Raw genomic sequence first — 44670 nt, 5'->3', positions numbered from 1 at the left:
GATGTGTATAAGAGACAGGTTCTCGGTCTCGTCGCCTGCAGGATCGATCTGGGTCACGCCTGCGGCTGCGTCCGTCGTNGAGTCGGTCGAACTCGAGGCGGTGGTGCCGACCGCAGCGGCCTCGTCGGCGTCGGCGTCGGCGTCGGCATCGGCATCGTCGTCGTCCGATTCGGCGTCGGTCGGCTCGGAGTCCGACTCGGGTTCCGATTCCAGCTCCGGTTCGGCCTCGTCGATGGCGTCGTTCTCGGTCTCGTCGCCTGCAGGATCGATCTGGGTCACGCCTGCGGCTGCGTCCGTCGTCTCCTCCGTCGGCGCAGCGTCTTCTTCCGTCGGGCCGGCAGCCTCGGCCGGTTCGGCGGCTTCGTCGGGGTCGGCTGTCGGTTCGGTCATCGAGTCGGTCGAACTCGAGGCAGTGGTGCCAGCCGCAGCAGCGTCGTCGGCGTCGGCGTCGGTGTCTGTATCGGGGCTCGTGCTCGCGGTCGCGCTCGCCGGCGGCTCGGCGGGTGCGGGTCCGTTCTCGTTCTCGTCGGATGTCGAGCGCTCGCGCTCGACCGTGACACCGACGTCGCGCGAGTCTCGAGGCTCCGAACTCGACCCGGAGAGTCCCAACAGCGATTTCAGCTTTTCGATGATTGCCATTGTCACGACGTAGTTGGTTTTACCACTTAAATTCCTTTGATGCGGCGACGGAAACGACCAGTTTTGCCGGGTTCGCGGGTCGACGACCGGGAGGATTACAGTCGGGAACGAAGCGCCTCGTTCATCGCCTCGACCGGCGCGTCACGCCCGGTCCAGCGCTCGAACGCTTCGACGCCCTGGTAGAGCAGCATCCACGCGCCGTCGACCGTCGTCGCGCCAGTCTCGGCGGCGTCCGCGAGCAAGCGCGTCTCGAGCGGCCGGTAGACTGCATCCAGGACGGCAAGATCGCCGTGAAGCGCGTCTGCAGGTACCGGCGTCGCGTCCTCTTCCATCCCGACGCTGGTCGCGTTGACCAGAATCTCGGCGTCGGCGAGCAACGACTCGAGCTCCCCGAGTCCGTGCCCGGTCGCGTTCGGGACCGCAGCGGCGAGGTCGTGGGCCGTCGACGCCGTGCGGTTGGCGATCGAGACGGTCGCGCCGGCGTCCGCGAGACCGAAGGAAACGGCTCGCCCTGCCCCGCCAGCGCCGACGACGACGGCGCTTGCGTCCGTGGCCGTGACGCCGTGGTTCCGGAGCGCTCGGAGCGCGCCAGCGGCGTCGGTGTTGTGGCCCGTCGGCCGATCGCCCGAGAAGTCGACGGTGTTGACCGCGCCGATACGACGCGCCATGTCGTCGGCCACGATCAGGTCGGAGGCGAGGGCGTCCTGCTTGAACGGGATCGTTACGTTCAGCCCCGATACGCCGAGCGCCGCCGCCCCCTCGAGTGCAGTCTCGAGGTCGCCGGGCTCGGGTTCGAAGGTGACGTAGCGGGCGTCGATCCCGAGTTCGTCGTAAGCCGCTTCGTGCATCGGCGGCGACAGTGAGTGGCCGACTGGGTTGCCGACCAATCCGAACACGTCCATGGGTACGTCTCACTCGTGGGTGCGTATAAATCGGTCAGGATCGGGATCGAAGTCGGTCGAAGTCAGAATCGGCCGTTCGGATCGTCGCGGCCGGAAGCGGTGTGATCGGACCCGGTGTCGGTGGTCGTGTCGCTACCGCCGCCGTCGTCGTCCGCATCGCCGTCGTGGTCACTGTCCTCGGGAGACAGACGATCGTCGTCGTTCTCGGTCTCGTCTCCAGCCGTGGCCCCTGGTTCGTCGGTGCGATCCGGTCGCTCGGCGTCTGCCGGCTGGTCGGGGAGGGGATCGTGGTGGGGGTCGGGGACGGCGTTGCCATCGTCGTCGGAATCGTCGGGTCGATTTTCGCTCTCGGAACCGATTCCAGCCCCGTTTTCGTTTCCGTCTTCGTCCCCGTTCTCGTTGCCGTCCTCGCGCTCGTCGTCTTCGTCTCCCTCGAGTTCGTCCTCCTCACCGGCCGTCGACTCCTCGTCCCCGGTCCCGGCGTCGACGAACTCGTAGGTGGCGATTTCGGTCGCGCCGCAGACGTGGCACCGATCGACCGGATCGTCGAACTTCGAGCCGCAGTGTCGACACTCCCTGAGCACGCCGTCGTCGGCGACATCGTCCGACTGTCGGAGGAACCCGGGAAGCAGATCGCCAAGCGCCATCTCGATCACCTGCTCACTCTCCGGGCGGTTACGAGCCCGGTGGGCGGACCTTTAGAGCCGCGTTCGCTTTCGGTTCGATCGTCCGTTTCGGCTGTCCAGCTTCCGTCGGCGTCCCGGTTCGGGCTCGGGCTCGGGCTCGGGCTCGGGCCCGGTCTCGGGCTCGGATTCGGTTTCGCTTGCATTGACACGGTCGATCACTCGCGTTGAGTACCGCCGGTGATCCCGTTCGTCGACCCGGGCTCTCGGAAGCCACGGAGGGTCGGTTCGTCGCTTCCGTTGGGCGAAAACACCGTCACGACGTCGTTCGGCCGAATTTCGGTGTCGCCGTGGGGCGTGATGACGGCGTCGTCGCGTTCGATCGCTACCACGAGCGTGTGGTCGTCGAGCACGCCGGCTTCGGCCGCCCGCTCGAGGTTCTGTCCCGCGATCGGCGCGTCCTCGTGGACGGTCACCTCGACGACTTCCGCGCCGCCAGTGAGACTGATGTAGTCGGCAAGCGGCTCTCGACGACGACCGTCCGACGGCCCGTACGGCGTATACGGGAAGTCGTGTTCGTTCTGTAGGAGAAACTCGTCCTCGATTTCGACATCCAGCCGTTCGAGCTCCCGACCCACTCGCCGCAGGTCCGACGTGTCCGTTCCGACGGCGAGAACGTGGAGGTTCATTCGGCCACCCATCAGCTCGCGGACGTTGATCACGCCCGGGATCGTTCCGATCTTCCGGGCGACACCCTCGACCTCCCCGAACGGGGCGTGACACATGAACAGGTTCATCAGCGAGCCGTCGGCGTGTTCGAAGTCGACGGTCGCGTGGTAGCCTTCGATGATGCCGTGTTCCTCGAGCTGGGCGATTCGATTGCGGATCGTCGCGCCGGAGACGCTGACGTCTTCCGCGATCGCCGGAGCCGAGGTGTTGCGGGCATCGGCCATCAGGGCGTGAATGATCCGCCGGTCGATCTCGTCGAGCCGGTAGCTACTCCCGTCGCCGTCTCCCATAGCGGCTCTTGTGTGATCCCGGAATATATACTCTCGGTATTTTCCACCTCGCAATATCTCGGAGAAATATTTCCGTATCGAAACTCGTGCTACAGTACCGACTGCAACGATTTGCACACTGATCGCCGATTCGTCTGGCTATCAGGTGCGCACTGACTTGCAGTGGGTGTTATACTACGGCTACACGACGACTCTCGAGGGCGACGAAAGCGAGAACTGGGACGGGACCCCGCTTGCGGTAGGCCTGCGACGATTTTATCCGACGAACCGCGATACTGCACCTATGAGACACCACGGGAATCTGCATACGGGTCTTCCGAACCGTCAGTTCCGGACCCGGTCGCCGCCGTCGACGGCGTCGAGCCGTCTCCGACCGTACCACGACGATCGGAACTCCCCATGCACGTCGTGATCGTCGGCGCTGGCGAGGTCGGCCGCGCCATCGCCAGCAATCTCGAGGCGTCCCACGACGTGGTCGTGATCGACCGCGAAGCGAGCATCGTCGAGGAGTTGACCTACGCTCACGACGTCCTCGCGCTCCGGGGTGACGGCACCGAACTCGGCACGCTCCGGGACGCCGATATCGAACGCGCCGATCTCGTCATCGCCTGTACGGACGACGACGAGACGAACGTCGTCGTCTGTGGCGCAGTGAAGACGGTCAGCGACGCGTTCACGATCTGTCGTGTCCGCCGGCGAACCCTGCTCGAGACCTGGGAGGGATCACAGGGGGCCTTCGGCGTCGATTTCATGGTGTGTACGGACCTGCTGGCAGCCCAGACGATCTACCGGGTGTCGGGGTTGCCGGCCGCCCAGGACGTCGATATGTTTGCGGGCGGACTGGTCCGGATGGCCGAGTTCGAGATCGGACCGGACAGCCCTGTTGCGGGCCGAACCGTCGAGGAAGCCGACCGGTACGACTCGCTGACGTTCGCCGGCGTCTTCCGTGGCGAGGAGATGAACGTCGCCACCGGCGAGACGGTGATCGAGGTCGGCGATCGCGTCGTCGTCCTCGGGAGCCCCGGTTCGGTCCGATCCTTCGCCGACGACGTCGTCACACCCGATAGGGAAGAGACCGAGGAGGTCGTCGTCGTGGGTGGAAGCGAGATCGGGTTCCAGGTCGCCCGGGAGTTCGAAGAGAACGGCTACCGGCCGCGGCTGATCGAACAGGATCACGACCGCGCTCGAGAGGTCGCCGAAAAACTCCCGAAGACGATGGTGATGGAAAGCGACGCGACCGACAGCGAGTTCCTCGTCCGTGAACACGTCGACGAGGCCGACCTCGTCGTCGCCGCGCTCGACGGCGACGAAAAGAACCTGCTCGTCNTGGAAAGCGACGCGACCGACAGCGAGTTCCTCGTCCGTGAACACGTCGACGAGGCCGACCTCGTCGTCGCCGCGCTCGACGGCGACGAAAAGAACCTGCTCGTCTCACTGCTCTCCAAGCGGATCGGCGTCGACCGTACCGTCGCAGTCATCGAGAACCTCGAGTACGCGGAGCTGTTCGANGAAAAGAACCTGCTCGTCTCACTGCTCTCCAAGCGGATCGGCGTCGACCGTACCGTCGCAGTCATCGAGAACCTCGAGTACGCGGAGCTGTTCGAGACCGTCGGCGTCGACGTGGCGATCAACCCCCGGGAGGAAACCGCCGAAGAGATCGTCCGTTTCACCCGGGCCGACCACACCGAGAAGGTCGCCATGCTCGAGCACGACCGTGCCGAGGTCATCGAGTTCGAAGTCAACGGTGACAGCGTGCTTTCGGGGAGACCGATCGCCGACGCGATCGAAGAACTACCGGACGGCGTCGTCGTCGGCGCGATCTCTCGTCAGGGCGAACTCGTCACGCCGCGGGGCGAAACGGTCGTCCGCCCGGGCGATCACGTCGTCGTGTTCGTCGACGCGACCGTCCTCGAGGAAGTCGTCGAGGCGATCTGAATGGGGCTGTCGCGACGCCTCCACGTCGACTGGCGAGCCGGACTGAGCCTCGTCGGTACTATTCTGGCGTTTCTCTCGCTGGCGTTCGTCGTTCCGATCCTCGTCTCGCTCGCCTACGGCGGGGAGGACCTGTGGGTGTTCATCGCTGCGATGGCCATCACGGCCGGTTTCGGGTTGGCGCTCCGGCGGCTCGATCCGGACCCCGACCCGGGCGCTCGAGAGGCGTTTATGGTGGTCGCACTGACGTGGTTGTTCGCGGCAGCCTTCGGCTCGCTTCCGTACATCCTCGCCGGGAACGGCACCGTTGCCCACCCGATCAACGCTCTTTTCGAGGGGATGAGCGGGTTCACGACGACCGGCGCGACGGTGATGGGTGACATCTCGTTCGAGACGCACTCCCGGGCGATGTTGATGTGGCGGCAGCTCACCCAGTGGCTCGGTGGGATGGGGATCATCGTCCTCGCGGTCGCGATTCTGTCACAGATGGCCGTCGGTGGTGCACAACTGATGCAGGCCGAGACGCCAGGACCGGGTGTCTCGAAGCTCACGCCTCACATCGCCGAGACCGCGCGAGTCCTGTGGATCGCCTACGTCGTGCTTACGCTGGTCTTTATCGCCCTACTGTACGGGCTCAATGTTGTTGGCTACGCGCCGAATATGGACCTCTACAACGCGATCGCCCACGGGTTCACGACGCTTCCGACGGGTGGGTTCTCGCCCGAAGCACGCAGCATCGAGGCGTTCTCGCCGGCCGTCCAGTGGCTCGTGATTCCGTTCATGTTCGCAGCCGGGGTCAACTTCGTCCTCTGGTGGCACGTCATCTCCGGCGACGCCCGGACGCTCCTGCGGGACAACGAGTTCCGTCTGTATCTCGGTGCGACGTCCGTCCTCGCGGTCCTGACGACCGTCGTCCTGTTCGTCTCCGCCCTCGAGACGCCCGAAACTGGCCAAATCAGCGGCAACCTCGAGCGGTCGGCCCGCTATGCGACGTTCCAGATCGCATCGCTGATCAACTCGACGGGGTACGCGAACATGGACTTCGACGCCTGGAACGGCTCCGCGAAGGCGCTGTTGCTGTTCGCGATGTTCGTCGGCGGCTCGACGGGATCGACCGGCGGAGGGATCAAAATCCTCCGGTGGCTGGTGATCCTCAAGACGCTGCGCCGCGAGGTCTTTACGACGATCCATCCGGAGGCCGTCCGACCGGTTCGGATGAACGGCCGCGCCCTCGACGAGGAGGCTATCCGTGGCATCTACGCGTTCACGCTGCTGTACATCGTGATCTTCTTCGCCGGCGTCGCGCTCTTTGCTGCCGACGCGGCCCGCGTCGGACTGTTCGCCGATCCCGAATTCGGGTTGCTCGATGTTATCAGCGCGTCGATAGCGACACTCGGGAACATCGGTCCGGGACTGGGAACGATGACCGGGCCCATGGGCGGCTACCTTGACTTTCCCGACTCCTCGAAGCTCCTGATGATCCTCTACATGTGGATCGGCCGCCTCGAAATCTTCCCCGTGCTCGTTCTACTGACGAAGGCGTACTGGACGGACTGACCTGACCAGAGCCGACCTAATCGGTCCGGCGTCTGCGAGCGTCCCCGTGGCGCTCGGTCGTCTCCCGGTAGCCAACGACGACGATCCGACCGCTCGTGGCCCATTCGGCGGTACCGATAGCGACGCCTCGCAACAGTGAGAAATGGTGCGACTCGCTTCTCACACGATACGAACCGCGCCACGAACGGAATCCACAGAAGGGACGGCCACGACAAAAAGCCGAGTGGATCAGCCGAACAGGCGTTCCCACACGATGAGCGTCGGCGGCAACACGATCACCGCCATCAGATACGAGTAGAAGACGCTGATGACCATCAACAGCCCGAACTGTCCGATCGCGGGAGTGACCGCGATTATCAGCGAGCCAGCGCCCCCGAGCGTCGTTAGCATCGATCCCGTCAGCGCACCACCCGTTCCGCGAAGGGTCGTTAGCAACGATTCGTAGGCGTCCGCACACTCGTTGTACTCGTCGATAAACCGGTGAGTGACGTGAACCGAGTACGCGACGCCCACGCCGATCGTGATCGACAGCACCGTCCCGGTGAGTGCGTTCAGTGCGATCCCGACGAGTGGCATCGTCCCGCCGAGAACGGCGACGGTAACGACGATCGGAACGAGATTCGCCACGCCAAGTGACGCCCGGCCCTCGAGGACGTGATAGATCACCATCAGGAACCCTGCCGTGAGTGCAAGCGCGATCACGAGACTGAGCAGTGACGACTCGAAGACGAGGTTGGAAATCTCGTGGAAGACGACGATCTCACCGGTCGGCGTCGTATCGAGGCGGTAGTCAGCAGCCAACTCCTCGGCATCGTCGCTGATCTCCTCCTGTGTGGCGTCGGCCTCGACGGTGTAGATGACGCGCATGCTCCGCTGATCTTCCGTGATGTACTCGAGGGCGTCATCCCGGGAGTCGGATTCGAGCAGTCGATCGAGGACGTACCCCACGTTTCGATCCGGAACGCCGTTCCCACTGACGTCGTTTGCCTCGAGCAGGGAGGCGAACTCGTCGTCGTCGTCGGCGTGTTCGTGCATGACGTCGACGATGCTCCGGCTTTCGGCGTGGCCGTCTTCGGTGATGATCGTCGACGGTGGATCGGAGCCGGCACGGTGGACGGACTCGAGGGCGTGATCCTCGTGTATCGGCCCCTCGACGTAGATCGTCACCTCGTCGTCTTCGCCGCTCTCGAAGTTGGCCTCGAGGTAGTTGATGGTTCCCGTCGCGGTGTACTCTGCAGGAGCCAGCGCCCCCGGCGCGGCTTCCGCGTAGGCTGGCAGCTCTTCAGCGGGGAGGAAGTCTTCGTCCTCGAAGGTCGTATCGACCGTCGTTGCGTACGCGCCAGCACTCGCGGTCAACAGGAGTGCGATCAGCAGCATCGCTTTTGGCGCTCTGTTCCCCGCGTGAGCTCCGTACGGCAGTAGACGACCCAGCGTGGAATCTTCCGAGCCGAGCGGCGACGAGCTAAACGGCGGGAGGTCGTAGGCCCGGCGGAACCGTTCGAATTCGACTTTCGCTGCCGGGAGAAAGATACCGAACAGGAGAAACGTAAACACGATTCCGACGCTGGCGACGAACCCGAACTCCTGAATGGGGCCGAGTTCGCTCATCATGTTGGCTCCGAACCCGATAACGGTCGTGCCGGTGACGATGAAAAACGCGATCAGCAGCTGTTCGGCTGCGTTTCGCATCCCGTCTTCGATCCCGGCCCCTGCCGCACGCTCCTCTCTGAACCGGTTTACCGCGTGGATACCGAAGTCGATCCCGATAGCGAGCAACAGCGGCGGGATCGCGATCATCATGTCGGTGAACGGAATCCCGGCGTAGCCCATGAACCCGAACGTCCAGACGACGGCCATTACCAGCGAGATCAACCCGAGTACGAGGTCGAACGGGTCGCGGTACGCCGACGTCAGGAAGCCGAGAATCAACAGGATAACGACGGGCACGATGATCGTCAGCGAGTCTTCGATGGCGTTTTCGAACTCGGAGTCGAGGATGCCACCGCCGAACACGACGATGTCTTCCGTCATCGAGTCCGCTACCTCTTGGGTTCGCTGTTGGACGGCCTGTTCGTCCGCGTCGTCCGCGTGGGTCGCGGTCGCGACGACGGCCGACGCCTGGGGTTCCTGTCGATTGAAATCGTTGCTCAACGGGGCCACGAAGTCGGGGTTGTGACCCAGGTCACGGACCACGTCACGTACCTGGCTGTCCGAACTGCGTTCCAATGCCCGGATCTGCTCCTCTCGGGTTTCCGCCGTCGGATCGATCGTGAGCGCGACGAACTCCGCTATACTCGAGGTGTCCTCGACCCGGAGCTCGTCGTTTTCCTCGAGATAGTGTTGGAACTCGAGGAGCTCTAACAGCGACCCCCGGGAGACGACGTTGTCACCCCGTTTGATGACCTGTGTGGTCGCTCCGTCTCCTTCGAACGGAGGCTCGAACTCTTCGTCGATCGATTGCTGTGCTTCGTATGCCGGTACCCCTTCGGCGAACGTCTCGACGCCTTCTTCGACCTCGATGTTCCCCAGTCCGCCTGCAAACAGGGCTGTAACGAGCAGAAACGCGATGATAACGGCGCGTGGACGTTCCGTAATCCAGTAGTTGAGCCCGTCGAGTAGCCGGTCAATGGTGTCCGATGCTGATGCTGATGCCATCGGTCCTCACGGATCCGTATCTGAGTCGGCTCGATCGTCGTGGTCGGGTTCGTGATGCTCCTGATCGCCGGAGTGACGGTCCGATCTGTCCCACTGGCGCTCGTCGAAGTCGTCCGCTTTGCCAGTTTCGTCCACTTCGCTCCCTTCACCGAACTCGAACTGCTCGTCTTCAGCCGACTGCCCCATCTCGGTCTCGTCCATCACGTCATCGATACGGCCGTCCGACAGGCTCGAGTCGGGATCGATCGAACTGTCGACGGGTGCGTGGCCACCGTAGCCCGTGTCCGTTCCGGTGGTCGATCGCGTGTCACTTCGGCGTTCGTCGATCCGTCTCGCGATCGGTGCGAACGGGTGAACCTCACTGGTCCGTTCGAGGACCGGGACACCATCGGCGGCGTCTTCGATCTCGTCGCGGAACCGCCAGCTGGCTGCGGCGAGTATTCCGAACGTTCCGACGATAATCGCGATGCCAAGCGGGGAGAGTCGCCGATCCGGCTCGACGACCTCGAGGGGAATCCGGTACGTATCGGTCAGCTGGGAGTTGGACCGTTCGTCGTCGTACCGGAAGTCCATCCGGAGCGGGTACGTCTGGGGGGTCGCGTCGCCCTCTACCTCGACCTCGAAGGTGACTGTGGCCGATTCGCCGGGGTCGAGCGCGGGGATGAACCCGCCGCCGCCGTCGCTGTCGAGCGGATCGTTCGTGTAGAGTTCCGCCTCGATATCGGTCACCGTCTCCGCCTTCGCGTTGGTCACCTCCAGCGAGATTTTCTGGGTGTCGCCGACCTCCTGGGTAGCGTTGAGTATCTCGACGTCGAACTCGTCGCGCTCGGGCGCGACCTCGAGTGGAACGTCGATCGGATCGTGGGTCATCCGCACGTCGTCGTGGATGTTCCGGTACCTGACGTCGGCTTCCATGATGCGTGGTCCCGGCTCGGCTTCCCCGCCGATGCCGACTCGGAACTCGAACGGCTCTGAGTCGCCCGGCTTCAGATCGCCGACGGCGTACTGGGTCTCGCGTGGATAGACGTTCGAACCGCTGCCGAGCCCCCCTTCGAGCTCCGGGACAATGCCGTCTTCGCCATCGTCGACGACGATCACGGCGTTTTCGACCGGCATCGGTCCGTCGTTGACGATCTTCCCCTCGACCGTCCCGTCCTCGCCGACGTAGAGATCGGTTGTGAGATCCTCGGCGACGAACTGCTGTTCGGGTGCGGTGTCGGCACCGACGCGGACCTCACGTGAGGTACGGTCGACCCCGTCTTCGTCGCGGAAATCGACAGTCACGGAGACGGGATAGGTCCGGGCGACTGCGTCGGAATCGACGTCCATCGCCGCTTTGACCGTCGTGGTCTCGTTGATCTCCCAGTCGCCGACGTACTCCTCGCTACCTGCAGTCTGAAGCTCCGACTCGTCGGTCGTCGGATCGATCGTCTGAACGTTCGGGTCCGGGGAATCGAACTGGACCACGGCGTTGCTTGCGTTCTCGACGCCAGTGTTCTCCAACTCGAGCGTGACGGTGCCGCGGTCCCCGACAACCAGGTTGGACGTGACGTTGCCGGCGTCGAACCGTGCTCGTTCTTCGACGACGATCTCGACGGTCTCCGTGTCGGTGCTGCTGTCGTCCTCGTCGTACGCGTACTCGATTTCGGCCTCGAGTTGGTACGTGCCGGCCTCGGCGTCTTCGTCGACGGCGATGGTGAACGACTCCGAGAACAGCGTCTGAGCCGACATCGTCGGCATCGGCGTCTCGTTGGTCTTCACGTCGACTGGCGCGTCGGTCTCGTTGAGCGCGACGGTCACGTCGCGTGCTTCGGTCGGCGGCGCATCTCCGACATCGCTGTCGTCCTCGTACGGCGAGGCAGCGTTGCGAATCTCGAGTTCGAGGTTCGTTTCCTCACCTGGTTCGACGATGTTCTCGGGAACGTAGACCTCGAAGTCGGGTTCGTCGGCGGCGGCGACAGACGTTATCAGTGGAAAACTTGCCACCAGAAAGACGACGAATACGAGGGCGGCGATTCGAGTTCGTCTCATTGTATGACTGTATCGGGAGCCTACGTATCAACCTTTCTATTGCAAACCACAAGCTTGTTGTTTCCTCTCTCTGAAGGACCCGATATGGAAGAACACGCGGAGCTACTGGCCGAACTGGGGCTCTCGAGCTACGAGGCCAGGGCGTACGTGGCACTCGCTCGGGGAGGGACGATGACGGCCGACGAAGTCGCCGACGCAGCCGACGTTCCCACCGGACGTGTCTACGACGTCCTCAACTCGCTCGTCGATCGATCGCTCGCCCGTGCCGACGACGGTCGCCCGCGGACGTACGTCCACGTGGAACCGGACGAGGCCGTGAATCGACTCAAACAACGCCGGGTCGAGGAACTCGAGGAGCAGCGTTCGGAGTACGAACGAACGGCGACGACGGCAGCGGACGCGCTCTCGGGGATCACGAACGGCAACACGAAAGAAGGGTTCACCACGAGCGCGCTCCACGAGGACGCGGCACAGGACCTCCTGTTGGAGCGGTTCGCAGCCGTCGACGACTCGATCAGGATCGCCGCGGACACGGTCGACGTCAGTCCGGAGTTCGAGACGGCGTTTGCAGACCGGCTGTGTGAACTCCTCGATCTCGGCGTCTCGATTCGACTGCTCGCGACGGACCTCGAACACGCGGCCGACCGCATCGCCGACCTCACCGCAGCCGGGATGGAAGTGCGACACACGGACCGGATTCCCGAACAGCGGTTCATCGTCCTCGACGGCACCGAGGTCTGTCTCGAGGTCGTCAATCCTGCCGCGCCCGACGAGTTGCTCGCGGTCATCAACTTCCGGGAGGACGACACCGCCCGCCAGCTCGCCGCGAGCTTCGACGAACTCTGGGAGCAGGGAGAACCCTGAGAATAGGGACGACGGAACCGACCGGATTTAATCAGACGCCGAACGTCGCCCGCAGCATGTCACGAGTACCTGGTCCGAGCCCGACGGCGACGACGGTGATCATCAGCAAGATGGCATAGCGTGGGCTCTCGTCGAACACCTCGTCGTTGAAGATCCAGATGACGACGACGGCTGCCGCGAGCTTGACCAGCAGAAACGGCCACGCTGCCCCGGTTATCTCCGCTATTTCAGCGGGAAGAACGGACCCGGTGACGTTGACGATCGTCTCGTTGACCGGGTGTTTCGGGAGGAGATTCTGACTGTGACCGAACACGACCGCCCAGTCGAGTCCGATGACGTTCGCGACTCCGTCGACTGCATGGGCCCAGATGACGATTGCACCCATGAACCGAGTGCCGCGGTTGATGTCCGGGGCGAACCGCTTGACTGCCTCCCAGGTCACCCACGTCGCCGCAGTCGCGCCGACGAGCGTCGTTACCAACAGGAGCGGGTAGAACGTCGCGTACTCCTGGGTCGCAGCCGTGGACCCGAGATAGCCCAGCGTGAGCACGAGGAGAGCGGTCCCGATACCGAACAGCGGGTACTCGTACCCCGAGACGTAGTCGTTTCGGTCGAGCCACACGGAGACGACGACGGCGACGAGCGTCACGAGGAAGACGACGAAGTAGATCAGCGGGCTGATCAGGAACCCGGACCACGGCAGCTCGATCGCGAGTTCGCCCGTATGACGGAACGCGGCGACGTTGGCGTCCTCGACGACGCGGAGGGCACCGCCGAAGAGCATGAACGGGAACAGCCCGTAGAAGCCCGCACGGTAGCGTTCGATCTCGAGCCGTTCGATGATGAAGACGATACCGATGATCCCGAGGATCAGCGTCGGGATGTAGCCGGCATAGGAGACGAACGTGTATCCGGGTTCGGCGAACGGCCCGTCGCCGGTACCAGCCTCGTAGCCCGGGACCTGTTCGCCGCCGGCCCAGGCAACCTGACTCCAGCCGTGGGCGTCGGCGACGACAGGGCCCCAGTAGTACTGCCAGATGAGATCGCGGTACACTCGCTCCGGAAAGGCGGTAGCCAACAGGACTACCGTCGCGGCGAGCGCAATCACGGTGGCGGCCCAGACGCGGACGGGGCCGTACCGCTCGATGTACTCGTACATACCCGTTATCCATGGAGGGGGGCGCTTACCGTTTCCGGTTTCCTGTTTTCCGTGTCGCGAGTGGTGTGGGGCACCTCGAGGTCCGTGCCAGCCCCGATTCAGTCCCGTTCGATCTCCCGGGCTGCCTCGAGCAGTTCCTCGTGAACGCCGCCGTTCGAGGCGACGAGACCGTGGCTGTCGTGTCGCCAGCGGTCCCCCTCGAGGTCGGTGACGACTCCGCCGGCCTCCCGAATCATCGCGACCCCGGCGACCGTATCCCACGGATTGGCCCGCTTGTTCGTGACGACGCCCTCGAGGCCGCCCGCGGCCAGCAGGCCAAGCGAGAGCTGGGCACAGCCGTACCGGCGCATGTCGCCGAACCGCTCGACCAGCGCCGCAGTCGCCCGGCCGTACTCGTCGCGGTGGTCGAAGTCCCACCAGAACGTCGGACAGACGGTTGCTACCTCGGGGTCCGTGCGGTCACTGACCGACAGCTCGCGGCCGTTCCGATACGCGCCATCGGGGCCGATACGGTAGGTGTCCCCGAGTGCAGGACAGACGGTCGCGGCAGCGACGGGCTCGCCGTCGACGACGGCCGCGACGGCAGTCCCGAACCCGCGCATACCGGCGACGTAGTTGTTCGTTCCGTCGATCGGGTCGACGATCCAGGCCGGCCCCTCTTCGGGGACCGCTTTCAGTTCCTCGTCTTCCTCCCCGACGATCGGGTCGTCGGCGAACTCCTCGCGGATCGTCTCGACGACTCGCTTTTGGGCCTCGCGGTCGGCCTGCGTGACGACGTCCGTCTTTCCGTCCTTGTGATCGATCTCGAGGGTCCCGCGGAAGGACTCGTCGGCGACTTCCGCGCCGGCTTCGGCCGCCTCGAGGGCGACTGCCGCTCGATCCGAACGTTGGCTCATTGCCGAACGTGAGCGTTGGCGGCGAAAAGATGTAGCGGTTCGCGGCGACGACGACCGTCGTCGGTCGGTGGCGGCGTTCGAACCCACGGCGTGTCCCGACACCCGCCTCAGCACTCGTACTCGAGTCGTTGCTCCGCGTTTGGCTCACCGACCGGGCCGTCGGGCGTCACGGGCTGTTCGACGTGGTACAGGCGCAGGACCTCGGGTGTGCTGTCGTATTCAGCGGCGGCTACTGCCTCGCAACGGTACGCAGCGAGCGGCTCGTAGGGGGTCTCGCCGGCGTGTCGCAGCTCGCTTCCGTACCGTTTCCAGAGCACCGACGGGGACGTGTCCGCCGCGTCGGGTGGCCGATCGATCGCGCCCGACTCGCCGGTGAGGGTGCCGACGGTCTCGCCGCCCTCAAGGTCCGCTTCCCAGGCGTACCACCAGTACGCATCGGGCGGGTTCGGGGCGAAGAACGACCAGCTCGCGTCCTCGACCGCGTCCGGCGTCGCCGCCGGCGAGTCGACGAACCCCGCACCGGCCAGCTGCCAGCCGACGACGGCCAAGAGGAAACAGACGAGAACGACCGAAGCGACGACACGGCCCGCCCGTCGCAGTCCAGGTCCGGACCGAATAGACAGGGACCACGCCGTAGACGAGGGGAGAACGGCCCGCTCGAACTCGAGGGTCCGCCGTCCCGCACTCCCCGCCACCGACGCGAAGTCGCGACCGGACGCGGTCAGCGTCGCCTCGAGGCGGTTCCAGACGCGGGGCGGTAGGAACAACAACAGCGCCGCGACCATCACGAACGGGAACGCCCCGAGCCGCATCGTGGCCGCGAGTCCCAGCTGCGCGCCGACGAACGCCAGCACGAGCGCGATTCGGAGTCGGTCGGTGACGACGAGCAGGAGAACGGAACCACAGAGCAGTGCCGTCCAGGCCCAGTTCGCAGCGACCAGCAACACAGCGAATTCGGTGCCCAGCTCGGCGACCCAGGGCCCGAACCAGACGACGAACTGCTCGAGCTGGAAGATCCGTGCCGTGGCCGTTCCCGACAGCCACGCCTCGCTCTGGAACTTGATCGCGCCGTTGACGGCGTAGATGGTGACGAAGTGGACGAGAATCGTCGCGGTGGCAACCGAGAACAGGCGGTCGGTCCGGCCGGTCGTACCACTGTCGGCGTCGGGGTCCGTGCTACGCAACGCGTCGACCGACCAGCGTGACTCAAGCGACAGGAAGAGCCCGAGAAAGAGCAACGACAGTAAAATCGTGTCGCCGCCGTTCAACACCAGCGGGTTCCTCGCGTGCAAGGAGGCGAGAAAGACGACAGTCACCGCCGTCGCGAGTCGCGTTCGGTATCCGATCGCCAGCGCGAGCGCGGCGAGACACCCGATCGCGAGCAGGACGGCCTGGAGTCCGAGCCCACCGGAGAGCGCGTGCAGCGACGCGGACTCGAACCCGGGAAACAACTCCGCGAGCGTCGCCCGCGGAAACACGCCGTCGTCAGTGTAAAAGGTCGCCAGACCGGGCAGCCGGACAAACAGGAGGTCCGCGAGCACGACCAACCCGAGAGCGATTCGAAACGCGGCGAGCGCACGCGGATCGATCCCCAGCCGTGGCTCGAGGACGGCTCCGACGTGGCGTCTGATCGAGCGACCGGTGGCCGATCCAGGTCGGTCGTCGGTAGTCGTGGCGGGACTCATGCCTTGGACGCGTATCGTCTCGGGCGACGACTGTCGAGTGGGCCCGGACGCGTACGTGCGACTCGCAGCCGACTCCGTCGATCTGTTGCGTGGTTGTCAGGGATCGTATAAGTGTTTTGTCCTCTCTCGGACGAGGGAGAGAGTACGGACAGCGATAGTAGCCACTGACAGTCATTGCATATCCGATCGCACGACAGGTGTGCGGTCGGTGTGTGAATCGTTTGATTGGACTGTCACGCGGGAAACACGCAGTTGTCTGGGCCCGTTCAGGTCTTCTCGAGTTTGCTACCAGCTGAGAGTGTCGTGGGACTCTTCACGAGGGATTGGCTCGCGTTGGGTATTATTTTAGTCAGGTATCGGGTGTTCCTGAATCGTATCCAGACGACATCGTAACCGCCATTTCGATATACTGTTGGCCAAACTGTTTATGGCTCCTACAATTCCCTTTCGTGATATGGAATCCCACGTTCGACTCGAGTGTGTGACGTATGAACGACATGGTAACGTCGGTGTCTGGACGATCGAAGATCTCGAGAATCTATTCGAAACAGAAGAAAAGGTAGAGAAAGCGGAACAACATTACAAAGACGTTGCTGGTCAGGATGATATGACTGGAACAGTAGTCGTGATCCAGGAGTACGATTCTCTCAGCTCCGAAAAACAAGACCGCATAGCTGGAGTGTGGTCGCGTCTCGTCGAGGAAGCTGGTACCGCCAAGACTGCGTTCGTCGCAGACGGGGTCGGCGCTATGGCCATCAAGTCGAATATTGGGACACAAACAGTGCAAACGGACTCGTTCCAATCAGTTGACGAAGCCATCTCCTGGGCGGGTTGATCGATCGCAGGTCCTGTTGTCAAGGCTAGGGAGACGGTTTGTCTGTCGGCTCTGCCGTCGCTTCTTTTGTGGGTGGTTGTCTCCAGCACTAGATCGGCAAACACTCGAGGAACTGTAGTCCGAGACTGCTGTCTGTGGAGTAGTAAGTAGGATAGCTCCGTTTGGTTCACCGCGGGGCGATCTTTCTTCGAGGAGAGAATCCCACTCTTTAACGCGGGTGTGAATTGTGACTGTTCTACGACAGCCGTACTGTCCTGCTAGGCCGGGTCGGGAGCACGCCGTCGACGGATCACAGAGCGATAGCTTACGAGTGGCCGCTTCGGAGAATGTTGCGAGGGAAGATCGCATCGTGCTGATCTTCCGCATCTTTACCGGCGCTTTCACGCCGCATGCGATGCGAGGGGAGGGAATCGAACAACCGCCGGGAACCTGCGCGCCGCGCAGAACCCCGGCGTCGTTCGATCCCTCCGGCACCGCACTGGGTGTCTGTTTTTCACCCGTTGCGATGCGAGGGGAGGGAATCGAACCCACGAACGTCTACACGAGCGGATCTTGAGTCCGCCGCCGTTGACCGCTTGGCTACCCTCGCACGCTACTGCACGAGCCCGGGTCGGACCCGTACAATCTCTTTATCACGGGCGTTAACCCGTACGTCTACCTATGAACGTCGAACGTATAAACTCCCTACGGTATCGGACTCGGACCGCTTGCAGTGTGGCGATCGTCCCATCCACCTACCACCTCTCCACCTCGAGAAGTAGCCATCGGTACCAGTCAAAATTCTAACGTTCTTCGGGGAAGATTCTGTGACGGGAGAATGCACACGAAAGTGCACAGTGAGCGGGATTTCACACGTCCAAGCAAACTCCGGCTCGTATGCAGGCTCCTCACGGTGGAGGCAATCCGTCATTGACGTTGGCAAGATAAAGATTGCCGACGTTCCGCCAGCACAGTCACAACTGCGTCTGGCACATTCGACGGATTGTTCTTCGCTGTGTTGGGGCCTGACTACGAGAGGCACACGGTAACATGGTCTCGACCACACCGATCCACCACGACCGTAGAACAGACAGCCGTATCGCGACGACCGACCCCGCGAGTTGCCCCGACTACGAAACGGCGTCCACGAACTCGCTCGCCGACAACACCGACGACGCCGACAGCCATGCACCCAGCACTCGGGACAGCACTCGATCGAATCGCAGCCACTGAGAACTTCGACCCGACGGCGCTCCCACCGCTGTACGCGGCCGTCGATCCCGAGGCACTGACGATCCTGCTCGAGTCACCGGCACCCGTCACCGTCCGGTTCGAGTACGCGAACGACGCGGTCGTGGTCGGTCCCGACCCGCAAGAGGTGACCGCGACCGTGACTGGCCTCGAGGGCGCTCGGTAACCGGCCGCATCTCCCTCTTCCAGAAGAACTCTGCTCGAGCGAGTTCTCGAAACGCCAGCCGTCGCGAAAAGCGGGATTTTCGTACTACTGAATACCCTGTTGCACGCTTTCGAAATTAGGGCCAAAAACCAGATGATGTTGCAGGTTTCTCTGAACAGGGTTGGCTACTAATGCCCACATCCGGGTACCAAGCATCAACTAATTTTGCACATGCAACGGGCTATACTGAACACAGTCAGGAGACACCTGATCGTGTCTCGAGTGCGATCGGTGTGTGTGTGGTGTGTTGTCCGGCAGTGGCAGGAGAGTCTGCCCGGTTCCCGGTTCCCGGTTCCCGGTTCTCGGTTCTCGGTTCTCGGTTCTCGGTTCTCGGTTCTCGGCTCCCGGTGATCGACGGCCGGCCAACGCCACCCTAAACGGACGCGACCCTCTCGAGTGCGTCACGCGAGTACAGCGTGTCGCAGTTGGGACAGCGGTAGCCGCCGTCGACGTGTTCGTAGAGACGGTTCCCGCAGTTCTGACACCGCCCGTACGGATAGTTCATCTACCTCGAGAGAGGGACTCAGCGCGGATAAGGACTCCCCTGACGCTGTGTCGGCATTATAAGGGCGAACGGCCCGTCGCTCACCGACCTAGTCCCGAGGGCGAACGCATCCAGCGCCGAACGGTATACCAGTCGGCGGCCCCAAAGTCGACCGTGACCGAACATACGACGGATCCGAGCGTCGAGCCACCGCCGGACCGAACCGAGCCGCCGACGGGCTGGCTCGCGTCCGAGGACCGGTGGAAACACGCGACGCTCCGGCGGGCGACGGTCCACGGCGTCCGGCTGTTCAACGACGGGGCGTACCACGAGAGCCACGACTGTTTCGAGGACGAGTGGTACAACTACGGCCGCGGTCGGACCGAGAGTGCCTTCCTCCACGGAATGGTCCAGGTCGCCGCCGGCGCGTACAAACACCACGATTTCGAGAACGACGACGGGATGCGCTCGCTGTTTCGCACCGCGCTCCAGTACCTCCGGGGGACGCCGAACGACTACTACGGTGTCGACGTACTGGACATCCGAACGACCGTCACCAACGCCCTCGAGGACCCTGCCCACCTCGAGGGGTGGCAGATTCGGCTCGACGGCGAACACCCACTGGCGCGACCGATCGACTGGGAGTACGCGGAGGGACTGGAGGAGTGACCGCCCGTCGAGACACCGTCGTCCCGCATCGCGAGGCCACGGTCGAGACCGGCCACTACGGACTGCGAAACCGTATCACATTTGGGGCCACGGACCCTTTACATACTCGATGAAAGTCGCGCAGATCGGGTCGGGGGACCCGGAAATCGCTGTTCTCGCGGGCGTCCACGGCGACGAACCCTGTGGGGTTCGTGCGATCGAACGGCTACTCGAGGAGCAACCGAGCGTCGAACGACCCATCAAACTCGTCGTCGCCAACGAGAAGGCACTGGAACGTCGCGTCCGGTTCGTCGACGAGGACCTGAACCGAGTCTTCCCAGGCGATTCAGATACCGAAACCCACGAGCGACAGCTCGCACACCGCCTGCTCGAGGAACTCGAGGGCTGTCTCACCTTCTCGATGCACTCGACACAGAGCTACGCGGACCCGTTCGCGATCGTCGACGGCGTCGACGAGACCGCACGGGAGGTGTGTCCCCAGCTTCCCGTCTCCGCGATGGTCGATACGAGTAACTTCGCCGAGGGACGGCTGATCACGGAACTGCCGACGATCGAGGTCGAGTGTGGTCAGCAGGGAACGGAAACGGCTGCCCAGAACGCTAACCGTCTGATTCGGGCGTTTCTGACCTCCGTCGGTGCACTCCCCGGCGACACCGTCACTCGGGACCTCCCCGTGTACCAGCTCACTGATGTCGTCCCGAAAGAGCCGGCGGACACCTACGAGGTCTTCGTTGAGAACTTCACCCAGGTCGAGGCCGGTGTGACGTTCGCTGCAGCCGACGGCAACGAGCAGGTCGCCGACGAGTCCTTTTACCCGGTTCTGATGTCGCCGAACGGCTACCGCGATGTCTTCGGCTACGCCGCGGAGAAACTCGAGGTTCTCGAGTCGCCGCCGGCAGCCGACTGACCAGGCCTCCGTACTCGCCACGCGAAGCCTCCGAGGTACGCACAATTTTCCCCGCGTCTGCAGCATTGATACCGACGCGACCCCTGTACGGAGATAATGACCGCTCTCGGAATCGGTATCGGCACGCTATCGCTCGTTCCCGCCCTCACAGCGGAACTGTTCCCGAACGGGATCGAACACTACGCGATCGGCGGGCTGCTCGTCGGCCTCGGGGTCGCCGTCATCTACCTCGGGACTGCGATCCCTGCCGGCGCGAGCACGTTCCTCGAGTCGACGCTGTCTTATGCCTCGACCCTCTCGCGGTTCCAGCAGTACCGTCCTTCGCGTGACTGGCGGGTCGTCTTTACGCTGGGGATCGTGATCGGTGCGGCGATCTACGCCCTGACGTTCCAGTCCGGCCTGGTCTCGAGCGGGCTCCACCAGTCCGCGACGACCGGCGAGTTACGAGATGTCGGCGGGCTGACGATCTGGCTGACCGAGGTCCAGCCCTGGCGGCTGTTCCTCGGCGGTGTCCTGATCGGAATCGGGACGCGGCTCGGCAAAGGCTGTACGTCGGGCCATGGGGTCTGTGGCGTCGGCTCGGCCTCTCGCGCCTCCTTCGTCGGCGTCGCTACGTTCCTGCTGGTGGCGATCGGTGTCGCGCAGCTGGTGGCAGCACTGGGGGTGAGCCCGTAATGGCGGGCGAGCACGAACAGCATCCGCTGTTCCTGCCGCTCGTCTTCGTCGGCGGGCTGATCTTCGGGTTCGGGCTCGGTTTCAGCCACATGGCCCAGCCCGAGGTCGTGCTGAACTTCCTCCAACTCGAGGACCTCGGGCTCCTGTTTGTCATGTTCGGGGCCGCGGTCGTCACCGGGATCACCTTCTTCGGCATCAAGCAGTTCCGCACAAAAGCGCCTCTCACGAACGCGGCCTACGGTCGGCGGCTCAAAACCCTCGACAGAAACGTCGTGCTCGGCGGCGGCGTCTTCGGCGTCGGCTGGGGTCTCTCCGGTATCTGTCCCGGCGCGGCTTACGCCAGCCTCGGCGTCGGCAACGTCGTCATCCTCTATGGCATCGCCGGGATGTTCGTCGGGGCCTACCTGCAAGGATACTGGCGCTCGAGTCGCGCCGAGAGCGGGACGCCGGCGTCGGCGGCGGACTGAGCCGCGGCCCCGCCACGAGCGACGAACAGGCAGTTTAAACCGTTCCTTTTCCTGGTATCGTGTATGACCGACGATTCGTCCCGCGACCACGTCGTCCCGGGGAGCGACGAAGAGCTCGAGACGGCCGACGTTCGCGGCCACGACTTCCGTGGCGACCTCGACCTCGAGTCGCTGCTAGCGAGCTACGAGACGACCGGCTTCCAGGCGACTCACCTCGACGAAGCGATCGACGTGACCGAACGCATGCAGGAGGAAGACGCGAAGGTCTACCTCACGCTGACCTCGAACATCGTCTCGTCCGGCCTTCGCGAGACCGTCGCTGCGCTCGTTCGCGACGGTCACGTCGACGTCGTCATCACGACCTCCGGCTCGCTGACCGAGGACGTCATCAAGACCGCCAAGCCGTTCAAGATGGGCGAGTGGGACGCCGACGAGGGTCGCCTCCGCGAGCGAGGTATCAACCGCCTGGGCAACATCTTCGTCCCCTCGGACCGGTACGTCTGGCTCGAGGAGTACCTCTATGACTTCTTCGACGACTTCTTCGCAGAGGAGTCGATCCGTACGCCGACGGCATTCGCCCGCGAACTCGGCGAGACGCTCGAAGACGAGGATTCGGTGCTCAAACAGGCCGCGGACAACGACGTTCCGGTCTACTGTCCCGCGCTGACCGACGCCGAGGTCGGTAACTTCCTCTACTACTACCGCCAGCGTCAGGACACGGATTCGGACATCGGGATCGAAATCCTCGACGACTACGAAAAGCTGATCGAGGACGGTATGTTCGCGGACACGACGGGCCTGATCGCCGTCGGCGGCGGCGTGCCGAAACACCACGCCATCATGACGAACCTCTTCCGCGGCGGTGCGGACTACGCCGTCTACATCTCGACGGGGATGGAAGGCGACGGGTCGTTATCCGGCGCGCCGCCAAACGAGGCGGTCTCCTGGGGCAAGATCAAAGACGAGACCGAGACGAACTACGCACAGGTCGAAGCCGAGGCGACGCTTGTCTTCCCACTGCTCGTCGCGAGTGCCTTCTACGCCGGGTAACGACGGCCCAGGACCGACACCCCGAGACACCGCTCGCTCTCGCCGATGGGAACCGACCGACGCGACGATTCGGAGCCGATCTACTCCCTGCGAAAGCAACTGCTCTGGGCAGGAGTCGCCACAGCCGGGTTCGTGATCGCCGGCTGGATCGGTCTGTTCGACGTGCTCGCGAACCTCGCGTGGGCCGACCGTCTCGAGACCGGAGCTCCTCGTGTGCTCGCGGTACAGCTCGGCTCGGTGATCGTCGTCGGGTCGTGGGCCGTCATCGCCGTTCTCGGGGCCGTCGGTCTCTATCGCTGGCTTCGATCCGAGACGTAGTGGCTCGAATGGCGAGGCCTGAGAGTCGAGGTCCGAATCGGACTCGGACCTGAACCCGGGCCAAGAAACTCGACACCCCAGCCCGTAGAGACACTCATGCCCTCGACACGTCGCCGACTGCTCTCGAGAGTGGGTCTGGCGGCCTCGCTTTCGGTTCCGATCGGTACTGCCGGCTGTCTCGACCGACTCGAGTCGGACTCCGCCGCCGTCGAACTCGTCACGCCTGAAGACGTCCCCGACGACGACTGGACCGAGCCCGACTGGGAGCCGGCCGTCGGCGTCCCGGGCGAAGGCGACGTCGACGCGACGACCGTCGTCTCGAACCTCGAGATTCCCTGGGACCTCACGTTCGCCGACGGCGACGCCTTCGTCACCGAACGGGACGGCGGCGTTCGACGGTTCGACGCCGGCGACCTCGCGACCGGAGCGGACCTCTCGCCCGAAGACGGGGACATCGTTCTCGAGGGTGGAGACCTCCCGGATCGGGCCGCACCCGGCGAGGGCGGGACGCTCGGCGTCGCCGTCCATCCGGAGTACCCGGACGTTGCGGCCCTGTACGTCTACTACACCGTCGACGACGGGAGCGTCGGGAACCGCGTCGTCCGGTACGACCTCGAACCCGAAAGCGACGATCACGAGCCGGACCCACGGCCGATCGTCGAGGGGATTCCCGGGGCGACGACTCACAACGGCGGGCGCATCGCTTTCGGACCCGACGACTACCTGTGGGTGCTGACCGGCGACGCCGAAGCGCCGGCGCTGACACAGGACCCCGGTTCGCTCGCGGGGGCCGTACTACGGGTCACGCCCGACGGCGATTCCGCACCCGACAATCCCGACTGGGGTGAAGCGGGCGATCCACGCACCTACACGCTCGGCCATCGAAACCCCCAAGGAATCGACTTCACGCCGGAGGGGACGCCGGTGATCGCCGAACACGGACCCGTTGCTCGAGACGAGGTGTCGCTGCTCCGGGCCGGCGGGAACTACGGGTGGGACCTCGTTCGTGGCGGTCCCGACGACCCCGAGTACGAGAACTACGACGACCACGAGGATGCGACGCCGCCGGTGGTCAACACCGGCCCGGAGACGACGTGGGCACCGTCCGGGCTCGCGTTCTACGGCGAGGAGAGGATCGAGCCCTGGGAGAACCGCCTGTTCGTCTGCGGGCTCGTGTCGGAGACTCTATTCGTCGTGACGCTACGATCCGGTGACACGACCGTCGCCGAAGGCGGTTACGACCAGCCCTGGCTCGACGACCGGTTCACTGCGAGTGTCAACCGGCTGTTCGAAGGGACCTACGGTCGGCTCCGACACGCCGAGCCCGGCCCTGACGGTGCTGTATACCTGCTCACGTCCAACCGTGACGGCAGGGCAGGCGGGGAGTTTCCGCGCGAGACCGACGACCGGATCGTCCGACTCGAGCCACCGGAGTAGCCCCTCTCCCGGCACGTGGCGTCGTTCGAACGAGCGGCGGACGGCGTAACCAGTATCGGTTACAATTGCAGGGGAGTGACGCAAGGCATATGCCGTTTACCTCCCTATCACGGGACACATGGATTTCCCACCGAACCAGGGTCTCGACCAGGAAGAGGTCACCGAGCAGGTCGCCGAGACGATCGCGGAGAACGACGTCGTTCTGTTCATGAAAGGGACCGAGTTGATGCCCCAATGTGGGTACTCCCGCAAAGCCCTCGGCCTGATCGACCACCACCGCGACGAGTACGAGACCGTCGACGTCCTCGAGTCGTTAGACGAGTACCGCGTCGCCCTCGAGGAACACAGCGGGTGGGAGACGATCCCGCAGACGTTCGTCGACGGTGAGTTCGTCGGCGGCTCGGACATCCTCGAGGAGCTCGAAGAGCGCGACGAACTGGCCGAGACGCTCAACGCCGAGTAGTTGGGCCCGACAGGCGACTTAAATTTGTCCGTACTGGTATTTCACGCATTTAATAGCAGATCATATAAGTCACCCGGGCGTAGTAGAGGGTAAGAACCCTTGCCGCACTCCCCACTATGTCAACTGAGGAATCCAGACACGTATATCGGCTGCATTCGACGCTCGAACTGCCCCTCGAAGACCTCCGAGAGCACATCGACGAGGCAAAATACCCCGACGGAATCGACGACGTGGAGATCACGCGGCGGAACAACACCCTGATTCTCAAGGCGGTCGCCGAGGATCAATCCGTCAGCAAGTACACGCCGACGGCCCAACTCAAAGCCAGCGTTACCGAAAACCGGGTCTACGAGGAAGACCCCGACGAGCGCCGCCAGCAGTCGTTCAGCTGGGACGAGGAGGAAGAAGAGGAGATCGAGTCCGAACTCGTCGAGTTCGCGGCGTTCAAAGGTGACCGCGAGACGGTCCTCCAGAACTCGCTGTTGCAGTACGAGATGTTCCTCGTTCTCTGTGAGATCGCTGAAGCAGCCGAGAAGGGGACGCTGACCGCCATTTCGGAGCACAACGGCGACCTCGAGGCGACCCGGATCGTCGACGGCGAGCCGCGACCGGCGGATATCGAAGTCGTCGAGGGGCCCCGCGACCATGGCTCGGGTGAGACAGGCGTCAACTGGCGGGACAACAAGTTCATCAGCGACTGAAACGGAGCACGGTACGGCTCCGCGCATCCAGTCCGGTTCGGTCTGTTCGGCAACTCAGAGCGACCGCTTTCCGCCGACGGTAGCGCCGACGCGTCGTCAGTTCTCGACGATCGTTCCGTAGACGGCCGGATACTCCTGTAAGCGACTCCGGCCGAGCAGAGCGTTCAGATACGACTGAATCCGCTCGTGCCACGGCGTCCAGCGATCGTCCCAGTCACGGTCGACGTCCGCGACCCGGAGGTTTCCGACTCCCGGCTCCGAAAGCACGACCAGAAACGGCGAGGGATCGGAGCCGATCACGTCCCGGTACGCCGAGCGGCCGCGGCGTTGCTCCGCAAGGACGTGTCCAGGGTCGAACCCGTCGTCGTCGGGATCGACGGCGAGGGCATCCGTCGCGCGCTCGTGGGCACGCCAGTCGACCAACGTCCGGGACAGATCGAGTACCTCGCGGACCAGAAACTCCGCCTCCGGAGCTGTGTCGTCCGGTAACTCGAACGAGCGCGGAAGCGCCCATCCTGCGAGCCGCATGCGAGCGAACTCGTAGGGTCCGTACGAGCCCGTATCGTCGACGACCGCCGACTCGATCTCGTTTCTGGTCGGGACTCCGTCGAGTTCGTCGCCGAACGTCCCGACGAGGTCCCGGAGATGGTCGTGGAAGGGGTCGCCACCGCCCTCGTCCGCGAGGTTGTCCCGGAGGTGGGCACGATAGTGTTCGGCGGTTTCGACGAGTAGTTCGGCCTGCAACAGGGCTGCGGTGATCTCGCCGACATCACGCGGGTCGTATTCCGGACGGTCGGAAACGGTTCCGTCGAGTGTCCCGTCTCCCGTCCGTTCGTCCCGAAGGTCCTCGAACCCGCTAAACCGCGCGAGACGACGGGCCGTCCGGAGGTCGGATTCGATTTCGGCGTACCAGCCTAGATCGCGTACCGGATCGGCGACCGGGTACGACTCGAGGTCGTCGAGCACCGCATCGACCCGCGTGAGCACGTCGGCGGCGCGGTCGACGACTGGCTCGAGGTCGTCCTCGCCTACCCTCGCGTTAGCTTCACCGAGGCTCTCGCCGGCGAACCGCAGCCCCGTCCTCGATCGAGAAAGCGCGGCGGCGTAATCGCCGTCGGCGAGCGACTCCTCCGCGGACGAGAGCCAGCCACCTGACCCGCGGAGCCGATGCTCGTCGGGATCGATCTCGTCCCACCGCTCGAGTGCCTCGTCCTCGACGGCTACCAGCCGGTCGACCGCATCGCTGGCGTGGGCGTCGGTTACCGTCGGCTGCCAGAGCGACTGGGTCCGGGGCGGCGTCGGATAGTAGTTGGTCGCCCAGTCGGCCAGCACGTTCGGCAGAAGGGTCGGTCGCGTCGCGCCGGTGACGACGACGGCACCGCCGCCCAGTCCGAGTCCGGCCGCGAGACCACCGAGGAGTCGACGGCGACTGAGTGGAGGAGGGGGGTCGGGATCGGAGTCGGAGTCGGAGTCGGAGGCAGAGTCGGAGACCATATAGTTAGATGGTGATAGATCGCGCTGTGAAATAACTTCCCCATGCGCCACCAGTGAGCAACACGTGCCGACCGCGGGATCGGCACGAACTGACTACAGCTATCTGAGCACGTCGATCACGACCTCGGCGATCGCGTCCCCGATCTGTTCCGGCGTATCGGTGAGGTTCCACCGATACTCGCCATCTCGGGTCAGCCCCTCACACTCGAGCAGGTCGCGTCGGTCGAGTGCAAGCAGGAGCGACTCGAGGAGGTCGTCGTCCGGCGAGTGACCGAGCCACGATTCGATGGCTGTCGCGAGTTGGGGTGTCGTCAGGACGATCGGGTCGGGGGCCGACGCGGAAGCGGACTCGGAATCGGAATCGGAATCGTGATCGGGCCGAGCCCTCGGACCATCCGACGCGGTCTCGTCGTCGGTATCCGGTTCCGACTCGGATTCCGACCCGGACCCGGACTCGGACTCGGACTCGGACCCAGTGGCGTTCGATTCGATCCCAGATGGCAGGTCAGGAGACGGAGGGGAGGGCGGCCGCTCTGTCATGTCGAACGTGTCGTTCGGATCGGTGACGGATTCCGATGCGGGTTCATTTCGACGCGCTTCAAGTCGAGGCGGGATCGGAGCCGCCGACTCCCTCGAGTAGCGATCCGGTTCCCTCGAGTAACACCGTGGTTCACCGTCGAAATCGGAGCCTGTCGAGACACGTGTCTTTCGGCGGGCTGTGGAAGGGACTCCGTTCCACGGTCGTTCGCCGTGGAGACGACCGCGAGCGGGGGCCCCGGCCGAGCGGTGTGCCGGCCCGAGATCGACGGGGGCGTATCCCGTCCGTATCGGTACCACCCAACGGGGACGGACGGGGTAGCACGTTGATAACGATATGGTGAACGCTGGAACGGCGACTACATGCTCTCCGAGGTGAACGTCAGTCGACGGGAGCGGTCCCTCCGGGGAAGGGACGAACGGAGCACCGTCCGACCGGCGTCCCGACCACCAGCGTCTCTCGTCGAACCGGCCGTCCTCGACGCTCGTACCCGCGATGCTCGTACCCGCGACGCCGCAAGCCCGCGCGCCGCGGCGGAGGTGAGCTGATGCGCGTCTGCTCGATCGTCGGCGCACGGCCACAGTTCGTCAAAGCCGCCGTCGTCTCGCGCAAACTCCGTGCCGTCGGCGACGAGGTGCTGGTCCACACCGGCCAACACTACGACGAAGAACTGTCGGACGTCTTCTTCGAGGAGCTGGACATTCCCGAACCCGACTACAACCTGGGCGTCCAGTCGGACACCCACGGCCGACAGACCGCGAAGATGATCGCCGCCCTCGAGCCGGTCCTCGAGGAGACCACACCCGACGTGCTCCTGCTGTACGGCGACACGAACTCGACGCTGGCAGGAGCTATCGTCGGGTCGAAACGCGACGTGACGGTCGCTCACGTCGAGGCCGGGCTCCGGAGCGACAACCGGGCGATGCCCGAAGAGGTCAACCGCGTGATGACCGATCACGCCTCCGAGTTGTGTTTCGCCCCAAGCGAGACGGCGGTTGACAACCTCGCTGCCGAGGGGATCACCGACGGGGTTTACTGGACCGGCGACGTGATGTACGACGCCCTGCTGAAAGCCCGTGACCGCTCCCGGGAGCGATCCACGATACTCGAGGACCTGGGGGTCGACGATGGCAGGTTCGTCCTCGCAACGGTCCACCGACAGCGAAATACCGACGTGAGAGAGAACCTCGAGTCGATCGTCGCGGCGCTTGCCGACGTTCCCCAGCCGGTCGTCTTCCCGGCTCATCCACGAACCGTCGATCGGCTCCGGGAGTACGGCCTCTGGGACCGGACGCGGGACACACTCGAGGTGATCGAGCCACAGGGATATCTCGACTTCGTACGGCTGCTCGATGCGGCCGAACGAGTCGCGACCGACTCCGGCGGCGTCCAGAAGGAGGCGTTCTTCCTCGAGACCCGCTGTGTGACGATGCGTCCGGAGACCGAGTGGACCGAGACCGTCGACGCCGGCTGGAACCGGCTGGTCGCCGCCGACGAACGACGAATCCGCCAGGCGCTTACGAGCAACTGGAAGCCCGACTCCCACCCCCGTCCGTACGGCGATGGCCTGGCGAGCGAGCGGATCGTCCGCCTGCTGGGGCGGAAACTCGAGGACGACCTCGAGAGCGGTGCTCCCTCTCTCGAGCGGGAGGTCGAAGCAGCGCCGCTGGACTGAGACGGATCGCTGGAACTAGTTACCGGCGATCGCCCTGTGCTGGCGATCGGCGGAATCGACTACAGCGAACCGTACGAGACGACGCACTGTCCGATCCCGTCACAACCGCGAACCGTCCTGCGGGTGCGCCGACGACGGCCAACAGGCCGGACGGCCACAGCACAGGGTCGGCCTCCGACCCGACAGCGACTGCCCTCCCGACCGCCGCTCCCGACAGAGGTTTCCGGTCCCCAAAAGCGTTTTACCGAGGTAATTATATCTAATTACACCGATGCCCGAGAACTTCCCCGAGTCCGTCGATGTCGACTACGACGACGGCGACAGCGAAGACCCCGAAGACTACCCACACGTCAACGACAAGATCGAGAAAGCCGTCGAAGTCACCCGCCAGGGGCTCGAGCAGTACGAGAACCCGGCCGTCATGTGGACCGGTGGGAAAGACTCGACGCTCGTGTTGTACTTCGTCACGCAGGTCGCCGAGCGGTACGACCTCGAGGTGCCGCCGGCGGTCTTCATCGATCACTTCCAGCACTTCGACGAGATTCACGACTTCGTCGACCGCTGGGCCGACGAGTGGGGACTCGAGGTCGTCTACGCGCGAAACGAGGACGTCGGCGACTACGTCGACGAGAACGACCTCGAGCCCGGCGACGAGATCGAGATCGACGACCTGAGCGATCACAATCAGCACCACGTCGAGAACATCCTCGAGTACGAGGAAGACACGTTCCCGTTCTTGCTCGACACCTACGTCGGCAACCACCTGCTGAAGACGGTCGCGCTCAACGACGCGATCGAGGAGTACGACGTCGACGGAATCCTCTCGGGCGTCCGCTGGGACGAACAGGAAGCACGGGCCGACGAGACCTTTTTCTCGCCGCGACACGATCCCGACATCTACCCGCCTCACGACCGTATTCAACCCATTCTCCAGTTCGACGAGGCCGCCGTCTGGGAGGGGTTCTGGAACTTCGTGGTGCCCGACACGGTCGACGAGTTCCCCGACGAGGGGTACGTGCCCAAGGGGAAAGGCGACCTCCCCGACGACCTCGAGCCGGCAGACACGCCGGTCTCGCCGAAATACTGGGAAGGCTTTCGCTCGCTGGGCAGCGAGATCAGTACCGAGAAGACCGAGGACGAACCGGCCTGGCTACAGAACCTGGACGAAACGACCGAACGCGCGGGTCGCGCCCAGGACAAAGAGGACTTGATGGAGCGGCTGCGAGATCTGGGCTACATGTAACCGATACGGCGCTTGGATCGGTTTCTGCCCCCAGTTTTCGGCCTGCAGCTTTTCGCTCCCTCGGCGAGTCAAGACCCGCGTCGTCGGTCACCGAGGGGCAATCGACACGCGGAACGGCCGATCGCGAGTGACGGACGAAGCTGAAACCGAGTCCGGCTTCCGGTTTCTCGTTTCGTGGCCGCTGTCGGCGCGTTAGTTCGTCGCGCGGTACTCCCCGTGCTTGACGCCCAACACCAGCATGACCAGTCCGAAGACGATCATCGACGGCGTGACCATCATCAAGACGCTCTCGGTGAGCATCATCCCCGACGTGATCATGCCGACGGTTCCAAGCGCGATAATTGCGATAAAGACGCCCGCGGTGGTTTTCTGGTCGAAGTCCATGCCCGAGCGTTAGGAGTAGCCTCCCTTATGTTTCCCGAAACCGGGGGACGGTTCGTCGACCGGTCTTACTCGGACGGCCGCACCAGGTTCGCCAGCGCGACGACGATCCCGAGGAACCAGCCAAGCGGGAACGATATCCCGACCCACATCCCCGCGTAGGCCGCGCCCTCGAGCTGGAAGTTCGCCCGGAGCACCTCGTTGATACCGTAGACCGACAGCGGGTTATCGAGCAGCCAGACTGCAAAGGAGTAGCTCGGATCGAGTACGTGAGGCTCGAGTGCAGGCGTCACTAGCGCGGCGACGACCGGCGGAAGGAAAAGCGAGGTCATCGCGAACGGGTACGCCAGCGCGACCGTAAGTGCCCGGCCGCCGAACTTCTTACAGGCAGCGGCAAGCGACGTCGAAACGACTGCGACTGCACTCGCTGCCGCGACGGCGAGGACAGAGGCGATCGGAATGTCGAACTGCTCCATGTAGGACATCACGCCCCAGGCGAGGGTCAGTAACCCCCAGCCGACCAGGGCGACGGCGGTCACGCCGACGATGCCGAGTCGGGTACGAGTGGAGTCGAGTTTCGCCGCGTAGTAGCGAGTCGCCAGGCCAAGTACTGTCAACGGATACAAGACGAGGAGACCGACGGTTCCGAGCGCGCTCCAGGCGTAGTAGGCGATTTTCTGTGGCAGCGTTTCCGGTTCCCATTTGCCCATGACGGAGTGGCCGCGGCCACGCTGCCTGGGAAAGACGAGTTCCATCCAGGCCCCGTGTAACCGCCGTAAGTCGGTCTTAACCGCACCGACTATCCCACCACCGCCACGGCTCCGTGTACGGGTGGACATACCCAACCTACACTACCGGCGTACCGTAAACTTTCCCTCTTTTTCATGCTCTCCTACAGGTTACACAACCGAACGAGAATCGATACGAATTCCCGGCAGCCAGGACGTCTCGACGTCTCGAAGGGACCGGCTCAGTTCCAGGGACCGAAGTCCGGGTCGACCTGCCGCTCCCGTTCGTCGATTCCGTCGATCCGGTCGACGTCTTCCTCGTCGAGTTCGAGTCCGACGGACGCCCAGTTATCGCGGACGTGAGCTTCGCCCGTCGCTTTCGGGATCGAGACGACGCCTTTCTCGCGCAGCCAGGCCAGGCTGACCTGGGCTTCGCTGACGCCGTGTTTCTCGGCTACCGTCTGAATCTCGGCTTGGTCGAACACCTCGCCGCGGGCAAGCGGCGAGTAGGCGACGACCTCGATGTCGTTTGTCCCACAGGCTTTGCGGATATCTTCCTGGGGAAGCAGCGGATGTAACTCGACCTGATTGGCCAGGATCGGCGCGTCGAGGATGTCGGCTGCCGCCTCGAGTTGCTCGGGGAGGAAGTTGCTCACGCCGACGTTCTCGATCAGTCCCTCGTCGTACAGTCGATCGAACGCGGCGAGAGTCCCCTCGGGATCGTACGCCTCGGCGGGCCAGTGGACGTACAGCAGGTCGACGGTATCGACGCCGAGTCGATCGAGACTCTCCCTGGCGGTCTCGAGCACGTCGTCGTGTCCGAGATTCGATATCCAGACTTTCGTCGCGAGGAAGACGTCTTCGCCGTCGACGTCGGCGCGTGCGATTCCCTCGCCGACGGCGTCCTCGTTCTCGTAGGCCTGGGCGGTGTCGACGTGACGATACCCCGTCTCGAGGGCGGTCCGGACGCTTTCGGCACACTCGTCGGCGTCGGTGTTCTGCCAGGTTCCGAGTCCGAGCATGGGAATCCCGCTCGCAGTGGGACACGCGTCGGGTGCGATCTCGTCGGGGTCGGAGTCGGGGTTGGGATCGGCGTTGGACGTCATAGTCGAACGGTCACACAGCGGCGGAAAGTGCGTTTGGGTTGCGGAACGTCTCCCCGATCCTCGAGTCGAGCGCGAACGACCGCATCGCCTCACGCAGACTCGTCGTACAACCAGTCCCACGGCCGCTCGCGTTCGAGGACGGCACTGGCCGCGAGCACGGTCGCGTCGTCGAATCGGGACCCCACGAGTTGCAGGCCGACTGGACGACCTCGGTCCGTCAGTCCTGCAGGGGCTGAGGCGACGGGATGGCCAGTCCAGTTGAACGGCCAGGTCAGGGTCCACTCCCAGGCGTCGATGCCCGGGTCCTCGTGGAGGCCGACGCCGACCCGCGAAAGCGTCGGCGTGAGGAGGGCGTCGTACTCCTCGAGAACGTCCTGGACGGCGTCGAAGACGTCCGTCCTGACGGGTTCCGTCCGTGCGAGATCCGCGAGGTCGTACGCGTCGCCCCGCCGGATCATCTCGAGGAGGCTATCCGGAACCCCATCCTCGAGTTCCCGCACGTCGATACCGGTCGACTCCTCGAGTATCGTCGCCGTTCGGGCCATCGCGGTCGTAAACGTCGGTTCGACGGCCTCGCACAGTTCGTCCATACCGTAGCCGTGATCGACCCGAACCTCGTCGACGGTCGCGCCCGCGGCCGCGAACGACTGTACGGCGTCCTCGACGACAGCCTGTACGTCGTCTTCGACGGGAAACACCTCGAGATCTGGGCTGTAGGCGATCCGGAACTCGGAGGCGGGACGCTCGAGCCCGCTGTGGGGTTCGACGTCGACGGGGACGCTGCGTGGATCGTCGGGGTGAGGACCGGCCATGACCGACAACGCCAGCGCGGCGTCTTCGACGCTGCGGGTGATCGGGCCCATCGTGACGTGGTGGGTCGACCGGCCGAACGCACTCGGACGCCTGTCGTCGGGAACGAGCCCGAACGTGGGCTTGAGACCGTAGACACCACAGCACGCGGCCGGAATGCGGATCGAGCCACCGGCGTCACTGCCGGTCGCCACCGGGACCATGCCCGCGGCGACGGCTGCCGCCGATCCGCCCGACGAACCACCGGCGTTGAGCTCGGGGGCGATCGGCGACGCCGTCGGTCCGATCACGTCGTTGACGGTCGTCCCCTTGTGTCCGAACGCCGGCGTGTTCGTCTTTCCGATCACGACCGCGCCCGCCTCCTCGAGTCGCTGGACGACCGCCGCCGTCCGCTCGGCGACGTGGTCGGCAAACAGCGCCGAGCCGAACGTGTGTCGGACCCCCTCTTTCAACCCGCCGAGGTCCTTCAGCGCGATGGGAACGCCGTGTAGCGGCCCGATGTCCTCGTCCGTCTCGTGTTCCATCCGTTCGCGAGGCTCCGACGGTGTTCGTGTCTCGGTCGCCTCGAGTGCGCGGTCGGCACCAGTGGCAGCCTCGAGCGCCTCCGGTTCACAGACGGTGACGAACGCGTTGATCTCCTCGTCGCGCTCTCGGAGCCGCTCGAGGTGGGCGTCCACGGCGTCGGTCGCTGTCAGCTCCCCGTGGCGGATTTTGTCGGCGAGTTCGGTGGCCGAAAGCGCCGTAACGTCCGGTTCGGATGACATGTTTGTGGCCAGGTGCCGACGGACTATAGAACCCCACGTCGATCGTCGGAGTATCGACGAAGACTTCGCTACGCTTCGATCAGTGACACGGGAGTCGACCCCGTATAGTAGCCACTGCGAGTCAGTGTGTACCTGATTCGACGCTGTTCTTTGTCACCCACGCAGTTGCGTGCGCAAAGCGCACCACGCCTCTGAAAGACCGACTGCCGTTAATATCTACACACGATAGATTCACAAAATTGCGTACCACTAAGTGGTGGCTGTTCAAATGGTCGGACGCGCCGGAAGGCGCAACCCGGCGGGGATGCCCACCACCTACCCAGTGAGTTCGCATTCCCCGCCGGCGCTTCCGTTACCGGAAGCGGTCGGTTGTTTCTGCCGGCCATACTAAATGGCGTCGGCTACTTTTGAGTGGAGAACCCAGCCACGGAGCTCGACCAGGAGGAACGCAGGTGGAAGCAGGTCGGACACCGGTGTCGTAAGGGGACGAGTTGTAGTGGGTCGACGCTCAACCGCTGGTATGTCAGCGATCCCAGCTGCGTTCCACGATCTGTTCGAAAAAGAGACGATCGCGCACGTCTCGACGCTCCTCCCGAACGGAGCGCCCCACGTGACACCGGTCTGGATCGACTACGACGCCGATGCCGATCGACTCCTCGTCAATACCGAGCGCGGACGACGAAAGGAGAAAAACGTTCGAAACGATCCGCGCGTGGCCGTGAGTATGACCGATCCGGACGACGCGTATCGAATGGTGTCCGTGACCGGCAGCGTCCACGAACTAACGACCGACGGTGCACGCGATCACATCGACGAGCTAACGCGGCGATACATGGACAGAGAGGAGTACCCGAACGAAATCGAGACGGAACGGGTGATCGTCTCGATCGAACCCGAGAACGTCAGCACGTTCGGCCCCGAGTGACCGGCGTCAGTACTTCGGGTCCGCGCCCGTAATAGCGTACAACTCGTCCATCACGGCGTCGCGTTCGGCCCGCCAGGCGTCGAACCCACCCGGACTCGAGGGGTAACTGTCGTAGACGTCTTTCAGTGACGCGGCGACATCCTGGACTTTGTAGAGTTCGTAGAGAACATCCCAGTGGCCGAACGTTTCGAACAACGCTTTCAGTTTGAGAGTGAGCCCCATCTTCGCGGTTCCTTTCTTGCCGATCGCGTCGACGAGTTGCTGGCCGGGGATAGCGGTGATGACGGAGACGAGATCGTCCAGTTCGTGGGCCGTCCCGAAGATATTGTAACAGTCCATCGCGGCGAATCGCTTCCCGAAGTCGGTCTGGACGCGCTCGTTGTACGCCCACAGCGCGGACTCGCTGACGTCGCCGTCGTCGATTGCGTCGGCTGCCACCTCGGCCGCCCAGTGGCCGGCCTTGGCCGCGCCGGGGATGCCGCCGCCAGTACAGGGGTTGACGTGGGCGGCAGCGTCACCGACCGCGACGAACCCGGGGTGGACGGCCGAGTCGAGCGGCCGCCGCGTCGGCAACGCCGCACCGAGTTTGTTCGTCACCGTCGCGTCGGCGAACTCGGGGCGATCGACGAGATCGGCTTTCAGCGCGTCGACGAGTTGCATCGGTTCCTCGGTCATCTGGAACCCCAGACCGGCGTTGATCTCCGTCGGCGACCGCGGGAAATACCAGAGATAGCCCAGTTCCTGGGTCGGCTTGAACACCAGCGCGTCGTCCCACTCGACGGGGTCGGGTACCTCGAGTACCTCCCGGTAGGCCGAACAAAACTGCGAGTAGTCGACGTTCGTGTCGAACGTCGACGCCGACAGCTCGGCCTGATCCTGCAGAACCGAGAGCACCCCCGCAGCGTCGATGACGACGTCGGCCTCGTACCTGACTGGATCGCCGTTCCGGACCGCGACAACGCCGTCGACGCGCTCGTCGGGCTGAATCACGTCGTTGACGACAGTTTCGTAGTGAATCTCCACGCCAGCACGGTCGGTCTCGTCGAGTAACACCTGGCCGTAGGCGAACCGGTCGACGACTGCCCCCGTCTCACCGAACGTGATCTCGAGGGAGTCGCCGGACTGGGGGTTCTCGAAGATGCCGCGGCTGATCGACTGGTTCGTGAACGATTCGGCTTTGAGCCGCTCGCGGTCGATCACGTCGGGGAACGTGCTCTTGCCCTTAATCGCGTCCCCACAGGCGATGCGACCGGCTTCCGCCTCCGGTTTCCGCTCGAGGAGAACGACGTCCAGCCCCTCCGTCGCCGCGGTTGCGGCGGCGAAACACCCGGCCGTCCCGCCGCCGACGACCACCACGTCTCGAGCGTCTGTGTCGGCAGTCATCTCTAGTCCGGCGGAACGAAGTACTGAATTAAAAATTCGTGGGAAGTGTTTTGACGGCAGTAAGACGACGGAATTGGCGGTGGTTTTATTTCAGTCGACGGTAATGAGTCCCGTATATGGCCGCCGACAACGTCGACAGCGGGCGTGACGAGCGGGACGAACGCGTCCGAGACACGGTGAGAGACGGGGTTTACGACGCCGTCGGCACCGTGGCTCTGCTTGGCTTCTCGCTTTTGTTTCTCGCCGTCGGTGTTCGTGGCCTCCTCGAGGGGGCGAGCGCGCTCGGCGGTGCGTTTCTGGTGCTTGCGGCCGTCGTCGCCGCGGCGGCGTTCGATCTCGTCCCGCCGTTCCGGGACTGATCGGTCCGACGCCCGCTTCGAAACCCACAAGCGCCGGCCACCCGAACCGGTATCCGATGGAGCCACTCGAGCGGTATCGACCGATCGTCGACGACTTCGAGGCGTTTCTGGCGGCCTGTCGGCGGCCGCTGGGCAACGCCGTCCGAATAAACACGATCAAGGCCTCGGTCGAGCGGGCGACCGCCGCGCTCGAGGAAGAGAGCGTCGCGTACGACCAGGCCGACTGGAACCCACGGGTGTTGCGCCTCGAGACGGATTCGCCGGGGTCGACCTGGGCGTCGTTTCACGGCTTTACCCACGGCCAGGAGGAGGTCTCGGCCGTCCCGCCGGTCGTCCTCGATCCCGAGCCCGGCGAGCGGGTCTGGGACGCCTGTGCCGCACCGGGCGGGAAGGCGACCCAGCTATCGGCACTGATGAACGACGAGGGAACGGTGGTCGCCAACGACAGCAACCTCGGCCGCATTTCGGCGCTTCGGTTCAACGCCGAGCGGCTGGGAGCGACGAACCTCGCCGTGACAAACGCTGACGCGCGTAACTACTCCCTGCAGCGATTCGAGTTCGACGCGTTCGACCGCACACTGGTCGACGCTCCCTGCTCGTGTGAGGGGACGATCCGGAAGAACCCCGACGCGCTCGAGGACTGGTCGGAAGACCATCTCGCCTCGGTGTCGGGCATCCAGAAGGGCATCCTGCGGCGGGCCGTCCAGGCCACCCGCGAGGGGGGGACCGTCGTTTACTCGACCTGTACGTTCGCCCCCGAAGAGAACGAGGAAGTCGTCCAGCACGTCCTCGAGGCCGAGGACTGTCGGGTGGTCGACTTCCATCTCGACCTCGAGTACGCGCCCGGCCTCACCGAGTGGGACGGCGAGGAGTTCGACGAGACGCTCGAACACGCAGCACGAATCTATCCCCACCACAACGACACTGGCGGCTTTTTCGTGGCGAAACTGGAGGTGACAGCATGAGCGAGCAAAACGACGGCCAGCGCTTCGACCGCCTTCCCGAGACGCCCGACGAACGCACCGTCGAGGGACGGGTCAGCCGCGAAGAGGTACTCGAGTACTTCGAGGATCGCTTTGCCATCCCGCCGGCGACGTTCGACGAACACACGTTCTGGGAGAAAGGCGCGGGCAAGATATGGATCTACTGCGGCGACGCGCCGACGCCGATCGAGATCGAAGCCATGGGGATGACCTGTCTACGGACCCGACAGGAACACTGGAAGCCGACGACCGACTTCGCCCAGCGGTTCGGTCGCCACGCCGAGGCGTGTGTCATCGAACTCGAGCGTGAGGAGGCACGCGCGTTCGCCGCCGGCGAGGACCAGGAACTCGAGTGGGACGGCGACTGGGGCTACCTGATCGCGGGCCACCGGATCGCGGACGGACTGGAGCCGCTGGGGATCGGCCTCTACGTCCACGGCGAGTTGCGTTCGATGGTGCCGAAGGGACGGCAACGAGAACTGTAAGCCGTTCAGTGGGTTCCGCGACGACGGCCCATCGTGGGTCTCCCGCAGGATTCGGTCCGGAAAGAACGGGGCCGCCGTCGCGCCGGTGACCAGCGTTCGGGCCTCGGTTCCCGCGAGATCGTCGCTACCGTCGTCGGCGAGCACGGCGTCGATCGAGCGGCCGTCGTCGCTGTCCGACAGTGTGTCGCCGAGACCGGGGGTCACCACTACCACCACCAACACCACCAACACCACCACCACCACCACCAGCCTCTTCGATCCGTTCCCGAACCGACGGATGGGTGTCCGCTAGCGCCCCGTCTCGGTTCGGGCGGCGATCATCCGTGTCAGGCCACCTGGAGACGCGACCGACGGCCAAAACGGGTGGATACACCGGTGTCGTGTGTACCCACTCTCAGGCGTAGTGGTCCTCGAGATAGTCGACGATCGCGTCGCTCTCGTAGCGGGTCTCCTCTCGAGCGGTGTCGACCAGGAACGGAATCGAGTCCTCGCCGCCGATCTCGGTCAGTTGGTCGTGTCTCTGTTCGTTGCGTACGTCGCCGCCCTCGTCGCCGGGCAACCGGGGGTTGTGGACGACGTATGAGACGCCCAACTCGGTGAGCTTCTCGCGGACCGCCGTACTGTGTGGGCACTGTTCGGCCTGGTAGAGTTCGAGCATCGTAGCTCCGTAGGCGGCGGTCGTCCGTAAGGGTTCGACACGCAGACGAAGAGACGGACCAGTGGGCGTTCTCCGCACAGCCGTGAGGACTGTTCCGACAGCCACGTCCGCAGGTGTGTTGCTGATCCCGTACCGAAACCGGACCCTCACATTTTGTGCGCGATGTCCTCGACAGCGACGACCAACCGGTAGAACAGATAGAGCACGAACGTGGTGAGCACGAGCGCTACGACGCTGACTACGCCGAGAAAGACGTTCGCCGTGAACACAGCGTATCCGAGGACCACGAACAGCAGTACCCCAACGGCCGCCCCAATCGACGGTGGCAGTTCCGCCCGCGTTGTTCGAGGGACATGGGAAATGATACACTCCTAACCGGTAAATGTCTTTGTCGCAACACGGCGAGTCTAGGAAAGCACCACTGACCGCGACCGAACGTCGACTGCCGATCATCGCTTTCGTACCGTCCCACCACCCAGACCCTCCCACTCGACTCGATACCCCAACCTCGAGAGGACGGCACTCGCGTCGTCGATCCCGTACTCTTCTAGCAGCGACTCGACGTCCGCGAGGTCCGCGCCGGGCTCGATCGCCGCCTCAAGGGACTCGAGCACACCGGGTCGCACGAGCGTCCGACCGACGCGGTCGTGGTCCGGAAACGACGTCTCGGCGAGTGCATCGGCGCTCACGCCACGGCGCTGGGCCAGTTCCTCGAGGCCTATCGCATCCTCGTCGGGGGTCACCTCGTCCGGGAGCGACGCCGCTGTCTCGGCGACCAGCTCCGTCTCGTATTCCCGGAGGACGTCGACGACATCTTTGACGCGAACCGACCCCGAGTAGGGGATTGCACGGTGGTCCCGCGCGGCGATCTCCTCGCCGACGCCCAGCGATTCGTCGACGGCGACGACGAGAGCGACGTCTTCGAGTTCCGCGAGTTGTGACAGCTTTTTCTCGACGTACGCGGGCGTCCAAAAGCCCATGATCTCGAAGAAAATCCGGAACTCGGCATGGGCGTACTCGAAGGCGAAATCCGGGATCATCACCCGTGTGCCGGTCGCCAGCGGTTCCGGTTCGCGCACCAGCTCCCAGTCGAGATCGAGGTCCTCGAACCGGGCCGCGAACTCGGACTCGACCCCGCTGTCGAAGCTAACGTCGGTGACGGGCTCGGCGTCGGGGACTCCGACCGGTGCCTCGTGAGAGAGCGTGAGCATCCGTTCGGTCCCGCGGTCGTCGATCGTCGCCTCGAGGTGCCAGGCCTCGGCGGACGCGACCGTCCGCAGGAGTCGTGCGAACCGTGTCCCGTAGCGTCGCGTGGACCGAAACAGTCGCGTCGGCCCGGTGACGACGACCTCGCGGTCGCTCGCGGCGTCGTCCGGGTCGTTCGGTCCGTCGCGTTGGTGGATTTCGTACATGAGCCGGAGCCGTTTGATCGCCGACACGAGCGATTTGGGATCGCTCGTGTGCACGCGTACCTCGGTCGCGTCGAACAGCGCCGTCTGAGCCTGCGAGAGGTTGTACTGAGCCAGTAGACCGTCGGGACCCCAGCGGGGCTCGACCGCGGTCAACACCTGTCGCTCCTCGAGGTCGGCGTACAGCGACCGCTCGAGGTCGTCCGGCGAGACGGACAGGGACTCGCCGGCACGAGCCAGCGCCGTCGTGCGCTCGTGCTCGGAGACGACGCCGACGGCCGCCGCGGCCTCGAAGGCGGCTCGACGTGCTCGCTCGGGGTCGATCGGGGCGTCGGTCTCGAACGTCGCCTCGCGCTCGACGAGGTCGGCGAGCCCACGGACGAGCTTGTAGTCGTCGCTCTCGCGTTCGAGGGCGGTCAGTGCCTCCTCGAGGTCGCCCCGCGGCTCCCCGACGTGGCCCTGGAAGGTCCCGATCACTCGCGCCGCGAGGGGGCGGTCGGAGCGGTCGGCGAACTGCGGATGGTAGCCGCCGCCGGCCCGTGAAACGCGACACAGCTCCTTGCGCAGCATCGTACGTAACTCGCGGCGGCACCGGCAAAAGTCGTCCGTCCCGGCGCGAACTCCGGACGGCGCTGGCGCTGGACGTGTTCGACGTAGACGACTTCGGAGATGTCAGGGAGAGAAGACGGAACTGTGGGCTGTCGTCCCCATTTCTCTGTTTCCCGGTTTCCCTGTTTCCCTGTTTCCCTGTTTCCCAGTTGCTCTGCCTTTCAGCTCCCGAACCGAGTCCGACGCGTCGGTTACGCGTCTTCGTCCGGTGACTCGACGATCTCGACGACGGTCAGGGGCACGTCACGAAGCGCGCCGCCGACCTCGCTTTTCGCGATCCGGGAGGCGTGTTCCTCGCCATCCGCGTTGAAGACCTCCATCTCGAGTGCCAGTCCGACGAGCGCGGTGTCGGCCGCGATAAAGGCCGAGTCGAAGGGCTCGCCGCAGGCAGGACAGCCCGTCGCGCCGACTTCGACTTCCACGTAGTCCATATCCTCGTTGTTGAGTCGCTTCCCGGCTTCGCTGACGGCGACGCCGATGGCGTCGTCGATCTCTTCGACGTCACGAACGAGCCATGCAGCCTCCATCGCGACGAGGTAGTTGCTCATATGCTGTGGTCGTCCCGGGGGGCCTCTTGCTTTGCGGTTCGGACTCGCCGCCCGATTCGTGTCGGCTCCAGACCGGCCCGTCCGCGGCGCGACCGCAGTGCGCACGTGAATCCGATAATGCGCATAAGTTACGAGAATTCGCCGGGTCAATTCCCGTCTGCATACCCCTATTTCGGCTCCGGTCCGCCTCGAGTTGTCGCTATCGAAACTCGAGTTGAATCGCATGACTGCGGCGACCCAATCATTTACCAACAACCATTATGGAAGCAGTGTTTCAAGAAAGCTTATATACTACCCACCTCTGGACACGGCTGAACGCTGATGATATCCCGCGTGTACCGCGCAACCCTGTTCGCACTGTACCAGCTGTGTATCGTGGTCGGCATCCTCGCGATGCCGGTCGCGATGGCTGCCCGTCAGGCCGGGGTAACCCTGCCGATCCACCAGCTCCTCGCCAACCTCGAGGACGCTTACGAGGCCACCCAGTCACCGTGAACTAAGCGCACCCACGCAACGATCGTTTTCGCCGGAACCGACGACCGACCACCGACGGGTCCGGGCCGACCCCGGTTTCGTACCGAATCCCACCTGAAACCGTTTCGTGACGGTTAGGAAGCTCACTCTACACCGACTGGTCGATGCCAAACGGCGTCCCGTCGATCGGCCAGGGTAGCGGAAACGCCGGTGGTGACCGCCGGGGTTTTATATCCTCCCGGCCGTACCCTTCGGGCAATGCGTACGCCACACGACTCGAGCTTCTCCGGGACGGTCGACCAGCTGTCCGACGACTCCAACCCATACGAGCCCGAGATCGGCTCGATGCCCAAGAACGACCTGACGCAGGCCGATCTGGACAACGTCAACAAGACGGGAACGACGACGATCGGCATCACCACCGAGGACGGCGTCGTCATCGCGACGGACATGCGCGCCAGCCTCGGCGGCCGGTTCGTCTCGAACAAGAACGTCCAGAAGGTCGAGCAGATCCACCCGACCGGTGCCCTGACGCTCGTCGGCAGCGTCGGCGGTGCCCAGTCGTTCATCTCGACGCTGCGTGCCGAGGTCAACCTCTACGAATCCCGACGCGGCGAGGACATGAGTATCGAAGCGCTGGCCAACCTGGCGGGCAACTTCGCCCGTGGCGGGCCGTTCTTCGCTATCCACCCGATCCTCGGCGGCGTCGACGAGGACGGCAGCCACGTCTACAGCATCGACCCCGCCGGCGGTGTCATGGAAGACGACTACACCGTCACCGGATCGGGCATGCAACTCGCCTACGGCCACCTCGAGCAGTCCTACGAGGACGACCTCACGAACGACGAGGCGACGACGATCGCCGCCCGCTCGATCAAGTCCGCCGCCGAACGCGACACCGGCTCCGGCAACGGCGTCTTCCTCTGTGAGATCACCGACGAGGGCGTCGACATCCACGGCCACCACGACTTCGACGAAGTCGTCTAATCGGGGTGTTTTTCGGTTCGGTAGATCGTGTGTCCGAACCCTCGAGGGGTGTTTTTCGGTTCGGTAGATCGTGTGTCCGAACCCTCGAGTGGCGACTCTTCGTAAGGTGAGGATACGAGGCTGGCGTCGAAACCGGAGTAGTGGACGAAGCAGGAGCCAGTTCGGTTCGGGTCAGTTAATTCGCTTGCGACGCTCCGGTGTCTCCTCAGTCAGTTCCGTCGATTCGAGATTCACGGCCCGACCCGTCTCGCTCGAGCGATAGATCGCGTCGATCACGCGCTGGACGGTCAGGGCCTCATCGATCGTGTTCGTCGTCGGCGACGCGCTGCTGGCGATAGCCTCGATGAACTCCCGGTCTTGCTTCTTGTAGCCGGTCATCGAGGCGTCGCCGGTCAGGGACACGTCCGCGTAGTGATCGCAGCCGGCGGTGCCGGCCTCGAGGATTTCGACGTCGGTGTCGCCGACGTCGAACTGGGCACCGGCTTCGGTGCCCCGAATTCGGAAGTCCATGCTCTCTTCGCGATTGGTCGCCCAAGCGGCCTCGAGGGAGATCGTCTGCCCGGCGGCCGTCCGGATGAAGGCACTGACCGAGTCGTCGACCTCGTAGGTTTCGGCCTCGGACTCCCAGTTGTCGCCGAACCCTTCGGGATCGGCGTACTCCTCGCGGGTGCCGAACGTGGTCCGGGTGACGCCCGACACTTCGGTGAGTTCCGGGAAATCGAGCGCGTAGAGGGCGAGGTCCAGCGCGTGAACGCCGATATCCAGTAGCGCGCCGCCGCCGGCGAGATCGGGATCGGTGAACCAGGAGCCGGGGCCGGGAACCCCTCGCCGACGGACGTAGTTGGCCTCGACGTGGGTCAACTCGCCGAAACGCCCGCGAGCGTGCTGTTCTTCGAACATGGCCATCGAGGCCGCGTGGCGGTTGTGGAACCCGACCATGGCGGTCGCGTCGCTCCGGGAAGCGACATCGGCGATCCGCTCGGCGCTTTCCAGGTTGTGTGCGAGCGGTTTCTCCACGAGGACGTGACGGTCCGCCTCGAGTGCGTCGGTCGCGATCGGCTCGTGGAATCGGTTCGGAGTACAGACGACGACCGCGTCGACGGCTTCGTCGGCGACGAGGCCCTCGTGGGTCTCGTAGGTGTCGGCACCGAACTCGTCGGCAAATCGCCGACGCTGGTCGGGAACGAGGTCCGCACCCGCGACGATGTCCGTGCCCAGTTCGCGGAGGTGGCGAGCGTGGAGGTGCCCCATCCCGCCGAGACCGACGATACCGATACCGATACCCGTGCCGATCACTCGGAAACACCTCCTTTCGGTCCGACCCCGTACATCGAATAGTTAGAAACACGTCGTTTCGATCCCGTTTTCGAGCGATCCCGGTTCATAGAGATACGCGGGCAGCGATCAAAATAAGGGTTGTGACCGATTAATCTATTCGGACTCGTATCTTTCATCGATTTCGACAGTAGCTCGTCAAACGTCATCCCATCTCCGGACGAGAAATAGGATATTACAATCGTCAAGAGTGGCTATCGACCGTCCGAACCAAGACCATCGGCGGTCCAGTATCGGGCGATGGCTACCGTTACGATCTGGAACGAGTACCGACACGAGCGTGAGGACGACGACGCTGCCGCGGTCTACCCGGACGGCATCCACGAGACGATCGCGGACGCACTCACAGAGGCGGACCGAGACAGCGGCGAGG

At 64.3% G+C, this 44670-nt stretch carries 43 protein-coding genes, 1 tRNA gene and 1 pseudogene; 23 read left to right on the top strand and 22 right to left on the bottom strand.

The window, feature by feature from the left end:
* Positions 1–734: 734 nt before the first annotated feature.
* The 3 genes from C446_RS02260 to C446_RS02250 all read right to left on the bottom strand — a co-directional run bounded on the left by C446_RS02260 (position 735) and on the right by C446_RS02250 (position 3183).
* Entirely contained in the window at positions 735–1541 is an 807-nt protein-coding gene (locus C446_RS02260; RefSeq protein WP_006671432.1) for a shikimate dehydrogenase, read from the bottom strand.
* Between the two features lie 62 nt (positions 1542–1603).
* Positions 1604–2188 (bottom strand): hypothetical protein, encoded by a 585-nt coding sequence (locus C446_RS19770; RefSeq protein ID WP_239639441.1) that lies wholly within the window; start codon positions 2186–2188, stop codon positions 1604–1606.
* A 194-nt stretch (positions 2189–2382) separates the two neighbouring features.
* Positions 2383–3183, bottom strand: coding sequence for an Lrp/AsnC family transcriptional regulator (locus C446_RS02250; RefSeq protein WP_006671429.1), 801 nt, complete (start codon positions 3181–3183; stop codon positions 2383–2385).
* Between the two features lie 399 nt (positions 3184–3582).
* On the opposite strand from C446_RS02250, the gene C446_RS02245 reads away from it, so the two are divergent.
* A complete protein-coding gene (locus C446_RS02245; protein WP_006671428.1) occupies positions 3583–5118 on the top strand; it encodes a Trk system potassium transport protein TrkA in 1536 nt (511 codons plus the stop codon).
* Positions 5119–6672 (top strand): TrkH family potassium uptake protein, encoded by a 1554-nt coding sequence (locus tag C446_RS02240; protein WP_006671427.1) that lies wholly within the window; start codon positions 5119–5121, stop codon positions 6670–6672.
* Between the two features lie 228 nt (positions 6673–6900).
* On the opposite strand, the gene C446_RS02235 is transcribed toward C446_RS02240, so the two are convergent.
* The gene (locus tag C446_RS02235) at positions 6901–9327 is read right to left on the bottom strand and encodes an efflux RND transporter permease subunit (protein ID WP_006671426.1); all 2427 of its coding nucleotides are present in this window, start codon (positions 9325–9327) and stop codon (positions 6901–6903) included.
* Positions 9328–9333: 6 nt separating this feature from the next.
* Positions 9334–11358, bottom strand: a complete 2025-nt coding sequence (locus C446_RS02230) for a COG1361 S-layer family protein (RefSeq protein WP_006671425.1) — start codon at positions 11356–11358, stop codon at positions 9334–9336.
* Positions 11359–11442: 84 nt separating this feature from the next.
* Here C446_RS02230 and C446_RS02225 point away from each other — a divergent pair, with 84 nt between their 5' ends.
* Entirely contained in the window at positions 11443–12222 is a 780-nt protein-coding gene (locus C446_RS02225; RefSeq protein WP_006671424.1) for a TrmB family transcriptional regulator, read from the top strand.
* A gap of 31 nt (positions 12223–12253) precedes the next feature.
* On the opposite strand, the gene C446_RS02220 is transcribed toward C446_RS02225, so the two are convergent.
* The 3 genes from C446_RS02220 to C446_RS02210 all read right to left on the bottom strand — a co-directional run bounded on the left by C446_RS02220 (position 12254) and on the right by C446_RS02210 (position 15962).
* A complete protein-coding gene (locus tag C446_RS02220) occupies positions 12254–13381 on the bottom strand; it encodes a DUF63 family protein (RefSeq protein ID WP_006671423.1) in 1128 nt (375 codons plus the stop codon).
* Between the two features lie 98 nt (positions 13382–13479).
* Positions 13480–14277 (bottom strand): inositol monophosphatase family protein, encoded by a 798-nt coding sequence (locus C446_RS02215; RefSeq protein ID WP_006671422.1) that lies wholly within the window; start codon positions 14275–14277, stop codon positions 13480–13482.
* Positions 14278–14384: 107 nt separating this feature from the next.
* Positions 14385–15962 carry an HTTM domain-containing protein gene (locus C446_RS02210; RefSeq protein WP_006671421.1) on the bottom strand — a complete coding sequence of 526 codons (1578 nt, stop codon included), beginning with the start codon at positions 15960–15962 and terminating at the stop codon, positions 14385–14387.
* Positions 15963–16416: 454 nt separating this feature from the next.
* Between C446_RS02210 and C446_RS02205 the strand changes: the two genes are divergently transcribed.
* Positions 16417–16797 carry a hypothetical protein gene (locus tag C446_RS02205; protein WP_006671420.1) on the top strand — a complete coding sequence of 127 codons (381 nt, stop codon included), beginning with the start codon at positions 16417–16419 and terminating at the stop codon, positions 16795–16797.
* Between the two features lie 506 nt (positions 16798–17303).
* On the opposite strand, the gene C446_RS02200 is transcribed toward C446_RS02205, so the two are convergent.
* A tRNA-Leu gene (locus C446_RS02200) sits at positions 17304–17386 on the bottom strand.
* A 576-nt stretch (positions 17387–17962) separates the two neighbouring features.
* Here C446_RS02200 and C446_RS02195 point away from each other — a divergent pair.
* Positions 17963–18193 (top strand): HalOD1 output domain-containing protein, encoded by a 231-nt coding sequence (locus C446_RS02195; protein WP_006671419.1) that lies wholly within the window; start codon positions 17963–17965, stop codon positions 18191–18193.
* 412 nt (positions 18194–18605) lie between these two features.
* Here C446_RS02195 and C446_RS20195 read toward each other — a convergent pair whose 3' ends face one another.
* Positions 18606–18737, bottom strand: coding sequence for a hypothetical protein (locus C446_RS20195; protein WP_006671418.1), 132 nt, complete (start codon positions 18735–18737; stop codon positions 18606–18608).
* Positions 18738–18890: 153 nt separating this feature from the next.
* Here C446_RS20195 and C446_RS02190 point away from each other — a divergent pair, with 153 nt between their 5' ends.
* From C446_RS02190 to C446_RS02150, 9 genes are all read left to right on the top strand, one after another.
* Positions 18891–19385: a DUF309 domain-containing protein gene (locus C446_RS02190; protein ID WP_006671417.1), complete on the top strand. Its 495-nt coding sequence runs from the start codon at positions 18891–18893 to the stop codon at positions 19383–19385.
* A 109-nt stretch (positions 19386–19494) separates the two neighbouring features.
* A complete protein-coding gene (locus C446_RS02185) occupies positions 19495–20292 on the top strand; it encodes a M14 family metallopeptidase (protein WP_006671416.1) in 798 nt (265 codons plus the stop codon).
* Between the two features lie 96 nt (positions 20293–20388).
* Positions 20389–20967: a YeeE/YedE family protein gene (locus C446_RS02180; RefSeq protein ID WP_006671415.1), complete on the top strand. Its 579-nt coding sequence runs from the start codon at positions 20389–20391 to the stop codon at positions 20965–20967.
* On the top strand, positions 20967–21434 hold the full coding sequence (locus tag C446_RS02175) for a DUF6691 family protein (RefSeq protein WP_006671414.1): 468 nt from the start codon (positions 20967–20969) through the stop codon (positions 21432–21434). The genes C446_RS02180 and C446_RS02175 overlap by 1 nt, the downstream gene beginning before the upstream one ends.
* 63 nt (positions 21435–21497) lie before the next feature.
* The gene (locus C446_RS02170; RefSeq protein WP_006671413.1) at positions 21498–22484 is read left to right on the top strand and encodes a deoxyhypusine synthase; all 987 of its coding nucleotides are present in this window, start codon (positions 21498–21500) and stop codon (positions 22482–22484) included.
* Positions 22485–22529: 45 nt separating this feature from the next.
* The gene (locus C446_RS02165) at positions 22530–22802 is read left to right on the top strand and encodes a hypothetical protein (RefSeq protein WP_006671412.1); all 273 of its coding nucleotides are present in this window, start codon (positions 22530–22532) and stop codon (positions 22800–22802) included.
* Positions 22803–22898: 96 nt separating this feature from the next.
* Complete coding sequence (locus C446_RS02160; protein ID WP_049919980.1) at positions 22899–24239, top strand: PQQ-dependent sugar dehydrogenase; 1341 nt, start codon at positions 22899–22901, stop codon at positions 24237–24239.
* A gap of 118 nt (positions 24240–24357) precedes the next feature.
* Positions 24358–24702: a glutaredoxin family protein gene (locus tag C446_RS02155; protein ID WP_006671410.1), complete on the top strand. Its 345-nt coding sequence runs from the start codon at positions 24358–24360 to the stop codon at positions 24700–24702.
* A gap of 116 nt (positions 24703–24818) precedes the next feature.
* Positions 24819–25403, top strand: coding sequence for a DUF7110 family protein (locus C446_RS02150; protein WP_006671409.1), 585 nt, complete (start codon positions 24819–24821; stop codon positions 25401–25403).
* 96 nt (positions 25404–25499) lie between these two features.
* Here C446_RS02150 and C446_RS02145 read toward each other — a convergent pair whose 3' ends face one another.
* Together C446_RS02145 and C446_RS19475 are read right to left on the bottom strand one after the other, a co-directional pair.
* Positions 25500–26897, bottom strand: a complete 1398-nt coding sequence (locus tag C446_RS02145) for a hypothetical protein (RefSeq protein WP_006671408.1) — start codon at positions 26895–26897, stop codon at positions 25500–25502.
* Positions 26898–26996: 99 nt separating this feature from the next.
* Positions 26997–27437, bottom strand: a complete 441-nt coding sequence (locus C446_RS19475; RefSeq protein WP_006671407.1) for a hypothetical protein — start codon at positions 27435–27437, stop codon at positions 26997–26999.
* A gap of 545 nt (positions 27438–27982) precedes the next feature.
* Between C446_RS19475 and wecB the strand changes: the two genes are divergently transcribed.
* Positions 27983–29110 carry a non-hydrolyzing UDP-N-acetylglucosamine 2-epimerase gene (gene wecB / locus C446_RS02130; protein WP_006671405.1) on the top strand — a complete coding sequence of 376 codons (1128 nt, stop codon included), beginning with the start codon at positions 27983–27985 and terminating at the stop codon, positions 29108–29110.
* A gap of 271 nt (positions 29111–29381) precedes the next feature.
* Positions 29382–30353 carry a phosphoadenosine phosphosulfate reductase family protein gene (locus C446_RS02125; protein ID WP_006671404.1) on the top strand — a complete coding sequence of 324 codons (972 nt, stop codon included), beginning with the start codon at positions 29382–29384 and terminating at the stop codon, positions 30351–30353.
* A gap of 192 nt (positions 30354–30545) precedes the next feature.
* Here C446_RS02125 and C446_RS02120 read toward each other — a convergent pair whose 3' ends face one another.
* The 4 genes from C446_RS02120 to C446_RS02105 all read right to left on the bottom strand — a co-directional run bounded on the left by C446_RS02120 (position 30546) and on the right by C446_RS02105 (position 34142).
* The gene (locus tag C446_RS02120) at positions 30546–30737 is read right to left on the bottom strand and encodes a DUF7333 family protein (RefSeq protein WP_006671403.1); all 192 of its coding nucleotides are present in this window, start codon (positions 30735–30737) and stop codon (positions 30546–30548) included.
* Between the two features lie 65 nt (positions 30738–30802).
* Entirely contained in the window at positions 30803–31573 is a 771-nt protein-coding gene (locus C446_RS02115) for a hypothetical protein (RefSeq protein ID WP_049919979.1), read from the bottom strand.
* 131 nt (positions 31574–31704) lie between these two features.
* Positions 31705–32568: an aldo/keto reductase gene (locus C446_RS02110; protein ID WP_006671401.1), complete on the bottom strand. Its 864-nt coding sequence runs from the start codon at positions 32566–32568 to the stop codon at positions 31705–31707.
* 89 nt (positions 32569–32657) lie between these two features.
* Positions 32658–34142 (bottom strand): amidase, encoded by a 1485-nt coding sequence (locus C446_RS02105; RefSeq protein ID WP_006671400.1) that lies wholly within the window; start codon positions 34140–34142, stop codon positions 32658–32660.
* 520 nt (positions 34143–34662) lie between these two features.
* Here C446_RS02105 and C446_RS02100 point away from each other — a divergent pair.
* Entirely contained in the window at positions 34663–35067 is a 405-nt protein-coding gene (locus tag C446_RS02100) for a pyridoxamine 5'-phosphate oxidase family protein (protein ID WP_006671399.1), read from the top strand.
* A 6-nt stretch (positions 35068–35073) separates the two neighbouring features.
* Here C446_RS02100 and C446_RS02095 read toward each other — a convergent pair whose 3' ends face one another.
* A complete protein-coding gene (locus C446_RS02095; RefSeq protein WP_006671398.1) occupies positions 35074–36450 on the bottom strand; it encodes a geranylgeranyl reductase family protein in 1377 nt (458 codons plus the stop codon).
* Between the two features lie 116 nt (positions 36451–36566).
* Between C446_RS02095 and C446_RS02090 the strand changes: the two genes are divergently transcribed.
* From C446_RS02090 to C446_RS02080, 3 genes are read left to right on the top strand one after another with little or no spacing between them, the layout of a single operon-like run.
* A complete protein-coding gene (locus tag C446_RS02090) occupies positions 36567–36809 on the top strand; it encodes a hypothetical protein (protein ID WP_006671397.1) in 243 nt (80 codons plus the stop codon).
* A gap of 56 nt (positions 36810–36865) precedes the next feature.
* Positions 36866–37774 carry an RsmB/NOP family class I SAM-dependent RNA methyltransferase gene (locus C446_RS02085; RefSeq protein WP_006671396.1) on the top strand — a complete coding sequence of 303 codons (909 nt, stop codon included), beginning with the start codon at positions 36866–36868 and terminating at the stop codon, positions 37772–37774.
* Positions 37771–38277, top strand: a complete 507-nt coding sequence (locus C446_RS02080; protein ID WP_006671395.1) for a DUF7122 family protein — start codon at positions 37771–37773, stop codon at positions 38275–38277. Before C446_RS02085 ends, C446_RS02080 begins: the two co-directional genes overlap by 4 nt.
* A gap of 394 nt (positions 38278–38671) precedes the next feature.
* Here C446_RS02080 and C446_RS02075 read toward each other — a convergent pair whose 3' ends face one another.
* The 4 genes from C446_RS02075 to C446_RS02060 all read right to left on the bottom strand — a co-directional run bounded on the left by C446_RS02075 (position 38672) and on the right by C446_RS02060 (position 41501).
* Positions 38672–38935: a glutathione S-transferase N-terminal domain-containing protein gene (locus tag C446_RS02075; RefSeq protein ID WP_006671394.1), complete on the bottom strand. Its 264-nt coding sequence runs from the start codon at positions 38933–38935 to the stop codon at positions 38672–38674.
* Positions 38936–39081: 146 nt separating this feature from the next.
* A complete protein-coding gene (locus tag C446_RS19765; protein ID WP_239639440.1) occupies positions 39082–39222 on the bottom strand; it encodes a hypothetical protein in 141 nt (46 codons plus the stop codon).
* A 162-nt stretch (positions 39223–39384) separates the two neighbouring features.
* The gene (locus C446_RS02065) at positions 39385–40914 is read right to left on the bottom strand and encodes a DUF790 family protein (RefSeq protein ID WP_006671393.1); all 1530 of its coding nucleotides are present in this window, start codon (positions 40912–40914) and stop codon (positions 39385–39387) included.
* 230 nt (positions 40915–41144) lie between these two features.
* Positions 41145–41501: a DUF555 domain-containing protein gene (locus tag C446_RS02060; protein WP_006671392.1), complete on the bottom strand. Its 357-nt coding sequence runs from the start codon at positions 41499–41501 to the stop codon at positions 41145–41147.
* Between the two features lie 321 nt (positions 41502–41822).
* Here C446_RS02060 and C446_RS19225 point away from each other — a divergent pair, with 321 nt between their 5' ends.
* On the top strand, positions 41823–41996 hold the full coding sequence (locus C446_RS19225; RefSeq protein ID WP_006671391.1) for a hypothetical protein: 174 nt from the start codon (positions 41823–41825) through the stop codon (positions 41994–41996).
* A 237-nt stretch (positions 41997–42233) separates the two neighbouring features.
* Positions 42234–42962, top strand: a complete 729-nt coding sequence (gene psmB, locus C446_RS02055) for an archaeal proteasome endopeptidase complex subunit beta (protein ID WP_006671390.1) — start codon at positions 42234–42236, stop codon at positions 42960–42962.
* A 171-nt stretch (positions 42963–43133) separates the two neighbouring features.
* Here psmB and C446_RS02050 read toward each other — a convergent pair whose 3' ends face one another.
* Entirely contained in the window at positions 43134–44258 is a 1125-nt protein-coding gene (locus C446_RS02050) for a Gfo/Idh/MocA family protein (protein ID WP_006671389.1), read from the bottom strand.
* Between the two features lie 279 nt (positions 44259–44537).
* On the opposite strand from C446_RS02050, the pseudogene C446_RS19760 reads away from it, so the two are divergent.
* Positions 44538–44670, top strand: a pseudogene (locus tag C446_RS19760) (ThuA domain-containing protein); the annotation flags it as partial.

Origin of the sequence: Halobiforma nitratireducens JCM 10879 (assembly GCF_000337895.1) — an archaeon.
GTDB lineage: Archaea > Halobacteriota > Halobacteria > Halobacteriales > Natrialbaceae > Natronobacterium > Natronobacterium nitratireducens.
Note: the sequence above shows the minus strand (reverse complement) of the source record. Positions and strands in the feature narration are given on the sequence as shown.

Excerpts from the sequence above, each read along its gene's own strand:
- C446_RS02175 (WP_006671414.1), top strand. The coding sequence starts at position 20,967 with ATGGCGGGCGAGCACGAACAGCATCCGCTGTTCCTGCCGCTCGTCTTC.
- C446_RS02240 (WP_006671427.1), top strand. The coding sequence starts at position 5,119 with ATGGGGCTGTCGCGACGCCTCCACGTCGACTGGCGAGCCGGACTGAGC.
- C446_RS02075 (WP_006671394.1), bottom strand. The coding sequence starts at position 38,935 with ATGCTCGAACTCTACCAGGCCGAACAGTGCCCACACAGTACGGCGGTC.
- wecB (WP_006671405.1), top strand. The coding sequence starts at position 27,983 with ATGCGCGTCTGCTCGATCGTCGGCGCACGGCCACAGTTCGTCAAAGCC.
- C446_RS02060 (WP_006671392.1), bottom strand. The coding sequence starts at position 41,501 with ATGAGCAACTACCTCGTCGCGATGGAGGCTGCATGGCTCGTTCGTGAC.
- C446_RS02195 (WP_006671419.1), top strand. The coding sequence starts at position 17,963 with ATGCACCCAGCACTCGGGACAGCACTCGATCGAATCGCAGCCACTGAG.
- C446_RS02225 (WP_006671424.1), top strand. The coding sequence starts at position 11,443 with ATGGAAGAACACGCGGAGCTACTGGCCGAACTGGGGCTCTCGAGCTAC.
- psmB (WP_006671390.1), top strand. The coding sequence starts at position 42,234 with ATGCGTACGCCACACGACTCGAGCTTCTCCGGGACGGTCGACCAGCTG.
- C446_RS02235 (WP_006671426.1), bottom strand. The coding sequence starts at position 9,327 with ATGGCATCAGCATCAGCATCGGACACCATTGACCGGCTACTCGACGGG.
- C446_RS02230 (WP_006671425.1), bottom strand. The coding sequence starts at position 11,358 with ATGAGACGAACTCGAATCGCCGCCCTCGTATTCGTCGTCTTTCTGGTG.
- C446_RS19475 (WP_006671407.1), bottom strand. The coding sequence starts at position 27,437 with ATGACAGAGCGGCCGCCCTCCCCTCCGTCTCCTGACCTGCCATCTGGG.
- C446_RS02170 (WP_006671413.1), top strand. The coding sequence starts at position 21,498 with ATGACCGACGATTCGTCCCGCGACCACGTCGTCCCGGGGAGCGACGAA.
- C446_RS02220 (WP_006671423.1), bottom strand. The coding sequence starts at position 13,381 with ATGTACGAGTACATCGAGCGGTACGGCCCCGTCCGCGTCTGGGCCGCC.
- C446_RS19770 (WP_239639441.1), bottom strand. The coding sequence starts at position 2,188 with ATGGCGCTTGGCGATCTGCTTCCCGGGTTCCTCCGACAGTCGGACGAT.
- C446_RS02150 (WP_006671409.1), top strand. The coding sequence starts at position 24,819 with ATGTCAACTGAGGAATCCAGACACGTATATCGGCTGCATTCGACGCTC.
- C446_RS20195 (WP_006671418.1), bottom strand. The coding sequence starts at position 18,737 with ATGAACTATCCGTACGGGCGGTGTCAGAACTGCGGGAACCGTCTCTAC.
- C446_RS02260 (WP_006671432.1), bottom strand. The coding sequence starts at position 1,541 with ATGGACGTGTTCGGATTGGTCGGCAACCCAGTCGGCCACTCACTGTCG.
- C446_RS02115 (WP_049919979.1), bottom strand. The coding sequence starts at position 31,573 with ATGTCCACCCGTACACGGAGCCGTGGCGGTGGTGGGATAGTCGGTGCG.
- C446_RS02095 (WP_006671398.1), bottom strand. The coding sequence starts at position 36,450 with ATGACTGCCGACACAGACGCTCGAGACGTGGTGGTCGTCGGCGGCGGG.
- C446_RS02155 (WP_006671410.1), top strand. The coding sequence starts at position 24,358 with ATGGATTTCCCACCGAACCAGGGTCTCGACCAGGAAGAGGTCACCGAG.
- C446_RS19225 (WP_006671391.1), top strand. The coding sequence starts at position 41,823 with ATGATATCCCGCGTGTACCGCGCAACCCTGTTCGCACTGTACCAGCTG.
- C446_RS02105 (WP_006671400.1), bottom strand. The coding sequence starts at position 34,142 with ATGTCATCCGAACCGGACGTTACGGCGCTTTCGGCCACCGAACTCGCC.
- C446_RS02215 (WP_006671422.1), bottom strand. The coding sequence starts at position 14,277 with ATGAGCCAACGTTCGGATCGAGCGGCAGTCGCCCTCGAGGCGGCCGAA.
- C446_RS02250 (WP_006671429.1), bottom strand. The coding sequence starts at position 3,183 with ATGGGAGACGGCGACGGGAGTAGCTACCGGCTCGACGAGATCGACCGG.
- C446_RS02090 (WP_006671397.1), top strand. The coding sequence starts at position 36,567 with ATGGCCGCCGACAACGTCGACAGCGGGCGTGACGAGCGGGACGAACGC.
- C446_RS02180 (WP_006671415.1), top strand. The coding sequence starts at position 20,389 with ATGACCGCTCTCGGAATCGGTATCGGCACGCTATCGCTCGTTCCCGCC.
- C446_RS02120 (WP_006671403.1), bottom strand. The coding sequence starts at position 30,737 with ATGGACTTCGACCAGAAAACCACCGCGGGCGTCTTTATCGCAATTATC.
- C446_RS02160 (WP_049919980.1), top strand. The coding sequence starts at position 22,899 with ATGCCCTCGACACGTCGCCGACTGCTCTCGAGAGTGGGTCTGGCGGCC.
- C446_RS02080 (WP_006671395.1), top strand. The coding sequence starts at position 37,771 with ATGAGCGAGCAAAACGACGGCCAGCGCTTCGACCGCCTTCCCGAGACG.
- C446_RS02110 (WP_006671401.1), bottom strand. The coding sequence starts at position 32,568 with ATGACGTCCAACGCCGATCCCAACCCCGACTCCGACCCCGACGAGATC.
- C446_RS02125 (WP_006671404.1), top strand. The coding sequence starts at position 29,382 with ATGCCCGAGAACTTCCCCGAGTCCGTCGATGTCGACTACGACGACGGC.
- C446_RS02100 (WP_006671399.1), top strand. The coding sequence starts at position 34,663 with ATGTCAGCGATCCCAGCTGCGTTCCACGATCTGTTCGAAAAAGAGACG.
- C446_RS02185 (WP_006671416.1), top strand. The coding sequence starts at position 19,495 with ATGAAAGTCGCGCAGATCGGGTCGGGGGACCCGGAAATCGCTGTTCTC.
- C446_RS02205 (WP_006671420.1), top strand. The coding sequence starts at position 16,417 with ATGGAATCCCACGTTCGACTCGAGTGTGTGACGTATGAACGACATGGT.
- C446_RS02165 (WP_006671412.1), top strand. The coding sequence starts at position 22,530 with ATGGGAACCGACCGACGCGACGATTCGGAGCCGATCTACTCCCTGCGA.
- C446_RS02210 (WP_006671421.1), bottom strand. The coding sequence starts at position 15,962 with ATGAGTCCCGCCACGACTACCGACGACCGACCTGGATCGGCCACCGGT.
- C446_RS02085 (WP_006671396.1), top strand. The coding sequence starts at position 36,866 with ATGGAGCCACTCGAGCGGTATCGACCGATCGTCGACGACTTCGAGGCG.
- C446_RS02065 (WP_006671393.1), bottom strand. The coding sequence starts at position 40,914 with ATGCTGCGCAAGGAGCTGTGTCGCGTTTCACGGGCCGGCGGCGGCTAC.
- C446_RS02145 (WP_006671408.1), bottom strand. The coding sequence starts at position 26,897 with ATGGTCTCCGACTCTGCCTCCGACTCCGACTCCGACTCCGATCCCGAC.